This window comes from Streptomyces sp. NPDC030820 (genome assembly GCF_055572075.1).
Genome location: NZ_JBVIEB010000020.1, coordinates 1 through 57671, shown reverse-complemented (window position 1 = coordinate 57671; position 57671 = coordinate 1). Strand labels below are relative to the sequence as shown.

The following is a 57671-nucleotide window of genomic DNA, read 5'->3' as shown; positions in this document are numbered from 1 at the left end:
TTGACGATCCGGGTCTCCGGATACGCGGTCAACTTCGTCCGGCTCACGCGTGAGCAGCAGCTCGACGTGATCAGTCGCACCTTCCACGGGTCGCTGTGAACACCGTGGCGACCTCCGCGTCACGGCAGGCGGTCCCGGCAACGGGACCGCTCACGGGCCGGGTGCACTCCTGGGACCTGTCCACCGGCGTGGACGGTCCCGGGACCCGGTTCGTCCTGTTCGTCAGCGGCTGCCCGTTGCGCTGCCTGTACTGCGCCAATCCGGACACCTGGCACATGCGCGACGGCCGGGAGACCTCGGTCGACAAGGTCATGGGGGAGATCGAGAAGTACCGGGGCTTCCTGACCAATGCCGGGGGAGGAGTGACCATCACCGGCGGTGAGCCGCTGCTCCAGCCGGCATTCACCGGCTCCGTCCTGCACCGCTGCAAGGCGGCCGGACTTCACACGGCCCTGGACACCTCCGGCTTCCTCGGCACGCGTGCCTCCGACGAACTCCTCGCCGACACCGACCTGGTGCTACTGGACATCAAGTCGTTCGACGCCACCACCTACCGCAAGCTCACCGGTGGCGGTCTGGCTCCCACGCTCAGCTTCGCCACGCGCCTGGACCGGCTGGGCGTCCCGGTGTACATCCGTTACGTCCTCGTCCCCGGCTGGACTGACGACCCGTCCGCCGTGGACGGCCTCGGCGCTTTCCTGGCCGGGCTGAGCAACGTCGACCGGGTGGACGTCCTGCCCTTCCACAAACTCGGCGCCTACAAATACGACGCCCTCGGCATCGACTTCCCGCTACGCGACACGCCCGTGCCCGATCCGGAGCTGACGGAACGCGTGCGCGAGCAGTTCCAGGAGCACGGGCTGCGGGCGTTGTGAATGGGCCGATCCGTCGCGCGTTCACCACGCGTGGGCCACTCGGGCTCCGCACAGGGACCTGAGACCTCTCCTGCCCCAAGTACACGGCGTCGACACTGAATTCGTGACTTTGAAGGAGGCCGAGATGTCCCGCACCATCACCGCAGGCCTGGACGGATCCCCGGAGAGCCTGACCGCCGCTGAATGGGCAGCCAGGGAAGCCCTGCTCCGCGACGCCCCGCTGCGCCTGGTCCACGCCCTCGGGCGGCAGCCGTACACGTACGCGCCGCCGGGCGGGATACTCCAGCCGTCACCAAGCCCGGACGAGTGGAGTCGCTGGGCGGATCGCATGCTTTGCGAGGCCGAAGCGACGATCGCGCGGCGCCACCCGGGCCTGCGGATCACCACCGACCGTGTCACCGAAGAACCCGTGCCCGCCCTGCTTGGCGCGGCCGGGGAAGCCGACCTGTTGGTGCTGGGCTCTCAGGGCTTGGGCGGCGTGGCCGGTTTCCTGGTCGGGTCCGTCGCCCAGGCGGTCGTGGCCGGCAGCCGAAGGCCTGTCGTCCTCGTGCGGGGCGGCCTGCGCCCCGAGGACGAACACCAGCCCGGCGCCCTCGGCTCCGGGGTCACGCCGTTCCGCGACGTCGTCCTTGGCCTCAACTCCGCGGCCCCGAACGACAGCGTGATCGGATTCGCCTTCGAGACTGCCTCACAGCGCGCGGCGAGGCTGCGCGTCGTCCATGGCCGGAGCCCGGAACTGCCCTACTACGACAATGGCGGCGACCTCAACGCCGAACTGCACGACGAACTCACCGGGGAGATGCACCGTTCCCTGTCCGAGGCGCTGGAGCCCTGGCGGGACAAGTTTCCCGGCGTCGAGGTGACAGAGCAGGCCGTGATCGGCAAGGCCGGCTCGCACCTCGTGGAGGCCTCGCGCGACGCGTCCCTCGTCGTGATCGGTCGCCGTCGGCGCCGGACACCGATCGGCACGGTGATCGGCCCGGTCGCCCATGCGGTGCTGCACCATGCCACCGCACCGGTCGCGGTGGTCCCCCACGATTGACAGGTTGCCTGGCGAGCCAGAGCCCGTTTCCGACTGAAGGCGGCGTGAGAACCGGAGGGTTCTCACGCCGCCTTCAGTCAGAAACGAGACCGCGATCAGGCGGGGGCGCCCTCCTCGTCCGCAGTGACCCGGACCCCGGTGATCAGGTCGGGTCGGATGCGTACGGCATAGTCCATGGTCTGGTTCACCCAGGGGGTGAGCAGTTCCTGGTAGCGGGCCAGCTCGTGCGAGTCGGTCACCAGGTGGGCGTAGCCGGTGACCACGACGCTCCAGCCGAGGTGGGTGTCGGGGTCTATGGAGTCGGCTTCATATGCCACCACGACGCCTTGGCTGTCGGCCTGCCCGGTGCGTGCGGTCAGTGCCGTGCCCTCGTGGGTGCGGATGACGATGTCGCCATTGTCAAGGACGTGGTTGACCCGGCGGACGGTCGGCAGTGCCTGGCGGGTGAAGACGATCCTGCCGAAGGAGACGCTGCCCAGCAGCCGCAGGGCTTCGTCGCTGTCCAGCTCGATGCTCCGGCGCGGCCCGGTCGGGAGAGTCTGCGTGGTGTCAGTGGTCATGGGGTGGCTTCCGTGCGGTTTCGTTGCTCACTGCTGTGTGTCTTCGGCGGGCGTGACCAGGCGGATGGCTGATCTGTCGCCGTGGCGACGGGCGGTGCGCCGGTAGGGCATGTGCGACGTCCCTTCGAGGCCTGCGCGGCTGCCTGTCCGCGGCGCACCAGGTCGGGGGCCGTGGGCAGGCTCGATCAGGTCATTGGAACGGCCTCGGGGCTCTTCATGCCAGGGCCGTTCGGCCCTTGTCCGTGTCCGGCCGCACCGGTTCGTCGCCGTAGTAGGCCACGCGCATGATCTCCTGCATGTCGTCGAGCATCGGCATGCGTGGGTTGGCGGGCGCGCACTGGTCTTCGTATGCGTTCAAGGCCTGTCGGGGCAGAGCGGCGAGGAAGGCGCGCTCGTCGACGCCGAGTGCCTGGAAGGACGGCTCGATGCCCACGGCATCGCGTAGCCGCTCCACCGCGCGGGCCAGCGACTCCACGCCCTCCTGCGCGGTGGAGGCGGGCAGGCCGAGGGCGCGGGCGATGTCCTGGAAGCGTTCGGGGGCACGGTAGCTCTCGTACTTGGGCCAGCCCGTGAGCTTTGCCGGGACGGTGCCGTTGTAGCGGATGACGTGCGGCAGCAGGACCGCGTTGGTGCGGCCGTGTGCGATGTGGAAGGTGGCGCCGAGGGTGTGCGACATGGCGTGGACGATGCCCAGGAAGGCGTTGCCGAAGGCCATGCCCGCGATCGTGCCGGCGTTGTGCATCCTCTCCCGCGCGTCGGGTCGGCCCCTGCGGTCGTTCACCGCCGCTTCGATGTTGTCGAAGATCAGGCGGATCGCGTGCAGGGCCAGGCCGTCGGTGAAGTCGTTGGCGTAGACGGACACGTACGACTCTATGGCGTGGGTGAGGGCGTCGAAGCCGCTGTCGGCCGCCAGCACCGGGGGCAGGTCCGCGGTGAGCAGTGGGTCGACGATGGCCACGCTCGGGGTGAGTGCGTAGTCGGCGAGCGGGTACTTCTTGCCGCTCGCGGGGTCGGAGATCACCGCGAAGGGGGTGACCTCCGCGCCGGTGCCGGACGTGGTGGGTACGCACACCAGGCGGGCGCGGGTGCCGAAGACCGGGAAGCGGAAGGCTCGCTTGCGGATGTCGGAGAACTTCTGCCGCATGTCCGCGAAGTCGACGTCCGGGTGCTCGTACAGCAGCCACATCACCTTGGCCGCGTCCATCGGGGAGCCGCCGCCCAACGCGATGATCGTGTCGGGGCCGAAGTCGCGCATGAGCTGGGCGCCGCGCTGCACGGAGTCGATGCTCGGCTCGGGCTCGACGTTGTCGATGATCTGGAGGGTGACCGGTTCGTGGCGGCGTTGCAGGACGCGGCTGACGCGGTCGACGAAGCCGAGGCGGGTCATGGTGGCGTCGGTGACGACCGTGACGCGGTGGACGTCCGGCATGGAGGACAGGTAGCGCAGGGACTGCGGCTCGAAGTAGATCTTCGGCGGCACCTTGAACCACTGCAGGTTGTTGCGGCGCGCGCTGACCCGCTTGATGTTCAGCAACTGCACTGCGGAGACGTTGTTGGACACCGAGGTGTGACCCCACGAGCCGCAGCCCAGGGTGAGCGACGGCAGCAGGCTGTTGTAGATGCCACCGATGGCACCCTGCGACGACGGGGCGTTGACGATGATCCGTACGGTCTTCATGCGCCGGCCGTACGCCTCCGCCAGCGCCTGGTCCTCGGTGTGGATGACCGCGGTGTGACCCTGGCCGTGGAAGGCGACCATGTCCGCGGCGAGGTCGAAGCCCTGCTGCTCGGAGCCCGCGCGCAGCACGGCGAGCACCGGGCAGAGCTTCTCACGGGTCAGCGGCTCATCCGGGCCCACCCGTTCGGCCTCGACCAGGATCAGTGAGGTGTCGCCCGGGACGGTGAAGCCTGCCTGCTTGGCGATCCATGCCGGACTCCGACCGACGGCTCCAGCGTTGACCTTGGGCTCACAGCCCGCGCTGGTGCGGCCGGTCGGGAACAGGAAGGCTTCCAGCTTCGCCTTCTCCTCGGCGGTCGCCAGGTGAGCGTGCAGAGTGCGGAACTCGGCCAGTGCCGCGTCGTAGATCTCGTCGTCCAGGATGACGGCCTGCTCGGAGGCGCAGATCATGCCGTTGTCGAACGACTTGGACAGCACCAGGTCGTTGACGGCCCGGTGCAGCTTCGCGCTCTTGTGCACGTATGCCGGGACGTTGCCCGCACCGACGCCCAGCGCGGGCTTTCCCGCCGAGTAGGCGGCCCTGACCATGGCGTTGCCGCCGGTGGCGAGGATCAGCGAGACGCCGGGGTGGCGCATCAGGATGCCGGTCGCCTCCACCGATGGCGTCTCGATCCACTGCACGCAGTGCTCCGGCGCGCCGGCGGCGACGGCCGCGTCCCGTACGATCCGGGCCGCCGCCGTACTGCACCGCTGGGCCGAGGGGTGGAAGGCGAACACGATCGGGTTGCGCGTCTTCAGCGCCATCAGGGCCTTGAAGACGGCGGTGGAGGTCGGGTTGGTGACCGGTGTGATCGCGCAGACCACGCCGACCGGCTCGGCCACCTCGATCATGTCCTCGATGTCGTCGCGGGCGATGACGCCGACGGTCTTCATCGGGCCCATGCTGTGCGTGACGTGCTCGCACGCGAACATGTTCTTGGCCGCCTTGTCCTCGAAGACCCCACGCCCGGTCTCCTCCACGGCCAGGCGGGCCAGCGCGGTGTGCTGGTCCAGGGCGGCGACCGAGGCCTTCTTGACGATGTGGTCGACCTGCTCCTGGGTGAGGGCGTCGTAGTCGGCGAGCGCCTTGAGTCCGTTCGTGACCAGCTGGTCCACGGCAATGGTGATGTCGGACGGCGCGTCGGCAGCTGCTGTTGCCTGGATTCCGGCCTGATGACGGGTCATTGGGGAGCGCCTCCGTTGACGAGATCCGCCGGCGTTGGCCGACGGTGTGCGGACCGGAGCGGCACCGCGGGGGATTCGGTGCCGCTCACGCCTCCACTCTCGTCCCGCCTGATCCCGACTCCCAGGTGCCGATGGTCCCTTCCGGGGGCTGACCGGCACTGGTCCGGCGAGGCCTGGCGACCCGTCCGGGCAGCTCCCTCGCCGAGGCGCAGGAACCACACCTACGCGAAGGAGGGCGACCGCCCCGCAGCGGAGGCTCACGAAGGGCTCTACTCTCGGCCGCTGTCGGTACCGCCGCCGCGCCACGGAGGAGGAGTGGCCGACCTGCGGGCCTCCTCCTTGCGGTGCAGGGCACGGTTCATCTGGCTGCGCAGCCGGTCCCGCAGCCGGTCCGCCAGTTCATGTGCCGTGGCCTCCTGGGCATGCACGACCACGAGGGTGTTCCCCACGACGAGCTCGGCCCCGGCGGACCAGGGCCGCTCGGCGTGGTGCGCCACCGCCCTGGTGACCCTCACCGCACCGCTCACGGCCGGAACTCCGGGTCGGCCGAGGACCGCGTCGACCTTCTCCCGGAGGTAGGCGACGGCTTCCTCGTCCACATCACCTTCCACGCGCACCTCTACGGCGACGGCGCTGGTGACCTTGGTGCCGGTGTCCTTGGCAGTCATGTGCTCCGCTCCTTCTGATCGTTTCGCAGCGGCTCCAGACTTCTGCGGGCACCGGTCCTGGCCCAGGGCTGCCGGGCCCCAACAGGGGGGCCATTGGACCTTCACTCTGTGGGGTGGCGTGATTCGGGTTTGGGCGGTGCGGCGCCCCGTTCGGCTATCGGAGTGTCAGGGCCATGGCTCCTGACTGATGAGGGGCCGACGGGCCGATTCGTACCACGGCGGCAGCGGTATCTCATGGCGGCGGGACACTGTGGGTGGACAACAGGGCCGGCTGGCCTTGGCCCTTCGGCCCGGATACGGGAAAGGATCTCGGTACCGTACGGGAAAGGGTCTCCGTACGGAGGGCCGACGGTGAGTGGCCCTTACCGGCGGTAGGGGTCTCGTAGAGCGATCGTCGCCGGATTCAGCGGGAAGCCGCTGTCCCGGTCCGGCCGACAGCAGGGCGATGCGGGCCTGGAACGGCGGCCGGAGCGGCGGCTTCTTCCTGCCCGGCGACCCCTTGCTGGTGCCAGCCGGCTTGTCGTGCGCTCCGCTGCCCGCACGGGTCGGCACCTGCCCTTGCTGCCCCGTCCTGGTCTGCGCCGCAGCCGGCACCATCGCCGTTGCACAGGGTTTTGGAACGGCTGGCGAGCGGACCCCGTCGCTCTCCCCGGAGTGCGCAACCACTGCCTTCGAGCGGGGGCGGACCGAGCGGAAGTACTGCTGGACCGTTACGGGTACGCCGAGGCGGTCCTGCTCCGACGGTTCATCCCGGTCGTGCGCACCGTCCTCAATCCGGTGGCCGGAGCACTCGGCGTGCCGGTGCGCACCTTCACTCTCTGGCCGGTGGCCGACGGCCTGGCCTGGTCACAGTCGTCCATACTCGGCGGGTACTGGCTGACCCATGCGCCGCCTGATGCAGCTGATGTGAGACGTCCTCGCACGACCGACCGCACCCGGAGCCAAAGGAGACATCAGGACCAGCGCAGAAGGGTCATGAGTGGTGCCGATGCTTTTGCTGCCACTGGCTTCTGGCCGCCGCCGTGTTGCGCATGAATGTCTCTCGGTGCGGACGGTCAGAGGCGACCTGCAACGAAGTCGGCTACCTGGGTGCCGAGTTGTCGGCCCGCGCGGTTGTCGATCGAGGTGTGCTGGCCGGACCAGGTCCGGCTGAGCCACGCTTCGGTGGCCGCGTCCTGGAAGCCGGCATAGGTTCGGGTGGTGCCTTTCGACGTCACCGCGAGATGATGCCGCGCGCCGTAGAACCCGGTGAGCGTCGTTGCCGCCGCTTGGCTGAGAGCGGCGTGGGCGCTGGGATACGACGGGTCGGGGGCGGTCGTCAGCAGGGGGGTCCAGTGGGGATCGCCGACGATGTGCGGGTTGTAGTGCGTACCGCCGACCCGGAGGGCGGTGACGGGCCGCCATACGCGATAGGCGTACTTGGCGTCGTACATCGCGATCGTGGTGTCGGCGAGGGTCAGGTCGAGCCGGGCGAAGACCTTCACCGCCCGGTCCAGGCTCGCGTTCTGGGAAGTGACGAGGTTCTGCGCGATCTCGTTCCAGACGTTCCAGACGGGCGCCGCCGCCCAGAACTTCGCGGCTGCCGTCTGATCGGAGGTACGGGTGGTACTGGTCTTGCTCCCCAGACTCTTGACCTCGTTCAGGGCGGTGGCGTATGCCACGCTGCTCACGGCCGGCGGCGGCGCCGGGCGGAACTGGCGTCCGCTCGTCAGCACGAACGGCTTGACCGAGCCCCAGTTGGTGAACACCGGTGTCGGGAAGTCCGGAGGGGTGGGCCGGTAGTCACCGGCCTTGTCGCCGGGGTGAAAGCGAGGCGGCTTCGCCGAGGACCCGTCGTGGGACCGCAGGCTGATCAGCCGGCGGGCGACCGTGGCTCCCACCGTCATGCCCGCCTGCTTGTCCGGGCCGTCCGGAATCGCGGACAACTGGCTGGTCAGCCGCAGGTCCACGCCTGCGCGTTCGGCCGGGTACAGGGCGACCAGCACATCGTGGGCTGCCTGGTCCGCTGCGGCATCGGCACGAGCGCCTCGCGGTGCCGAAACCGAGAACACGTAGGCGGAGCCGGACCGGGTGATCGACACCACCGCGTCGTACTCGGCAGCCTGGAGGAGGGCGAAGCTGCGCGTGGGCTGGACGGTGGCCGGCTGCGCCTTCGGATCGCCCAGGATGGTGATGAGCTCGCGGTTCCATTCCACGACCGAGGTCCCTGACCTCGTGGCCGCGGTGGCCGGGGCCGGCGAGTGAGCGGCGCCGGACCCGAAGGCGGGGCCGGTGAGTCCCGCTACCAGCGCGATTCCGGCCAGTATGACGAGTGTCCCCTGCTTTCCACCCATGCTCTGCGGCTCCTTATCGCCGGCGGCGGGTTGTGGCGACCGTTGCCGTACACGTCACCCATCTGGGTCACGTGTACGGCCACATGGTGGGCGGACACCACGGATCGAACGGTGAGTCCGCAGCGCATGTCACAAAGAAGCACTCCGCGCATCCGCTCCGGAGCGGGACGGGGATTGCGAAGCCGGTTCTCGTCCGGCTGATACCTGGGCTGGGCCGGTCGTTGCAGAATCATGACCGGACCCACCGGGACACCGGCCATCAAGGCTGCACACGTCACCCACACCAACGTTTCGGAGGGCTGAACGGGCGCGCATGGTCCTGCAACCCGATCACCTCCTCACGTCATCAAGGTCGATCGCCAGCTACAGCCTGCCGGGACCCGATCCACGCCGCAACTCAGGCATCGCGGTCACAGACCCGGGTCGCAAATGGCGGTAGCGCGCGCAGCTGCAGTCACACCGGGCCGGGGACTGGAAGCGGAAAGCCGGCAGACGCATGCAGGCACTGCCACCGTCAGCAGGCGCAGGCGGGTCAGCGGCACCACGCCCGGCCGGCTCGTGTCCGGCTCGTGACCGTCTCCGGGAGCGAGGACAACTCCCGTCGGATCTTCGGGAGTCGAGGATCACGACGCGCGCGACCTGCTGTTCATCCCCGACAGGTATCGTCTCGCGGTCCCGGATGTCGGCAGATGGTGGTGTGGAGTGAGTCAGGCGTCGCAGGGCGGTGGAGCCGCTGGGCTGGAGCGGAGGCTGGGCGTTTTCGATGCCGTCGTCATCGGGCTCGGCTCGATGATCGGTGCGGGGGTCTTCGCCGCCCTGGCGCCGGCCGCTCGGGCGGCGGGCTCGGCACTGCTCGTGGGGCTGGCCGTCGCCGCCGTGGTGGCGTACTGCAACGCCACCTCCTCGGCCCGGCTGGCGGCACGCTATCCGCAGTCCGGTGGGACGTACGTGTACGGCCGTGAGCGGCTGGGCGAGTTCTGGGGCTACCTCGCCGGCTGGGGCTTCGTGGTGGGCAAGACCGCTTCGTGCGCGGCGATGGCGCTCACCGTGGGGTCGTATGTGTGGCCGGGGCAGGCGCACGCCGTAGCGGTCGCTGCCGTGGTGGCGCTGACCGCGGTGAACTACGTGGGTGTGCAGAAGGCTGCGTGGCTGACGCGGGCGATCGTCGCCGTGGTCCTGGCCGTGCTGGCTGCCGTGGTGGTGGCCTGCCTGACCTCCGGTAACGCTCAGGCGGGGAGGCTGGACATCGGGTCGGACGCCTCCGTCACCGGGGTGTTGCAGGCGGCCGGGCTTCTGTTCTTCGCCTTTGCCGGGTACGCGCGGATCGCGACCCTGGGCGAAGAGGTGCGGGACCCGGCCCGCGCCATTCCCCGGGCCATTCCCCTGGCCCTGGGTATCACGCTGAGCATGTACGCGGCGGTCGCCGTGTCCGTGCTGGCGGTCCTCGGCCCGAACGGGCTGGCGCGAGAGAGTGCGCCGCTGGCCGAGGCGGTACGGCAGGCCGGGCTGCCGGGGTTGGTCCCGGTGGTTCGGGTCGGAGCGGCGGTGGCGGCGCTCGGGTCGTTGCTCGCGCTGATCCTGGGCGTCTCGCGGACCACGCTGGCCATGTCCCGGGATCACCACCTGCCGCATGCTCTGTCCGCCGTGCATCCACGGTTCAAGGTGCCCTATCGAGCGGAGTTGCTGGTGGGCACGGTGGTGGTGATCCTGGCCGCCACCGCGGACGTGCGCGGCGCGATCGGATTCTCGTCGTTCGGCGTACTCGCCTACTACGCCGTGGCGAACGCCTCCGCCTGGACCCTGACTCAGGAGGAGAACCGGCCGCCGCGCATCATCCCCGCGGTCGGGCTGGCCGGCTGCCTGGTCCTGGCCTTCACCCTGCCCGCGACGTCGGTGGCGTGGGGAGCGGCGGTGCTCGCCCTCGGAGCGGCGGCCTACGGCGTACGTCGGCGCCTTACGGCACGACAGGTGTCGTGACGCCCGGCTCATGAACGCTGGTTGTGCGAGGGTTCCGCCCTTCGCTGACCCGACGGTATGGCGTGTCTCGTTCTCGGCGCCGTCGATCAGCCGGGTACAGCGAGCCGGGAGGCATGCCGGGTGATGCGCCTGGCGACGAACTCCGTCCCTGCCACGAACCGCATCATCGGGCCGGACACCGGGGCGGCGAGCGAACCGTTGAAGTGCAGGCCCGGCACCGATGACTCGAGCGATGCGTACAGTTGGGGTGCCTTCGAGCCACGGACACAGGTCAGGGCGGCGCGCACCGCGCGCGACAGGAACGGGACCGCGTCCAGGTCGAGGCGATGGCCGGTGGCCGCGAGCACGGGTCCACGGCGAGCGTCGCCACCCCGCCCTGCCCGGCGAGTTCCAGAGGTACTCCGGGACCCTCCGCTTCCGCGCGGGTGACGTGCATCCCCCTGCTGATGGTGCTCCACGCCGATTTCGGCGTGCTCGGCTTGGGCGGCGAACCGCGCACGGAATGGCTGCGTGACAGCGGACTGGCCATCTCCGACGGAGTGCTGTGCGCTCCCACCTGTCACGTGCTCGACCGCTGGGTCCACCGGCACCGTATGGATGCGGTGGGCGTGTTCGGCCCCTGGCGAGAGCCCGGGGGACCGGGAACGCAGTGCCGGGTGACCGCGGCGAGGCGCGCTGTGCCGGCCCAACTCGTCGCGTACCTTCGGCATCCGAACCCTCACGCTGCCTGGCGGGAGTGATGGCCGATGTCAGCTGCTCCCGCACGCTGGTCATGGCAAGGCTGGACGGATGCGCGTCGACGCGTGCCCGGGAGCGGACGACGGCTGCCCGGTACAGTCTCTGTGAGCTGATCGGAGCCGGGGGCGGCATGAGTTGTTCAATCAGCGAGATCGCAGTCGCGGCTCTGGGCATCGGGGGCACACTCGTGTCAGCCCTGCTCACGCAGCGCAACTGCGCCGCGGCTGGCCGACAGGAGGCGGAGCTGGAATCCGGCTCATCAACTCTGGACTTGGCCGGCGGTCATCGTCGAGAGCACGCTCACCGTCGATGACGAAGTGATGGGGGCCTGATCAGGCCCTGCGCCGTGAACTCCTCGACGGCCACGATCCCTTCGTCGACCTTGCGACTGCGCAAACGGTGGTGGATGCGTGGCTGGAGGACTACAACCGGATGCGGCCTCACCAGGCATGGGGCATGGCCGTCCCGGCCAGCCGGTTCGTTCCCGGGCCGCTGGCGTCGCGGACGGCCGCTGCTGTCGAGGACCCGGACGTCGAGCCCGCCGTCGAGTGCGTCGGCCGTAGAGGCTCGACCGGCCGAAAATCGGGGTTCGAGAAGTCGGCGAGTGGAGTGACGCGGTGATGCCCGTCGAGTGTGGACCGTTCACCGGCGGACGGCGGGGGCTCGCGGGTGTGGCAGTCGGGTGATGGTGCTGAACCGTGCTGCGCGGCGGCGTAGGTGCCGGTGGCCGAGGGCAGGTTCTGGGCGCGCCGGTGGCCGCGTCCTCCGGTAGAAGACCTGCTTGCCCAGCTCGACGAGGAGGAGGTAGACGACGACCATGGCCGCCACCGTGGCGAAGAAGGCGGTCGGCAGGGGGGCGAATCCGAGGACGTGGGCCAGGGGGGTGGCCGGCAGGGCGGCGCCCAGGGCGACGACTCCCAGTGCGGTCAGTGTCAGGGGCTGGCTGGGGCGGCTGTGCCAGAAGGGGGTGCGGCGGGTGCGGATGGCGAAGATGACCAGGGTTTGTGTGGCGAGGGACTCCACGAACCAGCCGGTGTGGAACTGGGCGGCGTCGGCGTGGAAGACGCCCAGCATCACGGCGAAGGTGACGAAGTCGAACAGGGAGCTGATCGGTCCGAAGCAGATCATGAAGCGCCGGATGAAGGCGATGTCCCAGTGCGCGGGCCGCCGCACCTGCTCCTCGTCGACCTCGTCGGTGGGGATGGCGAGCTGGCTGGTGTCGTACAGCAGGTTGTTGAGCAGGATCTGAGAGGGCAGCATCGGCAGGAACGGCAGGAAGAGTGAGGCTCCGGCCGCGCTGAACATGTTGCCGAAGTTGCTCGAGGTGCCCATCAAGACGTACTTGATGGTGTTGGCGAAGATGCGCCGTCCCTCGGCGACTCCATCGGCCAGGACTCCGAGGTCCTTCTCCAGCAGGATCACGTCGGCCGCGTCCTTCGCCACGTCGGTGGCCGAGTCCACCGAGATGCCCACGTCGGCGGCGTGCAGCGCGAGGGCGTCGTTGACACCGTCGCCGAGGAAGGCGACGTCGCCGCCGGTCTTCCGCTGGATACGGACGATGCGGGCTTTGTGCTCGGGGCTGACCCGGGCGAAGACGGTCGTGCGGCCGATGGCGTCGGTGAGCCGCTCGTCGTCCATGGCGTCCAGGTCGGTCCCGGTCAGCACGGCGGCGTCCGTCAAACCCAGGTCGTGGCAGACCTTGGCGGCGACTGCGGGGTTGTCCCCGGTGACGATCTTCACCGTGATGCCGAGCGCGTTCAGCCGCTTCAGGGCCTCGGCCGCGTCGGGTTTGGGCGGGTCGAGGAAGACCAGCAGTCCAGTCAGGCGCAGGTTGTGTTCGTCGGCAGCAGCAGGTGCGGTACCCGCCTCGGCGGGACGGGTCGCCACCGCGACGACGCGGTTCCCGGCGGCGAACTCAGCTTCCAGGGCCTGACGGGTGGGCCCAGGCACCTGCACGCAGCGTTCCAGTACCGTCTCCGGAGCGCCTTTGGTGATCAGCACGGTGTCACCGGCGGTATCGGTGACGGTGACGGAGACCATCCGCCGCTCGTGGTCGAAGGGCAGGACGCCGGTCCGCGTCCAGCCGCTCAGCGACGAGCGCTGGGCGGCCGCGGCCGGGGAGTTCCACAGAGCGTCGTCGAGCGGGTTTCCGCCCACGGGCCGGCCCTGGTCGTCCACGTCCGTCTCGGTGCACAGCAGGCCGAAGCGCAGCATTTCTTCCGCAGACGCACCGGCGACGGGTACGGCCCGCATGAAGTCGATACGTCCCTGGGTGAGTGTTCCGGTCTTGTCGGTGAACAGCACATCGACGTCGCCGAGGTCCTCGATACATACCAGCCGCTTGACCAGCACCTTGCGTCGGCTCATCCGCCGCGAGCCGGCGGCGAGGCTGGTGGAGACCACGGCGGGCAGCAGCTGCGGAGTGATGCCGACCGCGATGGCCAGGGAGAACAGCAGGGCGTCGATCAGCGGCTTGTGCAGTGCGACGTTGATGATGAAGATCGACGTGGTCAGTGCCCCGGCGACGTAGACCAAGAGCATGGAGAAGCGGCGCAGCCCCACCTGGAACTCGGTCTCCAGTTGGTGTCCGCTCAGACCGGCGGCGATCTTCCCGAACTCGGCCTCGGCGCCGGTGGCGACCACGACACCGCGGCCGCTTCCGCAGTGCACCACGGTGCCCATCAGAGCGCAGCCGGTCAGATCCGCCAGTGCCGTGCCGGCCGGCACGGCAGAGGTGTCCTTCGCGACCGGCAGTGACTCACCGGTCAGCACCGACTCGCTGCACTCCAGCCCCGCGGTCGCCAGCAACCGCAGATCTGCGGGCACGATGTCGCCGAGCCGCAACTCGACCACATCGCCCGGGACCAGGGCGGTGACCTCCACCTCCTGTGGTCGCCCGTCACGCAGTACGACCGCCTGGTGCCGGATCTTCGCGTGCAGCGACTGGGCGGTCTTCTCCGCCCGGACCTCGTTGACGAAACCCAGACCGACGGAGAGCGCCACGATCACCCCGATGATCACTGCGTCGCTGCGCTCCCCGACGAAGTACGACACCACGGCCGCGGCCAGAAGGAGGCCGAGCAGCGGGGACCGCACTTGATGCCACAGCACCAGCCACGTCCGGGCCCGGTGGGAGTGGACGGCGTTCGGTCCCCAGCGCTTCAGCCGCCGTGCTGCCTCCTCCGACGAGAGGCCGTCGGCGGTCACCTCGAGATCACGGAGCACCTGCGCAGTGGGCAGGGCGGCCGCCGAGACGGCACGCCCCCCGGCCACCGGCCTCGCCCCGACAGTGGTCACCATCAGCGACCACCGGCCGGGCTTCTGCCCTCCCACACAGGGGAACGCGTCGGCACAGGGCCGGACGAACGTCTGGCAGTGCTGAGCGGGCGGGGGAACGGCCCAGTACACGGACTATCTGGCAGTGGCCTCACACTCCCACCTTCCACCCTTCGCCGCTCACGCCCCCATGGGTCATTCGGGCCCTGTCTGGGGGACCTGCTGCCCATCGTTCGGCGTGCTCCGGTCAGTCGCTGTGACGGCCAGGAGAGCGCCCGACGGGTGAGGCAGCCCGCTGGACGACGGCCCATCCCGGCGGTCGCCATCCGCTGGGTACGACGTCCGGCTGATGGCGGGGAACCCATACCCGCAGCGTCCGGGACTGATCCGGCACCGCACGGGAGTCCGCAGGGTGACGGCTTCGCCGTCCAGCCCGACGGGGACGACCGGGGCATCGGCGTGAATGACGAGGTCGTCGGGTGTCGCCAGCCGGCTAGGCCCGAGAATCTGCCCGCTTCGCAGCCTGGCGGCCGTTTCGGCGGGCGTCTTCGCCCTGGCGGCCAGTACTCACAGGAGCCCGGAGCCGAGCTGCGCACGCCTGTCGAGCCCGGCCGGGTCGTCGACCTGGTAGGGATTGCTGCTCACCAGCACGGCATCCGGCCGGTCCACAGTGAGCAGCCCGGCGCGTACCGCCAGCTCCGGGCCCCCGTGGCGGGCCAGGAATTCCGGGAGGATCCGTACCATCGTGCCGATCTTGGCCTCCCGGGTCCTGCACCAGGGCGGCATACGCTCCGAACGACACGCTGTTGACGAACGCCCGCTCGCCCGCGCACCCGAGATTCACGCACAGCTCGGCGCCGTCCGACAGGGCCTCCAGTGCGGCCGAAGGGTCTTCGCGGTCCAGGCCGAGGTCCATCGCGAAGTGGTTGCTGGTACCCGCCGGAACGACCAAGAAAGGCAGGCCGCTCTCCTCGGCCACAAGTGCCTGCGGGCCGTCTCCTCCGGTCACCCCCAGCAGAGCCGCACCGTCATCCACCGCGCTTGGCGCACGGGGCGGGCTTCGTGCTGACCAGCCTGGCTTCGTGCCGTCGTGGAGGGCTGCACGCCGAGAGGAAGACGGATGACCCCGGATCGCCCTCGGCCCCCAGCGCGGTAGCCAGGCCCCACCCAGCAACGGCGTCACGCCGATGCGGCGCCGGACGCGTCCACGGGAGGCGGCAGAGTGTGCAGGCGTTTGCGACCTGGAGCCTGGTCAAACTGGCTGACTTCCTGGTCGCCGAGGGGGTGGTCGATGACATCAGCCACGAGGGCCTGCGCATCCTGCTCCGCGAGGAAGGCGTCACCTTTCAACGCCTGAAGACCTGGAAGACCTCCCGCGACCCCGATTACGCGGTCAAGAAGGCCCGCGTCGAGCACCTCTACGCCATCGCCGACGGCGAGGTCCTGCCTGAGCCGGGCGAACCCGAAGTTGTGTTCTGCCTGGACGAATTCGGGCCGCTCAACCTCCAGCCCCACCCCGGCCGCCAGTGGGCCGCACGTGGCGGCAGGCACAAGGAATCCGACCGCGAACCGCGCCCGCGTCGCCGCGCGACCTACACCCGCCCGCACGGGGTCCGGCACCTGTTCGCCGCCTACGACCTGGACAAAGACCAGCTCTACGGCCACATCAAGAAGACCAAGGACCGCTTCAAGTTCCTGGAGTTCTGCCGCTACCTGCGCTCCCTCCACCCGGTCGGCAAGCGCATCGCGGTCATCTGCGACAACTACTCCCCGCATCTGACCACCAAGCGCTGCCACCGTGTCGCGGACTGGGCCGAGGCCAACAACGTCGAGATCGCCTACACGCCGACCAACAGCTCCTGGCTCAACCGCATCGAGGCCCAGTTCACCGCCCTGCGCTACTTCGCCCTCGACGGCACCGACCACCCCACCCACAAGGTCCAGGGCAGCATGATCCGCCGCTACATCATCTGGCGGAACAAGAACGCTGCCGACAAGCGCCTCAAAGCCCTCGTGAACCGGGTCAATGAGCCTGACCTGCACGTCACCACCGGTGCAGGAAGCTCCGGACGTCGTCATAGCCGTCCAGGGCCCGACCATCCACGTCCGTCGGGTCCGCCTCGGCCCGCGCCGCCAGCGCCTCCGCCAGTGCCAGGGCTTCATCACTGAGACGCCCGAAGCGTCGGGCGGCGTGTCCCAGGCACAGGCCGGCCAGCCCGAGCAGCGGACTTCCCGGCACAGCCCGCGTCCCGATCTGCACGCACCAGTGCTCGACGAACTCTGCGTCGTCGTCGTTCAACGCGGTCCCGACCAGGACACTCGCCGCCTCACCCTCAGCCGAGCGGTCGAGTAGAGCCCGCTCCAACATCTGGACCACGACCTCGTGAGGCAGCGCAGGAGGGTTCTCGAAGCTCAGATGAGAGTGCACCCCGCGAGACTACGCGGACCGCGCGATCCGCACTCGCCCGGCAAGACCAAGGCGAACGTTGCCTGATGCGGCACTAGGAATGGGCCGACCGCACTTTCCCGAGCCGTCCGTCGTGGGCGCCGGTTCGGAGCCGGGCTCGGCGATGCGGCTGCTGCGGCAGCGGTGCGAGGCCGGGATGGTTGCCCGCGGCCTGGACACGGACGGGCGCGCCGTCCGGCAGCTCAACCACGAGCTGGGCGTCATCGGCCGGCTCGGCTTCGAGGGTTACTTCCTGGCCGTGGCCCAGGTAGTCGCCGACACCGGGCGCTCGGGATCCGGGTCGCCGCGCGCGGCTCGGGCGTCGGCTCGATGGTCAACCATGCGCTGTTCGTGGCCACGGCCAACCCCTGGAGCACCGTCTCTTGTTCGAACGGTTTACCGGTCGCTTTCAGCGTGTCCGGGTCACTCGTTTGAGCTGTTTCTAAGAGCCTCCGCCAGTAGGTAGTGGCCGGAAGAACGGTTGAGCACGTTACGCCTCGGCGGTCTGGTCAGACTTGACCATGGCGTCAGCCGTCGTCAGCTCTCGATAGCCATCCGAACACCAAGAAGGACCAGCACAGTGCCGGAGACCCGCTCGAGGCGCTGGCGTACCTTGGCTCGGGAGATGATCTTCTTCATTCGGCCGACGAACCATACGTATAGTCCGTAGTAGCCGACCTCGAAGACGGCCCAGATGGCCGCCAGGCCGATCATGGTGGGCAGATGAGGGGCGCCTGCGGGCACGAACTGTGGCAGGAAGGACATCGCGAACACTGCGGCCTTGGGGTTGGCGAGGTTCAGCAGTAGGCCCGAGCGGTACGAAGCCCAGCCCGAGTGCACTGCCTGTGCATCCTGGCTCTCCTTTTCTCCCTGCTCGCCACGGGCGTCCAGCAGCGTCTTGATACCGAAGCCGACCAGAGTCACGGCACCGGCGATCCGCATGATGTCGTACGCCAACTGGGAGGCCGCGAGCAGTGCGGTGAGCCCGAGTGCCGCAATGACACCCCAAATGAAGACGCCAGTCTCATTGCCCAGCACAGTGAGGAAACCGGCACGCCGGCTGCGCAGGGACTGTCGGATGATCAGCATCGTGCTCGGGCCGGGCGAGGCCGCGATCAGGGTGCAGGCGCCGATAAAGGCGAAGAGGGTGCTCAGCATGCGCCCCATCGTGGAGTCCCGCTGCCGATCGTGTCCATATGCCCCCTTGGAGGACGGGGGGCGAGACTATCGGATGCGGTGGTTGCGGGGGCGGGTATGCCAGCGGTGGTGAACCAAGCGCGGCGGATCAGGCTGCGGACGGTGATGACGGCGGCAGCCAGGGCGAGGAAGAATGCCACGCATCGCCGGCGGCGTTCAGTGCAACGGCGAAGCTTGCCGAAGTTGTTCATCCACGAGTTCGTGCGCTCCACCACCCAGCGGTTGTTGGCCTGGATGGGCGTCTTGGCGCCTCGTTCGGAGATCTGGGCGACTACCTTCCGGGAGGCCAGGTCATCGTGGACGACGCGGTAGTCGTAGCCCGCATCCAGGCTCAGCCGGGGGTTGGGCGGCAACGGTCCGATTGTCGTCTCCAACAGGGTGAGTTGGTCTAGGGTGGCGGGCAGCAGGGTGTGGTCGGGCCTGTTTGCGGGTGCCGGCTCGGTGACCAGGGGTATAGCTGGGAACGCTTGATGCCCTGCTTGGCCCGGTCCACCGGACTCTTGCCCGCGCACTCGCCTCCAGCTGGGGACTTGGTGATGCAGCCATCGGCCGACAGGTGCTCCAGCCTCAGCCCGACCATGCGATCGTAGGCGGCCAGTGTCGCCAAGCGCAGAGTTGGCCGCCCCGGCGGCAATCCACTCGTCCCGCCGCCTGCGTATCGTGGTCGCCGAGCAGGTCTTGTCCGCGACACGCTCGTAGCCCATCCCGAAGACCAGGACAAGAATGAGCTTGTCGAAGACCACCGCATCCGGGATGCGAGGTTGTGACAGCCCAGCGGGTGCGGGTCGACATGATCTGACAGTAGCGCGAGGAACTCCTCGCGAATCGGATCGATGACGGACACGGGTACGACAGGCACGGAACCCCCGGAGATCACGAAGCATATAGAACCCCGTGATCATCAACCCCGTTGCCCCCACGCCATCACACACCCCGGACTCCACGCCTCCTGGCGAACGCTCTAAGGGCCTGACGTTCTGGTTTACCGGACGTGGAAAGCCTCCCCGCCCGACTGGACCTCGGTCAGTCGATGCCTTCGACGATGCGGAAGTCGCGTTCGACGCCGTCGGAGAGGGCGACCAGCGCCTCCTGGTAGGCCGCACTCTCGCGCGCCGCGACGGCCTGCTCGAAGCTGTCGAACTCGATCAGGACGGTGCGCTCGGCGATTCCGGCGTCATGCGCCACGACCCGACCGCCACGGACGAGGACCCGACCGCCCCCGGCCTCGACGGCCAGGCGGGCCAGCTTGTTGTAAGCAGCCAGCTTCTCAGGATCTGAAATGGTGCGGTAGACGCTGACCCAGTAGCCCTTGGGCATGGAACCTCCAGTGTTGGGATGAGTGCATCTGACTTACGGGTTGGTCTCGGACGAGCGTCGGCGGGCGAGAGCGAGGCTTGTCAGCGTCGTGATCGCCATGGCGCCGATGCCGACCAGCGCCGCGGTGGTGTAGGCGCTGTCGTCGGGGAAGAGGTGGCCGGGGCCGGTGCCCGCGGCGAGGATCAGGCCGCCGATGGCGCTGCCCAGGGAGTACCCGACGCTGCGGACGACGTAGTTGAAGCTCATGGCGCTCGACGTCTCGCCCTTGGGGGTGACGGCCAGGATGACGCCGGGCATCGCGGCCGAGAAGCCGCCGACGCCGAAGCCGAGCACGCCCATCGCCGCGAACAGTTCGGCCAGGTCCGACCGGGCCGCCGCGAACAGGGCGAACCCGCCGCCGACCACGACGGCGCTGCCGGCCAGGAGCAGGGGGTCGGCGATCCGCTTCCGGACCCGCGGCGTGAGCTTGCCGGCGACGAACCCCAGCACCGAGAACGGGATGAGGACCAGCCCGGCGACGAAGGTCGTCAGCCCGAAGCCGTAGCCGGCGCCGTGCGGCGTCTGCGCGTACCGGGTGATGAGCGTGAGCAGGAGGTACATGCCGATCCCGCCGACGAACATGGCGAGGTTCGCCCCGGCGACCGCCGGGTGCCGCACCGCCCGCACATCGACCAGGGGCGTCGTGCTGCGCAGCTCGATGACGGCCCAGACGCAGAGCAGCGCCACCGCGACGACGGCGAGGCCCGCCGCCACGGCGAGGTGCCGGCTCCACAGATTCCGTTCGCCGGCGAGGAACAGCACCAGGAGCAGCGCAGCGGCCAGGACGACCGCGCCTGCCACGTCCACGTGGGCGGAGCGGCCTTCGGGGGCTTCGGGCATGGAGCGCCACGCGGTCAGGAGAGCGGCGGCGGTGACGACCAGGCCGAGGCCGTAGGCGGCCCGTACCCCGCCGAGTTCGGCGAGCAGTGCGGCCAGCGGGTAGCCGACGCCGGCCCCGATGATCGAGACCACCGAGATCAGGGCGATCACGGCCGCGCTGCGCTCCTCGGGGAGGTGGTCCCGGGCCACGCCCATCATCAGCGCCGTCAGCCCGAGCCCGACGCCCTGGGCCGCCCTGCCGGCCAGCAGCCACGCGAACGGCAGCGGCAGCACGGTGAGTGCGCTGCCGGCGACGACGACCGCCAGCGTGGCGAGGATCGTGGCCCGCCGGTGCGGGCCGGCTCCGAGCCGGCCCAGGACCGGCGTGGCGACGGCGCCGCTGAGCAGCGCGACGGTCAGCGTCCACTGCGCGCTGCCGAGCGAGACGTGGAACGAGGTCGCCACGCTGGTGATGAGCGGCGCCCCGAGGCTGGCGACCGCCGCCACGACCAGAGCGATGAACATCAGGGCGGGGACCAGCAGCCGCGGCTCGGAACGCGCCACCGGGAACGCCTTCACTGCGACCCCGCCGACCGGCTGCCCGGTCACTGCTTCGGCCCTTCGCGGTCCTGGCTTTCGAGCTCTGCCAGATGCTTCAGCGCCGGAAGGGCCGCCACCAGCGCCTCGATCTCGTCGCCGGTGAGCTCGCCGATCAACCGCTCGAACGCGTGGACGCCCGCCTGGCGCCGTGTCCGGACATAGGAGGCGCCGGCCTCGGTCAGGCACACCAGCGTGACCCGCTTGTCGGACGGGTCGCCCCGCCGCTCGACCAGGCCGGACTCCTCCATCACCCGGACCAGGGCGGTCATCGCGGGCTGGGTGACGCCCTCGACCGCGGCCAGATCGGTGATGCGCCGCGGGCCGGTCCGGTCCAGGGTGGCCAGGGTGGCGGCGGACGTCAGGCTCATGTCCCGGGGCAGGCGTCTCGCGGCCCTGGTGGCCAGGCCGTAGAGGGCTGCCCCGATGGCGGCGGACGCGCCAGGAGCGGTGTCTTGACGACTCATGCTCGAAGCATAGCATTTTTATATTCACAGTTTATGGAAATGGTCGACTGGCGCGGGTCTGGCGGCCGCGATCCCCGGAGCCCGGCTTCCCGAGACGGCTGAGTATCTGGGCATCGATATCCCCGATCTGCGCGAGCAGATTTCGGCGTACGCGCCGACCCCGCTACGGCACAAGACAGGCTTGACTACCGGGAAAGCCGGAGCAGGCGTTGCAACCGCCGGTCCACTGCAGCGCTGAGCTGTAACTCAACTGGCCAGCCACGTATATGAGGACACGAGCCACAGCGGTCAGCGGTCAGTTCTCAACAGCGTCCACAAGAGCACCGACGCACGTCACGGACACGACCGCGACACATCACCCCAGTTCAACAGCGAACCGCACGTTTCAGTGGTCGGTGAAGAACGGTTCCTCAGCGAGCGGCGCACGTCGCTGCCGGACATCGACCTGGACGTGGAGTCCGAGCGGCGCCTGGAGGTCTACGACAAGATCATTGAACGGTTCGGGCGCGAGCGGACCGCCGTCACCGGCATGCCCGAGACCTACCGAGCCCGACACGCCCTGCGCTTCCCTGTCAAGTTCAGCATGTTGAGCTAGAACGACGCTCCGCGCCCGCCTGCTGGCCGACATCGCCCCCATCGTCATCAGGGCCAACGTTCTGTCTCTCGTCCCGGGGGTACGTCGAGGTGGAACATGTCATCGAGGAACCGCTGGAGCAGGGTTCAGACGTGCTCACAGGTCGTCCGTCCCGAAGTGCGGGTGGTGGCACCGCCCGCTGCTTCGCGGTGAGGCCACCCCCATCGGGATACCGCATGACACCGGGATACACCCACCAGCGAGATCACCGTCACCCTGGGCCGAAAACCTCAGTAGCCATGCTCACCTCCGCCGTTCGAAGAGGCGGAGGATGCGGAAGGCCAGGAGGCGTGCATCGCGCCGTCGCTCCGGGCGTCTCGAACGTACGGCAGGCAGAAAGCTGCCTCCCAGCACGATCAGCGTAGGGCGAGCAGTGCGAACCCCGCTTGCTCCGCCGCCGGACGCAGTCTGGCTGGGCGGGGGCGGCACGGCGCGCATGGCGCCCGCGGAGTCAAGACAACGACGTCGACGCGAAACCGTGTCGCCGCCACTGACCAAAACAGGCGTAACCGCAGAACGCGGGCGTGTCCAGTAGCTCGCGCATATGTCGAAAAAGCCTCCCGAGAGGGTCGTTTTTCTGCCACGATTGTCCCGCGTTGCCCGGCCTTCGGTAGGGCGACGGGCGGGTACGGAGCGGGGGAGGCTCTGGTGGGGGCGGAAAATCTGGAGCGCGCTGTCGCGGAGGCGATCGAACGGAGCCGTCCGGTCGCAGTGGATCTGCGACGCGAGATCAACGGGCTCGTCGACGGGCTCATGCAGGGGGTCGGGCACGAACTGTCCGGCGAGTCGGCCACGACGGCGCGATCCGTCTTAGAAGCGTCGTCCCCTCCCGGCCCTGACGCGCTCCGCGCGTACGCCCACGACGTAGTGCGGGCCGTCGTCCGCGAGTTGGAGGATCTGACGCGGCGCCGGCTCGGTGACGAACTCGGGACGTTCAACCTCGTCCTGTTCGGCCGCACCGGTACCGGCAAGAGCAGCCTGACAGAGGCGCTGACCCAGGGGTTCGGCGGCTCGATCTCTCCCGACGGCGCGTCCGACTGGACCACCGACGTCAATCCGGGCCAGTGGCGCGGCTGCCGCGTCGTCGACACCCCGGGCACCAACGGCTGGGGGCGGACGAAGTCGCGCTCGGAGCTGGAGGAGACCGCTCGTGAGGCACTGGTCTCCGCGGATGTGGTGATCCTCTGCTTCGACAGCCAGAGCCAGCAGGACGGGGAGTTCGCCAAGGTGGCCGACTGGATCGCCGACTACGGCAAGCCGGTGGTAGCCGTCCTCAACAACCGCAGCTCGATGTGGCGCTTCCCCACCCGTGTGCCGCAGCAGGAGATCCGTCGCAGGCTCTCCCGCTCCGTCGCCGAGCACGCCGAGAACATCCGAGACGAACTCGCCCGGATCGGCCTGCACGACGTCCCGGTCGTGGCCCTCAACACCAAGCGGGCGGTGTTCGCCCGCGCCGCCCTGCCCTACCAAGGGCCCGACCCCGAGAGCCTGTCGAAGCACCGGGCCGAGGCGGGTTCCATCGACGTCCTCCTCGACTGGTCGAACCTGCCGGCCCTCGAATCCCTGCTCGCCGCGGCCCTCGGCCGGAACGCGGTCGGTCTGCGGCTCGGCGCTCTGGTGTCCCAGATCAGCGGGGCCTGCCGGAACGCGGACGACAGGCTCCGGGTGCACGTTGAGGAGCCCGCGCTCCGGCTCGCCGAGCAGACGGAGATCGGCATCGAACGGATGCTGACGATCCTGGGCTCACCGGAATCGGCCTTCACGGACCCCGACCCCGCGGCGGACGAATCCGGCACGGCAGGCACGGAGGCGGTATCCGGTGTCGCAGGCGGCCGACCGGAACGGAACCCGCGCTGGGACGCCGGGGGGCTGCGCGCCGCCCTCGCCGAGCTGGAGCGGATGCGCGGAGGATGCTTCGAGGCACCTTCGACGGGGGAGTTCGAGCGGTACGCCGACCACGCGATCCGTGCGGCACTGGCCCCGGTGCGGGACGCGGCCCAGCGGCGCGCCGACGACGTCGTCGACCGGGCCATGGCGCGCAACGAGGTGGTGCCGGACCAGGTGTTCGCCGAGCGGGTCTTCGACACCGCGGAGATCGAAGACGCCCTGCAGGGGGCACTGAAGGCGAGCGCCGCACACCTCCGGCGCCGGGTCGGCCTCGTCGTCGAGGACGCCGCGGCGGACCTGGCTGCGGTCGCGGCCGAGCGGGCCCGGGTGGAGGGCCGGGCCGGGCGGCTCCTTCGCGGCATGAGCATCGCAGCCGGTGTGGGTGGTGCGGCGGCGGGCGTCGGCAGCGCCGCCATGGCGGCTCTCGTCGCCGCCAACATCTGGAACCCGGTCGGCTGGACCGTCGGCGGCATCCTGCTCGCCGGTGCGGCCGCGGGCCTGATCGGGCGGGCGTTCAGCGGCTGGAGCCGCCGCCGTGCCCGCCGGCGCCAGGAGGAGGCGCTGGCACGCGCCCGCGCCGACGCCCGCAAGGCCGTGGCCGCGACCTTCGAGAGGGCTCGTACGGCGGCGGCCGAGCGGGCGGGCGAGCTGGTCCGCCAGGCCTTCGCCGAGCGGGTCGGCGCCGCCGTGCAACAGGGTGTCGAACTGCGCCGCGTCGCGGAGTCCGCCGCGCACCGCCGGAAGCTGCTGCGGACTACGGCCGCGGGTCTGCCGGACCCCGCGGATCCGACGGCAGTGCTGCGCGAGACCGCCCTCGCGTGCGAGGCCGCCACCGGCCTCGCGGGGAACGCGGCGACCGCACACCTGTGGCTCGGCGAGTCCTGGTGTGCCGAGAAGCCGGGCACCGGAGAGGCACCCTCGCTGCCGTCCGAACCGGCGCAGTCCATTGCCCAGCCCGGATTCCCCGAGTGGACGCGAGGGGCGGCCGAGGGGCCGTTCGCCGTGCCCGCCCCGGGATCGGGCCGGCGCTGGCTGCGGGAGACCCGCCGCCGGCTGCGCGAGCGCACCGCCGCCGGCTCCGATGGCCGCACCCAAGCAGTCGAAGACACCGAAGCGGCCGAGGCTGCTGCCGCCGTCGACGCCGGCGTCGACGAGGTGCTGGCACAGCTCGGCAGGCTCGCGGCCGACGCCCGGCCCCGGATCCTGGTGTGCGGGGACTACAACACTGGCAAGTCCTCCTTTGTCCGGCGCCAGCTGGTGGACACCGAGACGGATCCGGATGAACTCCCCGCCGTCGCCGCCGTACCGCAGACCGCCGAGCCGACCTCGTACGAGATCGATGGCGTTGTGCTCGTCGACAACCCCGGCTTCCAGAGCGGACGGAAGGCCCACCGCGGGGCGGCGCACAGCGCGGTGCCGGACGCCGCCGCCGTCCTCTACCTGTTCCCGCCCAACCTGGTCGTGGGCAAACGCGACGACCTCGACCTTGTCCTAGACGGGGACCCGGAACGGCACCTGCAGGGGAAGCTCGACCGGACCGTCCTGATCATCAACCGTTCCGATCAGATCGGCCCCGATCCGTTCGACGCACCCGGGGAGTTCGCCCTGCGCTGCGCCCGTAAGCGCATGGAACTCGCGCAGGCCCTGGACCGGACGGCGCCGCCCGGTTCCGGGCGACCCCCGGTCGACCCGGACCGCGTCGTGTGCGTGTCCGCCGACCCCTACGGCTTCCAGGGCAGCCGCAGGGAACACTTCGACCCGCACCGCCACTGGGACGGCATGGACGTCTTTGCCGAGGCGCTGGAGGAACTGCGGCCGAGTCTGGACGCGAACGGCGTCGACGTGTCCGTACTACACGGCGGACTCGCGCGGTTCGGTGCCGTGCTGCGAAACGCCGAGGCCGAGGAGCGTGTGGCACGCGAACGGGCCGACCAGCTCGACCGGCTGCGCGCGGACGTCGCGGACCGGCTCCGCGAGGGCCTTGCCATCCGGCAGGTACGGGCCGCGCGCCTCACCGACCTGGTGGTCGAGTTCCTCGACCGCGGACTGGGGAGGGCACTGCGCAACAGCAACCCGGAGGAGCGCAAGGCGCTCGCCGAGCGCCTCGACCGGTGGACGGAGGACCCGGACCTGCAGGCGGTCGTCGAGCAGTGGTGGGCCGAATCGGCCGACGAGATCACGGTATGGCGGCGGCGCACCGCCCACTCCTTCCGCCGCCGATTGGGATCCAAGGCGTTCGCCCGGACCTTCCCGGAGACCGGCGCCGTGGAGGGCCTCCGCTTTCTGAACGGCCACCCACGCCGCGAGCGCCGCAGGAAGGCCGCCCGGGGGTTCGGCCGGGTGGGGGCGCTGATCGGGAAGGCCGCAGACGGTCCGGTGATCGGCCGGGTGGCGACGTGGCTCGGCCGGAGCCTGGAGCCGGCCACGCTCACGCGCGGGGCGGTGGTGATGGCGAGGGCGGGAATGGTCCTGCAGGTGGCCGGCAGCGTCGTTGACGTCTACACCCTGGTCCGCAATGTGCAGGAGGACCAGGAACTGGCCCGGGGGCGGCTGGCGGTGTCGATGGCCCTCCGGGAGTCCGGCGCCCGGTGGGCCGAGGTGATCACGGACGGAACCGAGGACGAGCCCGGCCTGCTGTCCGGGCTCGACGACGACTGCGAGGAACTGAGCGCCCGCGTCAAGGAGATCGACGAACGCGCGGCCGTGTACAACCGGACCACGGACGCGCTGCGGGACAGGATCGGCACCATCCGGGAAGTGATCGCCGACGCGCTCGCCCACCTGGGCCACGAGCCCGTCGGCCACTCGGCACGGCAGCACACAGAGGGGGAGCGATGAGCGAGACCGAGAGCGGGACCGCGACCTCGTCCGTCAACGGGGCGGAAACCACCGGGGAATGGATCGACCGAATCCGCGCCGCGGTGAGCACCGTCGCCGGGAAGGGCGTCACGGACGAGGTCACGGCCCTGTGGGACGAGTTCAGGGACAGCCCGGCCGTGCGGGTGACCGTCTACGGCCCCTACGACGCCGGCAAATCGAGCCTGGTCAAGCGCCTGCTGGTGGAGGACGGGACGGCCGTGCCGTCGTGGCTGACGATCGGTGCCCGCCCCGAGACCTTCGTCGTCGGCCGGGAGACCAGCGCCGGGATCGAATACGCCGACACCCCGGGCATCTCCGCGGGCCACCCCGAGCACGAGGCCGCCGCCGACAATGCGCTCGGCGTCACCGACGCCCTGCTCGTCGTGCTCCCGCCCCAGCTGGCCACCACCGGCGTGGAGCATATCCGCGCTGTGGCCACCGGCGCCCTCTTCGGGCCGAAGGCGTCGCGGCTATTCCCGGCCGGCGCACTGCTGCTGGCGGTGGGGCGGATGGACGAGGCGGGCATCGACCCGCAGGACAATCCGGACGCGTACCGGCGGCTCTGCGCCCGTAAGCGCGATGAACTGGCCCTGCTCTTGGCTCGCGGCGCGGACGACGGCCTGCCACCGGACCACGTGCCGGTCCACCTCGTCGCCGCCGACCCCTACGGTCTTGGCGTGTTCGACGGATCGACCGGGGACTGGGATGGCATCGCCGGGCTCCGCGCGGACCTGGCCGCCCTCGTTGACCGGCGCCCGGAGCTGCGCGCCGCCGCCGAGGTGCGGCTCTGGAGCCGGGTCGCGACGCAGGCGCTGGACGAGGCCGAAAACGAGCGGACGCAGACCCGGCTCGCGGCCGACGAGGCACGCCGGGAACTGGCCCAGCTCGCCGCCGTCACCACGGAGTTGGACGGCGTCGTCGCCGCCGCCCGGGCGGAACTGCGGGCCTCGGTCCACGAATTGCTCAGCTCCGCGGTCGAGAACCTGCACGGGGCGGACGAAGCCGCGATCCGGGCCGAGGCGGAGGGCGGCCTCGGCAAGGTCCTGGCCGGGTGGTCCACCCGCTGGGGCGCCGAACTCGACCGCCTGGTGCGGCAGGCGGACACCGAACTGGCCGCCCGGGCCCAGCGCGCCGCCGCGACGGCTTTCCAGCACTTCGTGGGCACGCTCACCGCCCCACCGGTCCTGCACACACCGCAGGCTGCGGCGAAGACCGGAGAGCGCAGCCTCGACCCCGTCCTGCGCGAGCTGCGCGGTCAGGTCCGCTGGGTGGTCCGCAGCCTCTACCAGAGCCACCTGGAGAAGAAACTGGGCATGTCACTCGGCCAGGCCGTGGCGGAACTGGGACAGGTGGAGAGGCTCGCTGACCAGCGGCGCAAGCTTAGTTGCTACTACCGCAGCAGCGTCGGGTTCGCCGACGCCAAGCACGTCGCGCAGGCGCGGGCCTCGCTCCAGCGAATGAAGATCTTGGACGCGGTGCTTCCGTCCGTGCTCGAACTCGGCACTCTCGTCTTCCGCGAGATCCAGGGCGCCCGCCTGGAGGCCCGGGAGGCGGAGCGGCGCAGCGAACTCCGTGGCAGGCTCGACAAGACAGCCGACACGATCGTGGACCGCGTGCTCGGCGCCGGCGAGGACCGCCCGGACTTCGGCTGGAGCACGGCGATCGCGGAGGTCCGGACCGGTCTCGACGAACTGGCCCGGCCGCTGCGGACGATGATGGACATCCTTGACGCGCGCGGGAAGGAACTGGAGGCCGGCGCGGCCGATCTGACCACCCTACTGGAGCGGGCCCCGGCACGCTCGCACACGGCGTGGGACGGGCGGGTAGGACCGGAGGAGGAAGGGGGAGGCCGATGACACCGGGGGAAGCGGGATGGGACGGCCCCGGGGGATACGAGGCCGCCTGGCGCGTGGTGCGCTCTGATGAGAACCTTTGACATCGGCCAGGGCCGCTCGTCGCCTCACCTGCTCCGGTCCTCAATCGAGTGGGGAGCGAGCGGAAGCGCGAGGGCCGGTCCGGAGAGGTCGGGGAGCAGCGCGGTGGTGGACACGACGCTCCGCTGGCCGGTGGTGAGCACCCGCGATGACGGCGGCCAAGTCGCTCTCACCGTGGACCGCGAGCGGATCGGTGAGCCAGGCGACCCCGGGCTGATACGGCTGACGGCTCTGCGTGTCCCGGATGCGGGAGCTGCTCTGGCGCTCCCCCGCGCGTTTGACGGGGAGCGGGAGTGGCCGAACAGTGGGAAGCGTGGAAAGGTCCGACGGGCCGTTCTGGCCCTGGTCCAGGCGATCGGCCGTGGTCTCCTCGTTCGCGCTGGTGGTCGTCCTGCTGACCCTGACGATTGTGCTGAGCGCGACGGCGGACTGGCCGAGCGAGCGGCACGAGGGCACGGTGCTCGTCATCGCGCTCATCCTCGGTCTGCTGCCTCTGATCCTGGTGGTGCTGGGCTCGCTCACCGGCGGCGGCTCGGTCGAGGTCCTGGGCGTCGCCCTGCGCTTCCCGGAGGCCCGTCCGGAGCGGCGGGAGATCTCCGTGCCGCCGCTGATGGGCCTCCGTCCGGGAGAGCCGCTCGCGGACGCCGGCACGCGGGCGGTCGTGGAAGTCCTCAAGGAGGCCGTGCACACCGAGGTGGCCGTGGTGGACCTGGCGGACGGAACCGCCTGGTGGGACACCAGGCTGCTGGTTCTCTGCGCCGGGGCCGCCCGGATCGGCCGACCCCGAGCGGTGGTCCTCACGGCCATCCTCGCGGACACCGGGCCGGGCACGTTCCTCGGCTGGGCGCCCCCGGACGAGCTGCGCGACCGGCTGCTGTCCCGACCCGAACTGCGCCGCGCGTACGACCAGGGGCGCGCTTGGCTGCGCCAGTGGGAGCTGGCGGAACCGGGCACGGGCACGGCGGCGTCTCCCGACGCACCGGCGCCGCCACGGCTCCCGTTCACGCCGGAGCCGCCGGCCACGGCCCAGCCCAGGGGGGGCCGGAGTGATCCATCGGTCGCCGGACTATACCCTCGACCCGTTCGCCCCGGAGCTGCTGTTGGCCGCCGCCATGGGTGACCTTGAAGGACGTAACCGGTACACACCGGTGGACCTCGCCGAGGCCCGGGCCGCGTTCGGCGCGGTGCTGCGGCACACCGCCGCCGAGGTAGACGCGCCTGCCGAGAGCGACGTGTTCTGGGCACGCCGGGTGCTGGACACCCGGGAGCCCTTCGTGCCGCTCGTTCGGCGCGGCCGCTACGCGGGGATGCTGCCGCGCGACAGCGCCACCAACGACGTCCTGCGCACCCTGCTCGGCTACGACGCCTCGGCCAGGGACGGGGCCCGGAAGGCCCGCAGGGCACCCGGGTAGAGCGTCCAACGACGCCTCGGAGGTCAGGTAGCCGTCGTGTCCCCGGAGCTGGCCGGCCCGGCGCCAGTCAGTCTCTTCTGGGGAATCAAGCCGAGCAACTCTGAGGACACCCGAGTGCCGGGTGGGGAGAGTCAGATATCGCCATCAAGGCAGCAGATCCACCAGCCGGCGGGTCTCGACATCGACCAGGACCGTGCCGTAGACCCGGCCCTTACGTGTGGCGTACTCATCGACACCAACCACTCGCGGGGCCGGGACTTCGGGCTCGGGCAGAGCATCGAGCAGCCGCAACACCGCGCTGCGGCTGATGGACACCCCGATAACCTGTGCCATCCGGGCACCAGCCCGGCCGGCGAGGGCGAGACCGACCGCAGTCAGCGTCGCACGCAACCGCTCGGTCCACCTGCTGTGCCTCAGGGGCAGCCCCGACATCTGCTCGGCGAACGTCCGCCGTTCGCACGAAGCCTGCAGTACTGGCAAGAGCCACCCGCACGGCATGACCACCCAGGTGTTCCGCAGCAGCGACAAGGCGGTCGAGGCCGGCCGTACCGCTGTGGACGAAGGCGCGTTCGCCGACGGCGGAGCCGTGGGCGCCATCGTCATCGACTCCGCCCGGCGGGCCGTTTGGGCCTGCCACTTCAACTACCGCACGTGGGCGCCGGAAGAGATCACTCTGCCTGAGGACCTGCAGACCGTGCCCGCCACGGGTAGCCCCGAGTACACGGACCGGTTGCACCGGTGGGAGCAACACATCAGCAAGTTCTGACTGCAGTCGACTGCTGCATCTGCTGGCGAGCCAGACAGTCCCGGGCCCGGCCCTCCCAGCAGAGGGCCGGGGCACGTGCGCCGTGGGGCGGGTGATGTCAGCCCTGCTCGTCGGGCCGGGATACGGCGACCAGGCCCTTCGGGTAGCCCACCTTGTGGCCCCGCAGGTTCACCGACAGACCCCCGTCGGGCCGTACGAGCCGTACGCGCCTGATCCCGTAGTACGTCCGGCCGTTCAGGAACAGCGCGAGGCCCACGACGAACGAGAAGGCGGCCAGGAAGAACAGAACACCGACGGAGAAGAAGCCTGGTTGCGCATGACCCTCGTCGGCCGTCCGGCCACCGGCGCTGATCAGCATCGGCACCCACACCAGCAGCGACGCCAGCAGGCCGGCCCCGACCGCGATATGGGCACGGCGCTTGCTTTCGGCCTTCCTCAGGCTCTCGACGGTCATGGCGAGGACGCTCTTGCAGCGCGGACACTCCACCTTGATCACAGTGTCCGGGGTCTGCGGCCGGATAAATCCGGCCCCGGTAAACACGTGGTACAGCCAGCGGGTGTCGACGACGTTTCCCCTGACTTTGGCACGAAGCAGGCAGCCGAGCTGCAGCGTGTAGCTCTCTTGAAGTCTGCCAGAGCCTGGCATGCTCACCTTCTCCCCAGGGCGCACGCAGCACCCACTATAAGGACTGTGTGACGAGACGACATGGTCGCCCACGGGATTACTCGGCGTAAACCGACCGCCGTATGCCACGATCGCCCAGGCAGAGGTTCCACGGAGCTCGGAGCCGCGGTGTTGACCGCGTCCGAGCGGCGAACGACGCCGGCCACCCAGCGGGCCCGCATTCCGGGCCCTCCATCTCGCCCGTGCCGTCCTGAACGGCCGCCAGGCGCTGGCGCAGTCGTCGTTCCCGACGCCACTGCCGGGACCGACACACCGACGCACAGAACTCCGGTCCGGGCTCCTGGCCTCAGCCGTTCCCCGCAGCCCCGGCAGATCCTTTCCCCAGCCCGACCGGCCTCTTCGGACACCAGGCCGGCGTAGGACTCAAGGCTATTGAGCACCGGGGATCAGAAACACGCACGAAGAGGACGGCCAACGCCCCCGCCCCTGGCACTCGATCTGCCAAGGAAGCAGGGACGTGGGGGGCGGTCACCGTGGTAGCGAGCAACGACGGCCGAGCGATGACCGCGGTGATACTGTGCCGGCTGACCGGGGCCACCACAGCGGCCTGGCGCAGTGCATGACCGGCGGGGAGCTGACCCTCGGAGCGGTGCTGGCGCGGCTGGAGGAGCGGGAACGGGAGATCGCTGCGCAGGCCGAGACGACGAGGGAGCAGATTGCGCAGCTGACCGCTCGGCTGGACGAACTCGGCCGGGCCGCCGACGAGGTCCGGATCATCCGCAAAACGCTGCTCGGGCTGCCCGATCCGCAGCCGCCCGCCCCGAAGCTGCCGGACCATCCGGCCTACCAGCAGATCATGGCGCTCTTCGCCACGGCCGGCGCCCCACTTCGCGCACGACAGGTGTGCGAGGCGATGGACCTGGAGATCGCGCCCAACAACATCAACAACACCGCCTGAAACTCAAGCGGTTGACCGAGCGCGGCATCCTGGTCGAGACCGGACCGGGCTTGTTCACTCAGCCGCGGTCGTAGCCGCCCGGCCGCCCTATGTGACGGCATCACCTTGGGCCAGCGTCAGGATCGACCCTCACCCACGGCAGCTCATCGAACTGCGCGATGATCCGGCTCCAGCCACCGCTTCGCGCGACGCCGGTGGGAGCCGCATCGTCCAACCAGATCTCCGTGCCCGGCGGAAGATCCTCCGGTCCGCGCTCGGTGTCGATGACGAGGGTGAACTCGGGGTCATCAGGACTGCTGCGGCAGTAGTACATGTCTCCGTCGCGCCAGGCTTCCAGAGCGAAGTCCGCAAGGATCGCTCGCCCGTGGCGGCCCTCGGGAAAGAGCAGAAGCAGAGTGTCGCCTCGCACGGGCACGTCGGTGTCAGCGACACGGGCGGCCAACGCCTTGATAGGGACGGCGGGCTGGACCTGGAGACCGAAGCCGGTGCGGTGCGAGCCGGTCACGGTCACGATGCGGTACGGCACACCGTATCTTCCCACCATCCTTGGGGCTTTCCCATAAGCCGGGCGCCGGCGGCGGTCGGTGGGCGGAACATCGCGTCGCCTCAGGCGACCAGCCTCAATTCCCCTTCGCGTATTCCGTCACCCCGGGAACTTCATTTCATCGGTGCCTCTGCTTGGGGCCCGGGTGCCGGCCGCTGCGCCGACTACTGTTTCCTGGCGAAGTTGCCGGTGTCGGCTTCGGTGAGGATGCCGAGTTTGACCAGGCGTTTCAGCTTGGCCCGGGTGCCTTCGACGTTGGTGTGCGGCCGGGGACCTAGTGAAAGTCAGCGACAGCGGGGCGTTCGAGGTCGCGGACCAGGGCGGGAACGTGTGTGTCCAGACCTTCCGCGAGGAGGGCTTCGCCCCTGAACACTTCGCAGACCTCAAGGAAGCCACCGGGTTCCTCGGGGGGTGCCCCTATGTCCTTTGTCGAGCTGTCGTGATGATGGCTGGCATGACGGATGAGGTTCAGGGCTCGGGCCGTGAGAGCCGCCGGGGGTGGACGCCGCTGCACTTCGCGGCGGATGAGCAGGATGCCGCGGCTGTCGGCTCTCTTCTGGCGGCGGGTGCGGGGGTGGATGTCCCCGACGAGCAGGGCAATACGCCTTTGTGGCAGGCGGTGTTCACGTATCGAGGTGATGGTGCGGTGTTGTCGCTGCTGGTCAATGCCGGTGCCGATCCGGACATGGCCAACCTTCACGGTGTGAGTCCGCGGCGCCTTGCCGACTGGCGTATTGGTTCAGATGCCGTGGTGCATCTCGGGGATCGTCCTGTCTCGTAGTGCAGGTTATGTAGGTCAGGTGGCTTTGGCGGGCTGTGGCTCATAGAAGGTTCCGTCGTGGAGCATGGCGAAGAGGACATCGGCCCGGCGTCGGGCGAGGCAGAGCTGGGCCTGGGTGTGGTGGTTGCCCTGCGCGATCTTCTTGCCGTAGTAGGCGCGCGAAGCCGGGTCGCGCAGGGCGGCGAACGCGGAAAGGGAGAAGGCCCGTTTGAGCTGCTTGTTTCCCCGTCGGGATGGCTGTTCGCCTCGGATCGAGGACCCGGAACTGCGGGTCGCCGGGGCGAGACCGGCGTAAGCGGCGAGGTGGCCGGCGGTCGGGAAGGTGCTGCCGTCGCCGACCCCGATGAGGATCCTGGCCCCGGTCCTGACGCCGACTCCCGGCGTGGACGTCAGGAGCTTCGAAAGAGACATCCGATGCGGTTGATCTGTCAAGCGGCAACGGAGAGTTGAGGGGCTTGGGGTACGGGGAATGCGGTGGCTTCGTCGTAGTGGGTTCGTTTGGTGAGGCAGTGGTGGAGGCAGCCGAGCATGCGGTTGACGGGCTGGCACAGCGCTCCACTTGGCCATTCGGAGACACGGCCGTCTCGGCCGGCCCCACGGCTGGGTCAGCCCGGCTTGACCGCCAGCGTCGCAAAATAGTTCGACATGTATTGAGCGGATGCGTTGGATTGGTGCGGCGCTTCCGCGAAGCCGGTGAGGACGAACCCCGCGGCGAGTTGCCCGCCGATCTGGTCGGTGAGGGTGTGGCTGTATTCAAGAGCGGCATCCGCGCCGAACTTCGTGGCGCGTTCCTCGGCGGAGTACTGCGTGACATCGCTGTAGGGCAGCTTGTGCACGACGATCAGCTCGCCGCGCTCGTCGAGCGCCTCGTGGTCGAACAAGTACACATCAGGGTTGAGGAAGCCCGCGAGCAGAGTTCCGCCCGGTCGCAGGGCGCGGAAGCACTCACGCCACACCGCTGCCAAGTCTGGTACGAATAGGTTAGAGACCGGATGGAATACGACGTCGAATGTTGCGTCGCCGAAGGCGCTGAGGTCGCGCATGTCGCCTAGGACGGTGCGCAGCTCGAGTCCGTCGCGCGCCGCCACCATCTGGTCCTGGCCGAGCTGGCGGGGTGAGTTGTCGAATACGGTGACCCGCGCCCCCGCGGCGGCGAGGATCGGACCCTGCTGGCCACCGCCGGAGGCCAGGCACAACACGTCCTTGCCGGCCAGGTCCGTCGGCAGCCAGGAGCGGTCGACTGGCTCACGCCCGATGAGAACAATCGACCAGTCGCCCATGCGGGCGCGCTCGACATCCTCAGCACTCACCGGCCTCGACCACTCGTTGCCCTCTTGGACATACTTGTCCCAGGCTGCCCGATTGTGGGCAACCGGGTCGACATCAATGTCCTGCACGTTTAACTCCCCTGCTACAGCCAAGCGGACACCTGCGGTACTGACAGCTCGGTGACGCTAGCCAACACGATTGCAGGGTGCGGGCTCAACGAAATTAGCGGGCATCGAGGTGTCCACGGGCTCGACGGGTGGTCGCGCAGCGGGTGCGTAAGCGCTGGTTGCCGGGGTTGCGGAAGCTGTAGGCGTCGCGGGCGATTGTTTTGATGACCCGGTTGGTGCCTTCGGAGCCGGCGTTGGTGATCCCGGTGTGCAGGAACGCAAGGATCTCTGGCCACCACGTCTCGACGGTTGTGGCTAGGCGCTGCAGTTCGGGAAGGTCGGCGTCGGCGCATCGGCGGTAGAACCGGTACAGCAGATCGCGGACCTGTTCCCGGTCCGGGCGGGTCCGGGCGGTGGCAAGCAGCGACTCTTGGAGTCATTCCGCGCCGGGGTTGAGTAGGACGATTTTGCCGATGTGGTGGGCGTCCTGGATGCGATGAGCTTCTGCGGCCTGGTCCATGGGCAGGGTCCGGTCGATGACGACCTGCACCGTTCCGCGCTCGATCAATGGCCATACATGTTCCTGGACTTCGGCCACGATCGCTGCCTTTTGTCCGGCCTGGCGGGAGCGCAGTGTGGTCCCGTGTACGGACGCGCGCTTGAAGAGGAGTTCGGCGAGGTTGAGTTCGCCCTCCAGGCTATTCTGCAGCCCGATGATGACCAGGCGCCCGTCGAGGGCCAGGGATTTGACGTTGCGCGGAAGGTAGTCGCCGCCGATGACGTCGAGGATCACGTCGTAGGGGCCGTGCTCGGCGAAGTCCTCGGTGCGGTAGTTGATCGCGAGGTCGGCGCCGAGTTCTCGGACCCTGGCAGCGTGCTCGGGGTCGCCGATGGTGGTGACGACGCGGGCGCCGTGGGCCTTGGCGATCTGAATGGCTGCCGTGCCGATGCCGCCGGCTCCGCCGTGCATGAGGAAGGTCTCACCTGCCTTCAGCCCACCCGTCATGAGGACGTTGGACCACACCGTTGCGGTGGCTTCCGGCAACGCCGCCGCCTGGACCAGGCTGACGCCCTTGGGCACCGTGAGCAGCTGCCCTTCAGGGACAGCGACCTTCTGCGCGTATCCGCCTCCGGTCAGCAGTGCGCACACCTCGTCGCCGGGCTGCCAACGCGTCACACCCTCGCCGACAGCGCTGATCCGTCCGGAGACCTCCAGGCCCGGATAAGGCGATGCTCCCTCCGGAACCGGGTACAGTCCCAGCCGCTGTGCCACATCGGCGCGGTTGACGGCGCCGGCAACGACGTCGATGACCACCTCACCCATTGCGGGGACGGGGTCCTCCACATCGATCCACTGCAGGACTTCGGGCCCGCCAGGTTCCTTGATCGAAACTGCTTTCAAGACATTCCTCCAAGTGCGCCGCCTGACGGACGGCACATACGCCGGTCCCGACGTTGTGAAAATGTGGGTGAGAGGGCACGCCCGGCAGGCTCACTCTGATCCGGGGCCGCCGCAGAACCTCCGCCCGAGCCTGCCTGTCCTGTCGCGCACTGAAACTGACGAGCCCAGGCCCCTGACAGCCCTGAGCTCGAAGAACAAGCCACCTGTCACCCGACAAGACGCGAGCAGAACTGTCAAACGACCCGAGACGCTTCATGCAGGACCAGGCCAGTCGAAATGGATCAAGGTCAAAGGCGGTGCAGCGTCTCGATGATCTTTGCGGTGACGACCTTGGTGGAATACGGGTTCTGTCCCGTCACGAGCCTGCCGTCAGCGGTGGCGAAGGGGGTCATCGGGATGGTGTTCTTGACATAGTGCGCGCCCCGCTTGCGGAGTTCGTCCTGCAGCAGGAACGGCACCCGGCTCTTCACCATGGCGACTCGCTCCTCCGCGGTGGAGAACCCGGTGACGGTGCGGCCGTCGACGAGCAGGGAGCCGTCGGAGAGCGTGATGTTCAGCAGCCCGCAGGCACCATGGCAGACCGAGGAGACCACGCCGCCGTTCTCATAGATTTCCCGCGCGGCCTGCTGAAGCGCGGCATTGTCGGGAAAGTCCCACATGACGCCATGCCCGCCCGTGTAGAAGATCGCGGCATACTGGGCCGGGTCGACGTCGGCCGCCTTGCTGGTGTGGTCCAGGTTCGACATGAACGCGCGATCGTTCATGTAGTCGCGTACCCCTTTGTCGGCCGTTCTGATGCTTCGGGGGTCCAGCGGTACCTGCCCCCCTGCTGGACTGACGATGTCGACCTCGAATCCAGCCTTGCGGACTCCGTCGTAGAAATGAACCAGCTCTGCGATCCACAGTCCGGTCTGGTGGGGGTTCGTTCCGTAGGTCGCCTGGTTGGTGACTACGGCGAGGATCTTGCTCATCTGTGTCCTTCTGACGGTGAGGCAGGGTTCTGGGGGCTGCCCGGATCACGAACGTTTTTCATGGCGCCACGGCCTGTGGAAAGAAGAGGTGATACAGCCTGGGAGGAGTCGGCCGCCTCAGTTGCCGTTGGCATCGGTGGCGATGTCGTCCGCGTGGCGCACTGCACCCGTACGGGGGCTGGCTGGCGAAAGCAGCCTCTGGTGCCCCTCTCAAGCGCAATCGGATATGCGAGGTTCAGGTCAGCTTCTTGAGGATTTCGGCTGCGGCGGGTCCGGCGGAGGCGGGGTTCTGGCCGGTGACCAGGTTGCGGTCGACGACCACGTTCGGGGCCCACGGCTCGCCCTCCTGGTAGTCCGCGCCGATCTCGACCAGGCGGTCCTGGAGCAGCCACTTGGCCTTGGCCGCGAGGCCCGTCTGGGTCTCCTCGGCGTTGCTGAAACCGGTGAGCCGATAGCCGGCGAAGGCATTGCTGCCATCGGCCTTGGTGGCGGCCAGCAGCGCGGCCGGGGCGTGGCAGACCACGCCGAGCGGCGAAGCCGTGCTCGACCGGTGCCCGGACCGCCGCCAGCGCCTTGTTGGAAAGCTTCAGTCCCCTGGACAGTGGCTTGTTGCGGGCGGCCTTGTAGCCGGTGATCATCGTCGGGTTGGTATCCGGGGCGCTGTCGTCGAGGCCGACGAAGCCCAGGTCGGCGATCGCGCCGAGGCCGGCCGCGCGCAGATGGGCGGTCAGTCTGTCGTAGCGGCACGCGGTGATCTCCGAAGTGCGTCCGGGGCGGACCGCGCTCACCCAGACCAGGCGGCCCTTGTCGTCGGTGAGCGCGATCACGAGCAGGCCGTGGCACTTGTGCTTTCCGGAGTAGTTCTTGCGGTTCTCGGTCCCGGTGCGGCGGTGGGTGCGGATCAAGGAGCCGTCCAGCAGTACCACCCGCCTCCCGATCGGGCGATCTTCTTCAGCGCGCGGTCCAGGCGCGGGGCGCGGGCGGCCGGCAGCCCGACGACTTCCCGCACCCATCGTGACACCGTGGTGCGGTGCACCCCGTTCCCGCCGGCCAGGTCGCCGGGCCGCTGGTCACAGCGCAGGACGGCCAGCGCGATGCCGACGATCTTCCCGGCGGGCAGGGCCCGCCACCGCGATCTGATCTTCTTGCAGTGGCCGCGGATCAGGGTGGGCGAGCCCGTTCAAGGTGGCGCTCGACAGCGGCAGGCGGGCGGTGTAGACAAGACCGTCGGAGCCCTCGACGAGACCGTTGTTCTTCTTCACACCAAACTCAACTGCCGCCGGGCGCCCTCCAGTTACGTCGGCACGGCTACAGGCGTGCGGTGAACTTCGCGTCGCCACGTTTGTGCAGCCAGCCGCGGTCCGCGAGCTTGACCAGCTTCGCCCGCCGCGGCTCCAGTTTCCCGCGCACCTCCACCTGAAGGCCCAGCTCCTCGCCCACCGCCCGTACCTGCACCGGACCGCCGGCGGCCCGCACGATCTCCAGGATCCGGCGGTAGTCGCCAGGCAGCGCGGCCTCGTCCACGCTGTCGCCGCGGGTGCGGAACCAACAGCACCGCACGCCCTGCCACCTGCGCCGACGCCGGCGCAGAGGCAGCCCGCTCCTCGGCGACCTGCTCGCTCATCCGTGCCAGGACCCGCTCGGCGACCGCGAGTTCGTCCCGCTCGGCCCGCGCCTGGTCCAGCTGCTTGACCAACTGCTTTGCCAGTCCGTCCAGTTCCGCGCGGCGCGCGGCGATCCGTTCCAGCACCTCAGGGTCCACCATGCCCGGGAGCGTAGGAGCCGCACGGGCTGGAATGGACCAGAACCTGCGAAGACCTCCCTGCCCGACGATCTACACGGCAGACTGCCGCACGCGACCAGCACGAGCAGCCGGGCACGGGATCACACCAGGCCCGTGACCTGCCACTTCACACACAACTCATTGAGCCTTTTCAGCGTTGCCTCTTTAGGGTGAGGACCGCGGCGGCGATGACGGTCATGCGGTTGGGGCTGCAGCGGCTTCTGCGGAAGATCCGCCAGGACTTCAGGCGGGCGACGCCTCGTTCGACAGGAGCGCGGGCGTGGGCGAGCGCGCGGTTCAGCGTCCGTTCGGTCGGTGAGAGTTCGCCGCTTGGCGGGCGTCGGATGGCGGTGGTGACCCAGGAGCCTGCGCCGATGTAGGCGCAGTCTGCGAGGACCGGGACGCCCTGGCGTTCGCAGATCCGGATGATGCGGTGGGTGCGGGCGGCGGTCAGGTCGTAAGCGCGGCCCGGGCAGAGCTGGCGAGATCCACAGCAGCCGGCCTTCCGGTTCGTTGACGACCCGGACGTTCACGCCGTGCCGTCGGTGCTTGTGGGAGAAGTCTGCCCGGCTGTCGCCGACCCGGTCGGGATGTATCCGTGAGCCGTGGCACGATAGTTGTCACCAAGGTAGGCTTGTTGTCACCGGGACCGCCGGACAGGCGCGCCGAGCTGGTCGCCGGGGCCAGGGAGCAGCTCAGGCGACTGGTGGAGCGCCAACGTCGGTGACACCCCCCTGCTTCGCACGCCGCTTGCGACAAGACGAGCGCCGACCTGGTGACAACCACCCTGCTTCGCCTCGCTGAAACCGCAGTGCAGCGGTGCCGATTGTGACATCTATCGGCTCAATCCGGCAGATCCTCCGCTTGCGAGGTAGGGGTCGCGATAGGGTCTGATGCGAGGTCAGATGCGTGGGCAGCACCGAGTGGGGGGTGTGCGGTGACGGGTATCGAGGTCGCGGTCGGGTATGTGTTCGCCTACCTGGTCCGCAAGGCTAAGCGCGTGGCGGGCCGGGCAGACGCCGAGGTCGACCGGGGCTTGGACGCCGGGATGGACCGCCTGCACGACCTGGTCAGCACCAAGCTCGGGCAGGATCCCGCGCTGGAGCGCGCCGTCGAGGAGGCCGAGGCCGGGCAGGGCGAGCCCAGTGAGCGCACCCGGCGCCGGCTGGCTGACTCTCTGGAGGACGCCGCCGAGCGCGACCCGGACTTCGCCCAGGTGCTGCAGGAGCTGGTGGAGCAGCTGCGGGCTGCCGAGAAGGCCGCGGCGGCTGCACATGGTGGGGTGTCGGTGTCCGGCAGCGGCCAGGCAGTGGGTGGCAACGTGACCATCACGGCAGGGGACGGCGGGGCCGCCGCAATGACGATGGGCGACGTGACGATCGGATCCCGCCCGGCGGACCCTTACCGGCCGGGCCCGGACCAGAGCTGACCGCGCCCGGCACCACCCCCGCCGCGCAGACCGTCACCGACAAGGCGGTCATCGCACATGCGATCGCAGCTCATAAGATCGGCCAGGTCACGTACTACGCGGCACCGGCGCCGAACGACGCACCGCCATTCATCGCCAACGCCGGCCGCCTGTACATCGGGAAATGGCGCTGGATAGCCCTGACGTGTGACACTGCCCTGACTGCCGTGCTCCTCATCGTCCCGCATGACGGCGGCGAGAAGGGCACGATCCTCTACCTCGCGTTGGCTGCGCTCGCCTTCGCGATCACGACCGGATGGCTCCTGAAACCCGCACGCCGCCTCCATACCGGATGGGCGGCAACGAAGCTGGCCAAAGCCGTGGCGGCGGAGCAACAACGCTTCCTCGATCTGGCACTGGGCAGCCGTACCAGTCAGACTCGGCCAGCCGACCAGCCGTTCTCCAATTGGGCGCCGGACGACCTGCCGGACGCGGCCGAAGAGTTGCTGCTGCAGTGGCAGGACCTCGCCGGGAATGACGCCGGCACGCTGGGCGATGTCGCCACCTTTTTCTTGGAGAAGGCCGATGGCCGGCTGATGGTGCTCGGCAACCCCGGCATGGGCAAGACCGTGCTGCTCACCCAGCTCACCCTCGACCTGATGCCCGCCGATCCGTCGACCGGCGTGATCCCCGTCTTGCTCAGCCTGAGCGGCTTCACACCGATCGACGGCACGTCGCGGGAGCAATACGACCACTTCACATCGTGGCTGGAGGGGACTCTTGCTCAGCGCTACGGGCTGCGCCTGCCAGAGGTACAGTCCCTGGTCCGCGCCGAACGTATACTCCCGATTCTGGACGGCCTCGACGAAATGGACGCTCCCGGAAAGCCGGGGGCTATGCGGGCGAAGGCTACCGCCATGCTGGCCACGCTCAATCACGAGCGGCGACGCGTCGTCGTGGCCTGCCGCCTGGAAGACGCCAGCAAGATCGCCGGCGGGGATGAGCTGTCCGGCCTGCTACACGACGCCCGTCACGTCGTCCTGCAACCGCTGACCCCCCAGGCAGTGGAGTCCTATATCAGTCATCGTTTTCGGTTCCACGACCCTGCCCGCTGGAAGTTCGTGCTGGCCGAGGTACGGCGCGGCAAAAGACTGTGGGAGACCCTGTCTGTACCGCTCTACCTGCATTTGGCGGTGACCTCATATGCCGGACGTCGCACGAAGCCTGCTAAGTTGATCGGCATGCGCCGAGACAAACTGCGCAATCACCTGCTCGCTGGTTTCGTTCCGGCCGTCCACAAATACGCCACCAGCGAGCGTGACCCCGGGGGGACGCCCGAGCAGGTGACCTCGTGGCTCGGTACGATCGCCTGTTACCAGCAGGCCCAGGCCGGCACGGACGAGTCCAAGGAGTCCTCCATCGACCTGCCCTCGCTGGGCAGGCTTACGCACAGGCGGATGATGCGACTTGTCGGCTTGGCCCTGCTGGTGGGCGGCGCGGCCACCATGAGCATCGTCTACCTTGCCTGGCATGCCGTCGGCCGATCCGACATATCGGTGCTCAACGCGGCCTTGGCGGCGACAGAGTTACCTGTCGCGGCGGGCATCGCGCTGTCGATCCCGCACAGGCTTACCTTCAGCCGGATCAATATCAAGGCGTTGCGCGCTCGGGCGGTCCGTCACCGCGCTACCTTCATCGCCTGCGCCTGGGTCCTTGGCTCGATCCAAGGACTCGTCATGATGAGATATCTCCTCGGCGGTCTCCAGGCACTGCCCGCCACAGCCGCGCTCGTGCTGGCCAGTGCCCTTCTGAGCGTGATCACCAATGACCTGGTGGTGGACGCCAACGCCGCCTCGATCAGGCAGTTGCTCCGCCAGTCGCTGGGCTACTCGCTGCTGATCGGAGCGCTCGTGTCAGTCCTGTTCAACGCGCTCCTCTATGTCAAGGTCTCATGGCTGAACAATCTGATCGACTGGAGTGCCCTCACAGTCCTGATGAGCCTGACAATCGGAAAGGGAAATGGCTGGCTGACCTTCTTCATCGGCACCCGGAGTGCGGCACGCCACGGCGTCCTGCCACGGCGTACGGCGGAGTTCCTGGACTGGTGCATCGACGTGGGCCTGCTCCGGATGAGTGGGCAGGAGCTGCAGTTCCGCCATCAACACCACCGGGACTGGCTCATCCGGGACGCCAACCGCAACCCCAACGCCCGCGGCTGGCCGAGCGGTGCATCGAGAGCTGAGGTTCGGCCGCGCCGCTTAACCGTATGAGTTACTGAGCGTTTTCAGCGTGGCCACCGATGGGGTGACGCGGCGAAGCCGCAACGCACGACGGACCCGGCCGGCGAGATTCTGTGGCTGTCGCCGGCACTGCCAGGCCGGACCCACGACCTGACGGCCGCCCGCACCCACAAGATCCTCCGGATCTGCGCGCGCCAGGGCGTCCCGATCCTCGCCGACATGGCCTACATCGTTGCGGGCGACTGGGTCACCACCGCCAAGCGCCGCCCGCCAGGCGGTGAACTCACCCTCACCGAGCAGACCCAGAACCGGGCCCTGTCCGCGGCCCGTGCACCCGTGGAACGAGGCATGGCACGGCTGAAGTCCTGGCAGATCTTCCGCAGATCCCGCATCAGCCCCAACCGCATGAGTGTCATCACCAAAGCCGTCCTCACCCTCGAGAAGCAACGCTGAAAACGCTCATTGACCACAACAGCACATTCAACCGTCGTTTCTGCCTTCTCTCCGTGGCCTGATCTTCGTAGATCACATGCCATTAGCTCCGCATTGACTTTGCTCGTGCGGTGTTGGTGTGGCGTGGCTGTCGCGTTGCTTATTGATCTTGGCCGTGGTCTGCTATTGCTCGGCTGTGCTGGGCGGCGTTTTCGTCGTGTGGGGGAGGTCTTGCGCGGTGCCGAGGGGTGCCCTCATCTCCGCCACAGGGAGGTCGTACCTGCGGTTCCCTTGATCCAGGGTGTCGGTGCCCGCGGGTGGGTTGCCGCCGATGCGGATTTCGGCGGCTGAGCCTCCTGATCCGTCACGCTGCGTCGAAGTCCGACCGGGGCCGGACCTCCACGACGAAGTCCGCATCCTCCGTCTCGCCCGCCTCGTCGTGCCAGAGGAAGACGCGCACATGCATCGCGTGGTGGAGGCCGGTCCTCTCCCACTCGGTCATGAGGTCGGCGACGATGCGGCCGATGGCGTGCTTGGCGCCTTCGTCCGTGTCGGCGGCGGTGATCACGCCGTGCCATTGTTCGGGGTCGCTGCCGTAGGGGCGCCAGCCCTCGGACCCGTGCGGCTCGAACACCCGGTAGGTCCAGTCCGTATTGGTGTTCATAACACCGATCGTGTCACCGCAAGGAGCCTCATGCGCCGTATCGGATCGACGCCCGCCGAGCGCGGGTCCGTCGGAGCGAACAACTGCCCGGATGTCGTGGAGCGGGACGACGGCGACTTCTTGGTGATCGGGGAGGTGCATCTCCTGACCGAGCCGGAGGCGGAGCGGATGAACGAGCTGGGCGTCTCGATCGGTGAGGGTGAGTCCCTGGTCTTGGTGCCGCGCGACTGCATCCTGGCCGCCGCGAAGCAGCTGGCGTTTGAGGGGGGCGCCGAGCCGGGTGGGACGTAGCGGCCGGGGTCACCGGTCGGAGCGGGACGGCCGCAGGCCGTTCAGGAGGCCGGGTTGGTGGTCCTTCGCCGGGTCTCGCGCAGGTGGAGGTCGATGTACCCGGCGAGGGCCAGCGCGTCCTGCGGCTCGTCGGCCTGGAAGGAGACACGGCGCAGCAGCCGCACGCCGTCGAGCGCGACACCCTCGCGGGCCAGGACGAAGAGGCAGGTGAGGAGGGCGGAGCGGCCGTTGCCGTCGTCGAAGGGGTGGAAGAAGCAGACGTCCAGGAAGGCGCGTGCGGCCCGGGCGGTCAGCGGGAGGGGCCGGGCGGCGTCCTTCGCGCTCTCGGCCAGGCAGGCGTCGAGGCGGGCGCGGGTGTCCGGGCCTATGCCGTACCGTTCCCGGCCGCCCTTCGCGAAGGCGGCCAAGGTCCGCAACGGCGGCGGCCCGGGCGTGCCGAGGACGTGTCGTTGCCAGCCCTGGATCAGGTCGAAGTCGAGCCGGGCGCCGCGCGCGGCGTCGGCCCGCATCAGCTCCAGGGCGGTGCGCAGGCCCCGCCCGCGGGCGGGGTCCAGGATTGCGTCGAAGACGCGGATCTCCTCCGCCGCTCCGTCGCGGGACGGCGTCACCGGTCCGTCCCCGGTGCTGTCCGGGGCCGCCTGCCACGGCACGGCTTCCCGCACCGCGAGCCAGCGCTCCAGGTGGTCGGGCAGCGGCGACTCGGCGGCCCGGGCGCCCGCGTGCGGACGCACGGAGGCCGCGAGCCGCTCGGCGATGTCCTCGACCAGTACCGGGTCGGGGCCGGTCCAGCTCTTGAACCGGCCGCCGATCGCCCGGTCCACCAGGTGCTCGGCGTCATCGGCCGCGACGCCCCAGCGGGTGAGGAACCAGCTGAGTACCTGATGGCAGTGCCCGTACCAGGCGCTGCCGCAGCCGGTGCGGTCGGTGACGTGCAGGATCAGGTTGTGGGCGGTGCGGTCCCACAAGATCCGCTGGTCCTCGATGTCGGCCAGGTCCAGCGGGTAGGCCTCGAATCGTGTGGCCAGGCTCTCCAGCCACTCACGCCACTCGCGCAGCGCCGCGGTCACGCGATCGAGGGTCTCGTCCGGGGTGGTGACCGAGTGCTGGGGGCAGCACCAGCTGCCGACTGGACCCCCGTCGAAGTCCCCTTCGTCGTGCGCCCACCGCCAGCCGGCGACCCAGGGGCCGTAGTGCTCGGCCAGGGCGTACGTCATGGCGTCGGACCAGGGTCTGGCCTCGTCCCAGCTCCATTCGTGCAGGGCCCGGTCACCCGGCGGTACGTCGGGGCGTCGGGGCACCCGCCCGGCCGGCCTGAGCGATCTGACCACTCGCGCCGCCGATTCTCTGTCGAACGGATGACGGGCGGGATCCACCTCGTCCCAGGTCAGATTGCGGGGAGACAGCTCCGTGATCACCGCGCAAGTCTCTCCGCCCACCAGCACCGGTTCAACCCGATTACCGGTCAGTTGCCCGAACCCGTTTGAGCCGCGCCCCCGGCCTCTGGCGGCTGCGTCGAGCGGGTCGCGGCCGCCGCACGCTGCGCCGCCCACGCGGGCGTGTACGCCACCGTGGTGATCAACGCCGAGACCCATGAGCGGATCGACGTGCTGCCCGACCGCACAGCCGACACCCCGGAAGCGCAAACGCTGCTCGGATCAGACCCCGGAAGTCCGCGCGCTGGGCTGCCTGCTGGAGTACGCCGCCCACGAAGCCTGCACCACCGGCGAGATGCCCCAGACAGTCCTCGAGACGGTGGCCGGCGCTCTCGGCGTGCACGGCGACCAGGACGCGGTGGCCACCACGATCGGCGTTCACCCGCCTGACCTGCACCGCAACGCCCCCGCCTGCACCGCCGCCCACCGCACCGCGCTGTACGGCCTCCCACCCGGCCGCCCGTCGCCCGACGGCTGGCTGCGCTGGGGCGGGCCCGAGGGACGGCTGCTCGCCGCCCTGGAACGGACCGACTGCTCGCCGCGCTGCGCGATGACGCGCCCGGCGCCGCCGAGCAGGTCGCCCACGACCTCCTGGACAGCCCCACGCTCCTGGGCGAGCAGACCGGAACACCCCCGCGGACGCAGGGCTGTTCCGGCCGCCGTCGGCGGCGTCACGGTGATCTCCGACGGGGGCTACCGTGGTACTGGCCTGGTCATCCCGCATCGCCATGAGCGCGACCCGGGGTCTCAACTCCCAGCTCGGCAAGAACAACACGAACGAACACGCCGACCAGTCCGCGCTTGCGGCGAACACGCTCGCGGAACGACACGGCCCGCGGTCGTCACCGCGACGAGGCTGCGGTGGCGCGCAGCGCGGCCCAATGCGATGACTGGCCAGTCAGTGGTATGGGAGTATGGTCCATTTACATGGCAGATTCTCGGACCAATTCCGCGTCGGGTCCGCCCCCCGCGTTCGGTGCCGACCTGCATCTGGAGCTGCGCGGACCCGGGCTGCGCGCAGGGCTCACGGACGCCTTGAGGGAGGCCGTGCGCACGGGGCGTCTGGCGCCCGGCAGTCGGCTGCCGGCCTCCCGCTCACTCGCCGCGGATCTCGGCGTCTCGCGTAACACCGTGGTCGAGGCCTACGCCGAGCTGGTCGCTGAGGGCTGGCTCACCGCCCATCAGGGCTCCGGGACCCGGGTGGCCAGCCGGGTCGAGCCGCGCAGGGCCGCGCCCGACGTTCCTCGCGCGACGCCGGACGAGCCCCGTCTCCGGTATGGCCTGTGGACCGGTGCACCGGACCTCGCGACCTTTCCGCGCTCGCAGTGGCTCACCGTGGCCCGCCGGGCTTTGACCGCCGCGCCGCACGACGCCTTCGGCTACGGCGACGCCCGCGGCCGGATGGAGCTGCGCACCGCACTCGCGGACTACCTGGCGCGGGCCCGCGGGGTGTACGCCGAGCCGGAGCGGATCGTCATCTGTTCCGGTTTCCACCACGGCCTGGCGCTGATGGCGCAGGCGCTCAGGGCACGCCGGGTGCGAGGGGTGGCAGTCGAGGCCTACGGACTCGACCTGTTTCGCGATCTGCTGGCGAACGCCGGTCTGCACACCCCGCCCCTCTACGTCGACGACCATGGCGCACGCATCGACGACCTCGCGCGACTGCGCGAAGTGGGGGCGGTGCTGATGACCCCGGCGCACCAGTACCCGACGGGGGTCGCGCTCCGCCCGGACCGGCGCACGGCGGCCGTCGAGTGGGCACGTGCCACGGGCGGCCTGATCCTGGAGGACGACTATGACGGGGAGTTCCGATACGACCGTCAGCCGGTGGGAGCACTGCAAGGCCTCGATCCGGAGCGGGTGGTGTACTTCGGTTCCGTGAGCAAGTCCCTCGCGCCGGGGGTACGGCTCGGATGGATGGTGCTGCCGGAGGAACTCATCCCGGAGATCGTGGCGGCCAAAGGGCACGGCGACTACATGACGAGCGCCCTGGAGCAGCTGACGCTGGCGGAATTCATCGCCTCGGGTGCGTACGACCGTCATGTGCGCTCGATGCGGCTGCGCTACCGGCGTCGCCGCGATCAGCTGGTCGAGGTCCTGCGCCAGAGGGCTCCCGGCATTCGTGTGACCGGGATGGCTGCAGGACTGCAGACGGTCCTCGAACTCCCGCGTGGAACCGAAAGCTCGGTGGTCCAGGCCGCGGCCCGGCAAGGTCTGGCGATCAGGGGGTTGACGCAGTTCCGCTACGAAGTGGCGGACCGCGGATGGCAGTTGCCCGAACGGGACGCCCTGGTGGTCAACTACGCGGCGCCCTCGGACAGCGCGTGGGCAGGCGCACTGGACGCATTGTGCAGGGTGCTGCCCTAGAAGGGGTTCCGAGGGCGGAGCGGACGCGCCTCTGTCCGGTTCGGGAGCATCCCTGCCGAGATTCGAGGTGCTGGGGCTGTCGGCCTCAAGTGCCAGGCCGCCCGTGCCGGAGTCGGCGCGATCTCTCAGGCGGGAAGCCGTGCTGTCACGATCTCGCCATCCGTCCCAACGCACTTCTCCACGGTGGCGAGTGCGCCGGCGGCCGTGTCGGCGACGAAGACCGGCTCTCCAAGGGGCAAGGGCGGCAACCCCTGCTCGTCCATTCGCCGGAGCTGGAGTATCAGCCCGTCGTGGAAGCCTGCGGTGTTCAGCAGCACCACGGGCTCGTCGTACAGGCCATGCTTCCTTAGCTCCTTCTTGACCCACTTCCGGAGAAAATCGGCCGAGATCCCCGTGAGCCGCCCTCCCGACGCCTGCACTCCGTCGGTAACGACCTTCATCAGCCCGGTATCGGATCCGCCCCACACCAGTGTGGCCGGCCCTGCCGATGAGCTACCCGAACTCGCGAGCCGGCTGGGTGTAGAGCTCGTCGACAGTGGCTGAGAGGAAGGCACCGATGGTCATCGCGGTGGGCGCTGTTGCAGTCATGACCGGACCGTATGCGCGCGGCCGCCTATGCGTGTGGACCATTTTCTGAGCAAAAGACCGGGCCACTTCGCGTCGAACGGCCAGGCATGCCCCTGGGCGCCGTCAGTCAGATCGTTTACACCGCGAAGCCGGAGCGCCACTTCGCATGCTCGGAGCGCCACGGTCGGGAGCAGGTTAGTGTCCCAGCTCCGTAGATCGCGATCCTGCTTTGTCCGCAGAATTGGTCTGGGAATCTGTCATATAAATGGACCATACTCCGGTGCCACTGGGTGCGTAGCGTTGCACGCATGAGCACGAACGAGGCACACGGAAGCCCGCAGCGCCTCCCCGGGCACACGCGCCGCCCGGACTGGGCGAAGCTCGCCCCAGGAGGCCTCAGGCCATGATCCGCCTGGACGCGGCACCGTGATGGTCTCCCTGTGGCTCACGGGCGCCTTCCCCGGGGCGCAGCATCGTTCCCCACGCGGGGCCCAAATGGCGGGGACGGGTCTTGGGCGCCTGGTGTCTTACATGGCTCATGCCCGAGTCGTGCACCTGGTGCCATACGTCATCGGACTGTCCGTTGCGCTGGTGATCGCTTTTCCGAGGCCCTGCAGCGGGGGCTCGATCAACCCCGCCCGCCAGTTCGTCCTGCCGCATTCGCTGCGTAGACCACCGATCTGCGGATCTGTCGGGTGGCTCCGATTCTGGGGGCGGCCCTCGGGGCCTGGCTGCACCACCTTCTCAGCAGTCGCCGACCGACGCCGGGAGGTGCGGGTGAGAGCAAGCGGGGAATCACCGGACGGCCGTGTTGCTGCCGTCGGTGTCAGCCGACGGCCCGTTGGCTGCACCCAGGCCCCGACAGGGGTCCCGCCGGAGCACGTCTGACGGGCGGAGACCACCGCCGCAGCCTCCGTCGGGGGCGGTGTGCATGCGCTGTGGCATGCCGTGCCTGGTGGCTCGATCACTCCTGCCCTGGACCTATCCATCCACCAGACAGCCGAGCAGTTGGGGGACCGCATCGCCAGGGGGACATGGAAGGGAAGAGCAATGGGCAGTTCCGCAGAGACAGCAGTCTCCGAGGCTCAGCCGGCCATCGAGACAGTCTGCCCAGCGATCGCTCTCCTCGACGCGCAGGGGACGGTGGTCGGATGGTCGCAGGCCGCTCAGCGGCTCGTGGGCTACTCGGCTGCGGAGGTGGTGGGGCGGTCCGCCGGTGTCCTGTTGGTGGCCGCTGACGACCGAGCGAAGGCTTCACAAGCCGCACAAGAGAGCACCCTCTGGGGCTGCTGGTCCGACCTCGCGCAGGTGCGCCACCGCGACGGCCGCAGCGTCGATGTGCGCCTGTGCGTGTCATCGCTGTCCGGGTGGGACGGCCGGGACTGGTGGGTGGTCTGCGCGACCGACAAGGCCTTGCTTCCCGCGTGGCAGGCCGAGGCCACAGTGGCGGCGCCGCTCCTCGCTACGCTGCCGCTGCCGAGCTGCCTGCCGGTCGGTGTCGTCGTACGGGACACGCACCTGCGCTGCATCCAGGTGAACGACACCCAGGGCTCCAAGGACGGCGTCTCTCTCCCCAAGCGGCTGGGCCGCAGGCTGACGGAGGCAGCGCCCGGGACGGAGGCCGAAACGCTGGAGGCAGTGATGCACCAGGTGCTGGAGAGCGGCGACCCGGCGATCAACGTGGACTACCAGGCTTTCCTGCCGGCGAATGTGCGAAGCAGCCGCATATTGACAGCGTCCTACTTCCGCCTCGACGACGCGCAGGGACGCGCGCTGGGCGTGTGCGTCGTGAGCGTGGACGTCACCGACAGCCGACGGGCGCGAGAGCGTCTGGCAATCCTCGGCGAGGCCAGCAGGCGCATCGGCACCACTTTGGACGTCATGCAGACGGCGCAGGAACTGGCCGACCTCGCCGTGCCGTTCCTCGCGGACTACGCCACCGTCGACCTGACGGAGTCCGTCCAACACGGCGAGGAGCCCCACGGCGCGGGCGGAGAAGATCCGCGAGCACGCCATGCACTCGTTGATGGTCGTCCCGATCCACGCCCGGGGCGCCGTGCTGGGCATGGCGGTCTTCATGCGGACGGAGGACCACAGGCCGTTCGAGGAGGACGACCTGCTCTTGGCCGAAGAACTCGTCAGCTGGGCAGCGCTGGCCCTGGACAACGCCCGCCAATACGCGCGCGAACGCTCCGCGGTTCTCGCCCTGCAGCGCCTGCTGCACCCCCACCGTCCCACGGGCGGCTCCGCCGCGGACGTGGCCTGGCGCTACCTGCCGGCCGACAGCCACCACGGCATCGGGGGCGACTGGTCGACGTGATCCCCCTCTCCGGCGCCCGCGTCGCCCTGGTCGTCGGCGACGTGGTAGGGCACGGCATCAACGCAGCGGCGAAGATGGGCCAACTCCGCACCGCCATGAACACCCTCGCGGGCATGGACATGCCTCCCGACGAAGTACTGTCCCGCCTCGACGAGCAGGTCATCCGCCTCACCGAGGCGGAGGACCCCCGGCACCCGGCCACCACCACGATGGCCGCCACGTGCCTGTATGCCGTCTACGACCCGATCACCCGTACCTGCACCATGGCACGGGCCGGCCACCCCCCGCCCGCGATCATCGACCCGTACGGCCACGTCACCTTCCCCGACCTGCCCGCCGGAGCACCGCTCGGCCTCGGACTGGTCCCCTTCGAGTCCGTAACTTTGGAACTCGCCGAAGGAAGCGTGCTCGCCCTCTACATTGACGGTCTGATCGAGGCCCGCGACCAGGACCTCAGCGCCGGCATGAACCGTTTGCGCGCGGCCCTCGCACGGCCCGACCTCACATTGGACGATCTGTGCTCTTCGGCGGTGGACACACTACGGGCCAAGCCGCCGAGCGGCGATGTCACTCTGCTTCTCGCACGGACCCGCTCGCTGAGCGCAGACCAGGTTGCCTCTTGGCAGTTCCCCAGCGACCCCGCCGTCGTCAGCCGTGCCCGAACGCTCGCTGCCCGGCAGCTGACCCAGTGGGGACTGGAACACCTGGCCGAGTCCACAGAGCTGATCATCAGCGAACTGTTCACCAACGCCATCACCCACGGCAACGGCGACTGCAACAGCGACCGCACGATCGGCCTACGCCTCATTCGGCACGAGATGCTGACCTGCGAAGTCTCCGACGCCAGCCACAGCCACCCCCTTGTGCGACACCCCCGCTCCACCGACGAACACGGCCGCGGCCTCTTCCTCGTCACTCAACTGTCCCGCCGATGGGGAACCCGCCACATCCCCGACGGCAAAATCATCTGGGCTGATCAGCAACTGCCAGCCCGTGCGTGAAACCACTTCGCCGCCCGACTCACGCGCTTGGAGGCCAGTGCCTGTACCCCGCGTGCCGACGGACCATCGGCCATGCCGGCCGTATCGGCCCGGTGCTGGCCGCCGTCGCATCTCGGAGTACCTGCGAGAAGCAACGACACGACGGTAGAGATCCACTGACGTGATTGATAGATGCATTCTTCGGAAAGCCAGACAGAGGAACAGTCATGCAAGCGATCACCGCATCAGACCGCGACGCCGGCGTCAGCGGGCTGACTCTGACCGACCTGCCGTACCCCCATGCCGCCGAGAACGACGTCATCGTGCGGGTGCATGCCGCGGGATTCACCCGTGGAGAGCTCGACTGGCCCGGAACGTGGTCTGATCGCGCCGGCCGCGACCGAACGCCGAGCGTCCCCGGGCACGAGGTCTCGGGTGTCGTGGCCGAGCTCGGATACGGAACCACCGGGCTCACTGTCGGCCAGCGGGTCTTCGGACTGACCGACTGGGCCCGCAACGGCTCGCTGGCCGAGTACGTCGCCGTGGAGGCCCGCAACCTCGCCCCGCTTCCTGCGGATGTCGACCACACGGTGGCGGCCGCGCTGCCGATCTCCGGACTGACCGCCTGGCAGGGCCTGTTCGACCACGCACGGATCATGACCGGCCAGACCGTCCTGATCCACGGCGCCGCGGGTGGCGTCGGTTCGATCGCGGTGCAGCTCGCGCTGGGGGCGGGAGCCCGAGTGATCGGCACCGGCCGGTCCGCCGACCGGGACGCCGTCCTCGCTCTGGGCACGCATACGTTCCTGGATCTCGAGGCTGGCCGGCTGGAGGACGCCGGCGAGGTCGACGCGGTGTTCGACGTGATCGGTGGTGCCATCCTCGACCGCTCGGCTGCGCTCGTACGCGCCGGCGGCACGCTCGTCACGATCGCCCAGCCGCCCACCGTCCGGCCCAAGGACGGGCGGGCGCTGTTCTTCGTCGTGGAACCCGACCGCGCACGTCTCGCGGACCTTGCGCAGCGGGTCCGGGACGGGCGGCTCGACGTACGGGTCGGCGCGGTCCGTCCGTTGGCCGAGGCAGCCGCCGCCTTCGCCCCTGAGCGGCGCGTCACCGGCAGGACGATCGTCCGGGTCACCGACGATCCCCAGTGAGCACAGAGCGTCGCAACTGCGTGATCACCGGGAAGATGTTCAGCAGTTCCGACAGCACCCCGGTGCACTCCTTGTCCGACAGAAGGGACCGGGTCCGAGCTCGGACTCGGGGCGGCCGCGCGGTGACGGGTCGGGTCCACCGAGTCAGGAAGCCCGGCAGGTCCTGTTGCCGAACGAGGTACGGGCGAACCAGGTCCGCGCCTCGTCGGCGGACAGGACGCGGGTCAGCCCGGCCGTACCCGGGAGCAGCGGGAAGAACCGGTCGGCGTTCCAACTGCGTTGATACATCGGCTCGTCCAGCACGAGCAGGCGTCATCCCTCCACCACGGGGATGTCGCCGGGCAGCCCCTCGTTCGTGCCGTATCGCGTCCGCCGCCAGCTCCTCGAACCGGGAAGGGGCAGCAGGCCCGAGACCACCCGGGGCAGTCCCGCAGGGCGCTGCCGTCCGCGAACGCCCTGTCCAGGGCGTCGGGATCGATGCCCGCCCCGGCGGCGTGACGGTCCACCGTGGCCCGGTCGCCCAGGTCCTCGCCCACCGCGAAGTGGGCCGCGAAGAGTGCGTCGATGAACGCGCCCACGACGTCGGGGCGGTGCGGGCACGTCCATTCCACCGCCGCCAGGGCCATCCGCGTGTTAGGCGCGTCATGAATCCGCGCCTGCCTTCTTGACGGTGCAGCCCAGGCAGGCGCCAGGTGACGGCGTACCCGCAAAGAGATCAGTTCGGGTGCCCGGCTCTTGGGGGCGCGTCAGGAAAGGATCCGCACCAGTGCGGAGAGCGCCTGAGGCCACGCAGCGTCGGAGGGCACCCCGTATCCGACGACGAGGGCATCGGCCATGGCGTTCAGGGACCGTTCATGGCGGTATCGAGACAGGCCAGCCACAAGTGCGTCGAGTGTTGAGGTTCGCATCGTGACTACCGATCTGACCAATGACAACCAGCGCACCAAGGCCATCGAAGACCTTCTGTCCGGCGGCCCGGTCGATGTTCCGAGGGTTCCTTTCAACGCGATGTGTGGGATTGCCTCTCCCACGTCCCGTGGCGCACCACGCGACTCCGATGAGCGAGAAGGCCTACCGGAGTGACTCCGCACCTATGTGATGAGCGTCAATCCTTCGCGCCGTCTTACCGAAATTTCGCTGTTGCGCTTGTTCCTCGACACCCTCGCGCCCCAATCAGCGTGGTAAGACGCCGAGGTCTGGCGCCGCTACTACTGTCGAACCGAGAAGACCGTGCAGGCGGGGACTGGATACAGAGAGGCGCCGGATGAAGGCGATTGTGGTGACGGATCAGGCTGCGGGAACGGCCGGGATGACGCTGGTGGAGTGGCCCGAGCCGCAGGCAGCGCTGAACGATGTCGTCGTTCAGGTTCATGCGTCGGGATTCACTCCGGGTGAGCTGACGTGGCCCTCGACCTGGACCGATCGCTTCGGCCGCGACCGGACGCCGTCGATTCCCGGGCAAGAGCTGGCCGGAGTGGTCACCGCTCTGGGCTATGGCACGACGGGGCTGTCGGTGGGACAGCGGGTGTTCGGCCTCGCGGACGGGCATCGGGGCGGCACCCTGGCGGAGTATGTGGCGATCGAGGCGCGTAACCTCGCGCCGCTGCCGGCCGACGTTGACTTCACGGTGGGCGCGAGTCTGCCGATGCCGGGCCTGACCGCATGGCAGGGACTGTTCGAGCACGGCCGCCTTCAGGCGGGGCAGAGCGTCCTTGTGCACGGCGCAGCCGGCGCAGTCGGGTCGATGGTGACGCAGCTCGCACGAGAGGCCGGCGCCTACGTCATCGGCACCGGACGTACCGCCGATCGAGAGACGGCGCTTGACTTCGGCGCGAGGGAGTTCGTCGATCTCGAGAATGACGCCCTGGAAGACGTCGGCAAAGTCGATCTGGTGTTCGATGTCATCGGCGGAGAGATCGGAAATCGGTCCGCAGGCGTGATCCGTGCCGGAGGAACGTTGGTGTCCATCGCCGGCCCGCCTGAGGTGCGTCCCGCGGATGGCCTGGCGATCGATTTCGTTGTCGTGCCCGATCGTGCCCAACTGGGTGAGGTCGTCCAGCGGGTGCGGGACGGACGGCTGCGGACGAACATCGGCAAAGTCTCGACCCTCGATGACGCGGTTGCGGCCTTCAACCCGACCGAGCGGATCATTGGGAAGACGATCATCAGTGTTCGTCCGTGAGTGACGCGCGCGCATCGATGCACGCCGCCCTCTGGCGCTGACCAGTTCGGCCGGCTGTGTCCTATTGGCTGTCGGCGTGCACCCCTGGATCCAGCGGGCAATAGCGCTCGGGGCCGCCAGTGCGGAGGACTCTTCCGGTGACAGCAGCCGATATCGGAGCTCGTGGCCGATCTTTACGCCCCGATCGGCCAGCGCCTGACGATGTTGCAGACTGAGGATTACAGGACCGGTGGTGCGGCCGACGCAGTATCGCGCCGCACAAGACGTGTCGAGAAATCCGAAAAGCGGCCTGGAATATGCACCCGGCTGAAACGCTGGATTCAAGTGCCGTCTGCATCGTGATACGCATGCGCGTTACATCCCACGCTGTCCGGGCGAGCCGGTTGAGGGACCGGCCTGGAGTAGAAACTCGCACCGGAACCCCTGCCGCTGAGCGAGGGACCGGCTGCGTTCGCCCGGGTGGTTACCGGACGGGCCGGCGGTAAGAAGATCGTGCTCACCCGAGCATGACCCGACCGGGCACCCCCGATCCCGATGCTGGGCGGGGGTGCCCACCAGGCGCGATCGAGGAGTCGTCAGGCTGAGATATGAAGGTTCGCCAAGCCGCAGCCGGTGGAGCCGGTTGCCAGGTCTCGGCGACGGCCCAAAACGGGCTCACTGACGGCGCTTGGGTTCTATGGCCTGTTTCCAAAGTGCTGGTCACAGCCATGCGTAGCGAAAGCACTGGTGCCAGCGCACCGGTTTCGACAAGCTGCGACACATGGACTGGACGCCCCTGCTCTCGACACTGACCGGTGCCGTCATCGGCATTGCAGCCACTCTGATCGCCGACCGCAACCGGTGGCGGCGGGAGGAAGCCAGGCATGCTCTCGAAGTACGGCGCGAGGTCTACACGGAGTATGTTTCCGCCCTCAAAGCCGCGGGCCAGGAGATACGGGCCGTTGCCCTGGGCGACCACATGTCCGAGTCGGCACGCGACGCGGCGGTGCGGGAAGCCGTGCGCGGCACCGGCATCTACACGGCGAGCGAACGCCTCTGGCTCGTGGGCCCCCCGCAGGTCGTGGAGGCGGGGAACGAGGCGTTCCACCGCCTGCGCGCGATCCGCGACGCCTATGCCAGTGGAGTGGCTGTCGGCTCCGCCGACGACGCGCCCCTGATAGAGCGGCGACGCAAGGCTATGGCGCAGATGCGTCGCCTCATGCGTGAGGACCTGGGCATCGGACCCCTCGGAATCGAGTGATGTGTCACCAGCCCTGAGCTCGTCCCAACCTCGCCCGCGCCGCCGGCCGCCCGCTGGACGGCACGCCCTGGGGCGACCACGCCACCGTCTGCGACCCGCCCCCGCCGCGACCGGTGACGGATTCCGGTTTGCGAGGACGTGCGCTGGAACAGATCAGCGCCGTCGCCGACGGGCTGGAGCGTGCTGCCACCGCCGGGTCGGTACCTGTCCTGGTTGCTGCGCTCGAGCAGGTGGTGACCGAAGCCTGTGCGGATCTCGGGTTTCGGTTGTTCCTCCGGGCGATGAAGGCCTACTTTGTTGCGATCGACGGGGACCGCTGCGAAGCCTTCATCACTCTCGGTGAGGTCTTCGGCTACCCGGAGTTCCTCGTGGATGACAACCTCAACGTCGGTTAAGGGCCCGCACCAGGCCCGCCACCTAGAACCGCGGAGCATCACGGGACCGCTGCACCCTGGTGGTGCGGCGGTCCTTCGCGTTCTAGCACGGACCCGTAAGGCTGTGGCTCCACTTCGCGGAAATCGCCGTGGAGCAGTCCGACCGGTCGAAGGCCGCTCAACTGGGTCAGGACGTCAGTCGTCCTCGGCGGCCGCGCCCAGGAGACGCAGGTGCTGAACCTCTCCGACGCCGAAGCCCGCGAGTGGGCGAAGTCCGGCATCCACGCCAGCGGCGAGGCCAGTCCACCCCTGCCCAAGCCGACCACACCCGAACCCGCGCCCGTACTGCCCGCCCCCAGCACGTTGATCTCCCCGGCACCGGCCGCCGACATCAACTCCCCGCCGACGCCGGGAGCACCGCCGCCCCAGCCGCAGCCCGCCGCGTCCCCAGTGCCAGCGCCGGATGAGGCCGGCGTCGGACTTCGCCCGGGATGGGCTGGCACGGCCCGACGTGCTTCCGCCTTCCAGGTCACCGGCAAGTGCCTGGTCGCTGACGCGGCTGGAGACATGTCGAGTCTCAGTTGATGGTTGACGGGTTGGCGTCGGGTGATGCTTGACGTCTGCCCTAGACGATCTTTCGGCGGTTGTGTTCGCCGGACTTGCGGACGACCACCTCCTTCCTGGTGACACGCGGGACGGTGGTGATCAGCTCTTGGCCGTGGAAGATACGGATTGTTTCCTCGTCCAGGTGGGCGGTGACGACCTGGTGGGCATAGCCGCGGCCGAGCTGGATGCGCTGTCCGGCGACCATGAAGCCGCCGACACTGCTGACCG

At 69.3% G+C, this 57671-nt stretch carries 43 protein-coding genes and 14 pseudogenes (1 of these 57 running past the window's edge); 27 read left to right on the top strand and 30 right to left on the bottom strand.

Annotated elements, in window-relative coordinates; all coding sequences use genetic code 11:
- The 3 genes from pflB to ACZ418_RS37975 all read left to right on the top strand — a co-directional run.
- A protein-coding gene (gene pflB / locus ACZ418_RS37985; protein WP_468372126.1) for a formate C-acetyltransferase crosses the window boundary here: on the top strand, positions 1–99 show its end. Its footprint begins 2163 nt before the window's first position; the window shows 99 of its 2262 coding nt (coding positions 2164–2262); its start codon lies beyond the left edge, outside the window; the stop codon is at positions 97–99.
- Between the two features lie 5 nt (positions 100–104).
- Positions 105–875 (top strand): pyruvate formate-lyase-activating protein, encoded by a 771-nt coding sequence (gene pflA / locus ACZ418_RS37980; protein ID WP_468372123.1) that lies wholly within the window; start codon positions 105–107, stop codon positions 873–875.
- Between the two features lie 124 nt (positions 876–999).
- Positions 1000–1917 carry a universal stress protein gene (locus ACZ418_RS37975; protein ID WP_468372294.1) on the top strand — a complete coding sequence of 306 codons (918 nt, stop codon included), beginning with the start codon at positions 1000–1002 and terminating at the stop codon, positions 1915–1917.
- A gap of 95 nt (positions 1918–2012) precedes the next feature.
- Here the strand turns inward: ACZ418_RS37975 and ACZ418_RS37970 are convergent, their stop codons facing one another.
- The 4 genes from ACZ418_RS37970 to ACZ418_RS37955 form a co-directional block, all read right to left on the bottom strand.
- Positions 2013–2477, bottom strand: a complete 465-nt coding sequence (locus ACZ418_RS37970) for a pyridoxamine 5'-phosphate oxidase family protein (RefSeq protein WP_468372119.1) — start codon at positions 2475–2477, stop codon at positions 2013–2015.
- Positions 2478–2691: 214 nt separating this feature from the next.
- Complete coding sequence (adhE, locus tag ACZ418_RS37965; RefSeq protein WP_468372117.1) at positions 2692–5379, bottom strand: bifunctional acetaldehyde-CoA/alcohol dehydrogenase; 2688 nt, start codon at positions 5377–5379, stop codon at positions 2692–2694.
- 269 nt (positions 5380–5648) lie between these two features.
- On the bottom strand, positions 5649–6047 hold the full coding sequence (locus tag ACZ418_RS37960; protein ID WP_468372114.1) for a hypothetical protein: 399 nt from the start codon (positions 6045–6047) through the stop codon (positions 5649–5651).
- A 1055-nt stretch (positions 6048–7102) separates the two neighbouring features.
- A complete protein-coding gene (locus tag ACZ418_RS37955; RefSeq protein ID WP_468372111.1) occupies positions 7103–8380 on the bottom strand; it encodes a vanadium-dependent haloperoxidase in 1278 nt (425 codons plus the stop codon).
- A 702-nt stretch (positions 8381–9082) separates the two neighbouring features.
- Here ACZ418_RS37955 and ACZ418_RS37950 point away from each other — a divergent pair.
- Positions 9083–10357: an APC family permease gene (locus ACZ418_RS37950; RefSeq protein WP_468372108.1), complete on the top strand. Its 1275-nt coding sequence runs from the start codon at positions 9083–9085 to the stop codon at positions 10355–10357.
- A gap of 86 nt (positions 10358–10443) precedes the next feature.
- Here the strand turns inward: ACZ418_RS37950 and ACZ418_RS37945 are convergent, their stop codons facing one another.
- A complete protein-coding gene (locus ACZ418_RS37945; RefSeq protein ID WP_468372106.1) occupies positions 10444–10704 on the bottom strand; it encodes a hypothetical protein in 261 nt (86 codons plus the stop codon).
- Between the two features lie 724 nt (positions 10705–11428).
- On the opposite strand from ACZ418_RS37945, the pseudogene ACZ418_RS37940 reads away from it, so the two are divergent.
- Positions 11429–11623, top strand: a pseudogene (locus ACZ418_RS37940) (integrase core domain-containing protein); the annotation flags it as partial.
- A 114-nt stretch (positions 11624–11737) separates the two neighbouring features.
- Here ACZ418_RS37940 and mgtA read toward each other — a convergent pair.
- From mgtA to ACZ418_RS37925, 3 genes and pseudogenes are all read right to left on the bottom strand, one after another.
- Entirely contained in the window at positions 11738–14395 is a 2658-nt protein-coding gene (mgtA, locus tag ACZ418_RS37935) for a magnesium-translocating P-type ATPase (RefSeq protein WP_468372104.1), read from the bottom strand.
- A 543-nt stretch (positions 14396–14938) separates the two neighbouring features.
- Positions 14939–15115 carry a hypothetical protein gene (locus ACZ418_RS37930; protein ID WP_468372308.1) on the bottom strand — a complete coding sequence of 59 codons (177 nt, stop codon included), beginning with the start codon at positions 15113–15115 and terminating at the stop codon, positions 14939–14941.
- 103 nt (positions 15116–15218) lie between these two features.
- Positions 15219–15407: pseudogene (locus ACZ418_RS37925) on the bottom strand (diacylglycerol kinase family protein); the annotation flags it as partial.
- 197 nt (positions 15408–15604) lie between these two features.
- Here ACZ418_RS37925 and ACZ418_RS37920 point away from each other — a divergent pair.
- Positions 15605–16399: pseudogene (locus ACZ418_RS37920) on the top strand (transposase); the annotation flags it as partial.
- A 461-nt stretch (positions 16400–16860) separates the two neighbouring features.
- Positions 16861–17215, top strand: a pseudogene (locus ACZ418_RS37915) (DNA polymerase III subunit alpha); the annotation flags it as partial.
- Positions 17216–17354: 139 nt separating this feature from the next.
- Here the strand turns inward: ACZ418_RS37915 and ACZ418_RS37910 are convergent.
- The 5 genes and pseudogenes from ACZ418_RS37910 to ACZ418_RS37890 form a co-directional block, all read right to left on the bottom strand.
- Positions 17355–17975 (bottom strand): LysE family translocator, encoded by a 621-nt coding sequence (locus tag ACZ418_RS37910; protein ID WP_468372102.1) that lies wholly within the window; start codon positions 17973–17975, stop codon positions 17355–17357.
- A gap of 66 nt (positions 17976–18041) precedes the next feature.
- A pseudogene (locus tag ACZ418_RS37905) lies at positions 18042–18873 on the bottom strand (transposase).
- Positions 18874–19037: 164 nt separating this feature from the next.
- Positions 19038–19331, bottom strand: a complete 294-nt coding sequence (locus tag ACZ418_RS37900) for a DUF1330 domain-containing protein (RefSeq protein ID WP_152886307.1) — start codon at positions 19329–19331, stop codon at positions 19038–19040.
- 33 nt (positions 19332–19364) lie between these two features.
- Positions 19365–20798: an MFS transporter gene (locus ACZ418_RS37895; RefSeq protein ID WP_468372099.1), complete on the bottom strand. Its 1434-nt coding sequence runs from the start codon at positions 20796–20798 to the stop codon at positions 19365–19367.
- On the bottom strand, positions 20795–21157 hold the full coding sequence (locus tag ACZ418_RS37890) for a MarR family winged helix-turn-helix transcriptional regulator (RefSeq protein ID WP_468372291.1): 363 nt from the start codon (positions 21155–21157) through the stop codon (positions 20795–20797). Before ACZ418_RS37890 ends, ACZ418_RS37895 begins: the two co-directional genes overlap by 4 nt.
- A 496-nt stretch (positions 21158–21653) precedes the next feature.
- Here ACZ418_RS37890 and ACZ418_RS37885 point away from each other — a divergent pair.
- From ACZ418_RS37885 to ACZ418_RS37865, 5 genes and pseudogenes are all read left to right on the top strand, one after another.
- A pseudogene (locus tag ACZ418_RS37885) lies at positions 21654–21818 on the top strand (hypothetical protein); the annotation flags it as partial.
- A 717-nt stretch (positions 21819–22535) separates the two neighbouring features.
- The gene (locus ACZ418_RS37880) at positions 22536–26612 is read left to right on the top strand and encodes a GTPase (protein WP_468372096.1); all 4077 of its coding nucleotides are present in this window, start codon (positions 22536–22538) and stop codon (positions 26610–26612) included.
- On the top strand, positions 26609–28489 hold the full coding sequence (locus ACZ418_RS37875) for a GTPase domain-containing protein (RefSeq protein ID WP_468372093.1): 1881 nt from the start codon (positions 26609–26611) through the stop codon (positions 28487–28489). The genes ACZ418_RS37880 and ACZ418_RS37875 overlap by 4 nt, the downstream gene beginning before the upstream one ends.
- A gap of 391 nt (positions 28490–28880) precedes the next feature.
- Positions 28881–29687: a hypothetical protein gene (locus ACZ418_RS37870; RefSeq protein WP_468372091.1), complete on the top strand. Its 807-nt coding sequence runs from the start codon at positions 28881–28883 to the stop codon at positions 29685–29687.
- Positions 29680–29979 (top strand): hypothetical protein, encoded by a 300-nt coding sequence (locus ACZ418_RS37865; protein WP_468372088.1) that lies wholly within the window; start codon positions 29680–29682, stop codon positions 29977–29979. The genes ACZ418_RS37870 and ACZ418_RS37865 overlap by 8 nt, the downstream gene beginning before the upstream one ends.
- 144 nt (positions 29980–30123) lie before the next feature.
- On the opposite strand, the gene ACZ418_RS37860 is transcribed toward ACZ418_RS37865, so the two are convergent.
- Positions 30124–30312: a hypothetical protein gene (locus tag ACZ418_RS37860; protein ID WP_468372086.1), complete on the bottom strand. Its 189-nt coding sequence runs from the start codon at positions 30310–30312 to the stop codon at positions 30124–30126.
- 163 nt (positions 30313–30475) lie between these two features.
- Between ACZ418_RS37860 and ACZ418_RS37855 the strand changes: the two genes are divergently transcribed.
- Positions 30476–30745, top strand: a complete 270-nt coding sequence (locus ACZ418_RS37855; protein WP_468372084.1) for a hypothetical protein — start codon at positions 30476–30478, stop codon at positions 30743–30745.
- Positions 30746–30842: 97 nt separating this feature from the next.
- Here ACZ418_RS37855 and ACZ418_RS37850 read toward each other — a convergent pair whose 3' ends face one another.
- Entirely contained in the window at positions 30843–31199 is a 357-nt protein-coding gene (locus tag ACZ418_RS37850) for a hypothetical protein (RefSeq protein ID WP_468372081.1), read from the bottom strand.
- 748 nt (positions 31200–31947) lie between these two features.
- Here ACZ418_RS37850 and ACZ418_RS37845 point away from each other — a divergent pair.
- Positions 31948–32328, top strand: coding sequence for a hypothetical protein (locus ACZ418_RS37845; protein WP_468372079.1), 381 nt, complete (start codon positions 31948–31950; stop codon positions 32326–32328).
- A 100-nt stretch (positions 32329–32428) separates the two neighbouring features.
- On the opposite strand, the gene ACZ418_RS37840 is transcribed toward ACZ418_RS37845, so the two are convergent.
- Positions 32429–32854, bottom strand: a complete 426-nt coding sequence (locus tag ACZ418_RS37840; protein WP_468372077.1) for a hypothetical protein — start codon at positions 32852–32854, stop codon at positions 32429–32431.
- A gap of 295 nt (positions 32855–33149) precedes the next feature.
- Between ACZ418_RS37840 and ACZ418_RS37835 the strand changes: the two genes are divergently transcribed.
- Positions 33150–33653: an ankyrin repeat domain-containing protein gene (locus ACZ418_RS37835; RefSeq protein WP_468372075.1), complete on the top strand. Its 504-nt coding sequence runs from the start codon at positions 33150–33152 to the stop codon at positions 33651–33653.
- A 15-nt stretch (positions 33654–33668) separates the two neighbouring features.
- Here ACZ418_RS37835 and ACZ418_RS37830 read toward each other — a convergent pair.
- The 9 genes and pseudogenes from ACZ418_RS37830 to ACZ418_RS37790 all read right to left on the bottom strand — a co-directional run.
- A pseudogene (locus ACZ418_RS37830) lies at positions 33669–34058 on the bottom strand (transposase); the annotation flags it as partial.
- Positions 34059–34258: 200 nt separating this feature from the next.
- On the bottom strand, positions 34259–35050 hold the full coding sequence (locus ACZ418_RS37825; RefSeq protein ID WP_468372072.1) for a class I SAM-dependent methyltransferase: 792 nt from the start codon (positions 35048–35050) through the stop codon (positions 34259–34261).
- 94 nt (positions 35051–35144) lie between these two features.
- Positions 35145–35453, bottom strand: a complete 309-nt coding sequence (locus ACZ418_RS37820; RefSeq protein WP_468372288.1) for a transposase — start codon at positions 35451–35453, stop codon at positions 35145–35147.
- Positions 35454–35465: 12 nt separating this feature from the next.
- Complete coding sequence (locus tag ACZ418_RS37815) at positions 35466–36431, bottom strand: NAD(P)H-quinone oxidoreductase (protein WP_468372286.1); 966 nt, start codon at positions 36429–36431, stop codon at positions 35466–35468.
- Positions 36432–36718: 287 nt separating this feature from the next.
- The gene (locus ACZ418_RS37810; RefSeq protein WP_468372070.1) at positions 36719–37402 is read right to left on the bottom strand and encodes a type 1 glutamine amidotransferase domain-containing protein; all 684 of its coding nucleotides are present in this window, start codon (positions 37400–37402) and stop codon (positions 36719–36721) included.
- A 235-nt stretch (positions 37403–37637) separates the two neighbouring features.
- A pseudogene (locus ACZ418_RS37805) lies at positions 37638–37946 on the bottom strand (type 1 glutamine amidotransferase family protein); the annotation flags it as partial.
- Positions 37933–38664: pseudogene (locus tag ACZ418_RS37800) on the bottom strand (transposase family protein); the annotation flags it as partial. The pseudogenes ACZ418_RS37800 and ACZ418_RS37805, both read right to left, overlap by 14 nt.
- A 46-nt stretch (positions 38665–38710) precedes the next feature.
- Positions 38711–38962 (bottom strand): hypothetical protein, encoded by a 252-nt coding sequence (locus tag ACZ418_RS37795; protein ID WP_468372068.1) that lies wholly within the window; start codon positions 38960–38962, stop codon positions 38711–38713.
- A 374-nt stretch (positions 38963–39336) separates the two neighbouring features.
- Positions 39337–39775, bottom strand: a pseudogene (locus ACZ418_RS37790) (transposase family protein); the annotation flags it as partial.
- A gap of 347 nt (positions 39776–40122) precedes the next feature.
- Here ACZ418_RS37790 and ACZ418_RS37785 point away from each other — a divergent pair.
- The 3 genes and pseudogenes from ACZ418_RS37785 to ACZ418_RS37775 all read left to right on the top strand — a co-directional run.
- Complete coding sequence (locus tag ACZ418_RS37785) at positions 40123–40614, top strand: hypothetical protein (RefSeq protein ID WP_468372065.1); 492 nt, start codon at positions 40123–40125, stop codon at positions 40612–40614.
- A 206-nt stretch (positions 40615–40820) separates the two neighbouring features.
- Complete coding sequence (locus ACZ418_RS37780) at positions 40821–42863, top strand: NACHT domain-containing protein (protein ID WP_468372063.1); 2043 nt, start codon at positions 40821–40823, stop codon at positions 42861–42863.
- 39 nt (positions 42864–42902) lie between these two features.
- Positions 42903–43286: pseudogene (locus ACZ418_RS37775) on the top strand (transposase family protein); the annotation flags it as partial.
- A gap of 343 nt (positions 43287–43629) precedes the next feature.
- Here the strand turns inward: ACZ418_RS37775 and ACZ418_RS37770 are convergent.
- Positions 43630–43929 carry a hypothetical protein gene (locus tag ACZ418_RS37770; protein ID WP_468372060.1) on the bottom strand — a complete coding sequence of 100 codons (300 nt, stop codon included), beginning with the start codon at positions 43927–43929 and terminating at the stop codon, positions 43630–43632.
- Between the two features lie 30 nt (positions 43930–43959).
- On the opposite strand from ACZ418_RS37770, the gene ACZ418_RS37765 reads away from it, so the two are divergent.
- Positions 43960–44220 (top strand): hypothetical protein, encoded by a 261-nt coding sequence (locus tag ACZ418_RS37765; RefSeq protein WP_468372058.1) that lies wholly within the window; start codon positions 43960–43962, stop codon positions 44218–44220.
- Between the two features lie 41 nt (positions 44221–44261).
- On the opposite strand, the gene ACZ418_RS37760 is transcribed toward ACZ418_RS37765, so the two are convergent.
- Positions 44262–45635 carry a Fic family protein gene (locus ACZ418_RS37760; protein WP_468372055.1) on the bottom strand — a complete coding sequence of 458 codons (1374 nt, stop codon included), beginning with the start codon at positions 45633–45635 and terminating at the stop codon, positions 44262–44264.
- Between the two features lie 945 nt (positions 45636–46580).
- On the opposite strand from ACZ418_RS37760, the gene pdxR reads away from it, so the two are divergent.
- On the top strand, positions 46581–48020 hold the full coding sequence (pdxR, locus tag ACZ418_RS37755) for a MocR-like pyridoxine biosynthesis transcription factor PdxR (protein WP_468372052.1): 1440 nt from the start codon (positions 46581–46583) through the stop codon (positions 48018–48020).
- A gap of 125 nt (positions 48021–48145) precedes the next feature.
- Here the strand turns inward: pdxR and ACZ418_RS37750 are convergent.
- Positions 48146–48584 (bottom strand): annotated as a pseudogene (locus tag ACZ418_RS37750) (LOG family protein).
- A gap of 1053 nt (positions 48585–49637) precedes the next feature.
- Between ACZ418_RS37750 and ACZ418_RS37745 the strand changes: the two are divergent.
- The 4 genes and pseudogenes from ACZ418_RS37745 to ACZ418_RS37730 form a co-directional block, all read left to right on the top strand.
- A pseudogene (locus tag ACZ418_RS37745) lies at positions 49638–50345 on the top strand (PAS domain-containing protein); the annotation flags it as partial.
- A 268-nt stretch (positions 50346–50613) separates the two neighbouring features.
- On the top strand, positions 50614–50907 hold the full coding sequence (locus tag ACZ418_RS37740) for a GAF domain-containing protein (RefSeq protein ID WP_468372283.1): 294 nt from the start codon (positions 50614–50616) through the stop codon (positions 50905–50907).
- On the top strand, positions 50904–51908 hold the full coding sequence (locus ACZ418_RS37735) for a SpoIIE family protein phosphatase (protein WP_468372281.1): 1005 nt from the start codon (positions 50904–50906) through the stop codon (positions 51906–51908). The genes ACZ418_RS37740 and ACZ418_RS37735 overlap by 4 nt, the downstream gene beginning before the upstream one ends.
- 206 nt (positions 51909–52114) lie before the next feature.
- Positions 52115–53041, top strand: a complete 927-nt coding sequence (locus tag ACZ418_RS37730) for an NADP-dependent oxidoreductase (RefSeq protein ID WP_468372049.1) — start codon at positions 52115–52117, stop codon at positions 53039–53041.
- A gap of 144 nt (positions 53042–53185) precedes the next feature.
- Here ACZ418_RS37730 and ACZ418_RS37725 read toward each other — a convergent pair whose 3' ends face one another.
- Positions 53186–53329 (bottom strand): hypothetical protein, encoded by a 144-nt coding sequence (locus ACZ418_RS37725; RefSeq protein ID WP_468372047.1) that lies wholly within the window; start codon positions 53327–53329, stop codon positions 53186–53188.
- Positions 53330–54305: 976 nt separating this feature from the next.
- Between ACZ418_RS37725 and ACZ418_RS37720 the strand changes: the two genes are divergently transcribed.
- The 3 genes from ACZ418_RS37720 to ACZ418_RS37710 all read left to right on the top strand — a co-directional run bounded on the left by ACZ418_RS37720 (position 54306) and on the right by ACZ418_RS37710 (position 56858).
- Positions 54306–55223, top strand: coding sequence for an NADP-dependent oxidoreductase (locus ACZ418_RS37720; protein ID WP_468372045.1), 918 nt, complete (start codon positions 54306–54308; stop codon positions 55221–55223).
- Between the two features lie 760 nt (positions 55224–55983).
- Positions 55984–56463 (top strand): hypothetical protein, encoded by a 480-nt coding sequence (locus tag ACZ418_RS37715; RefSeq protein WP_468372042.1) that lies wholly within the window; start codon positions 55984–55986, stop codon positions 56461–56463.
- A 113-nt stretch (positions 56464–56576) separates the two neighbouring features.
- Positions 56577–56858, top strand: a complete 282-nt coding sequence (locus tag ACZ418_RS37710) for a hypothetical protein (protein WP_468372040.1) — start codon at positions 56577–56579, stop codon at positions 56856–56858.
- Positions 56859–57462: 604 nt separating this feature from the next.
- Here ACZ418_RS37710 and ACZ418_RS37705 read toward each other — a convergent pair.
- A pseudogene (locus tag ACZ418_RS37705) lies at positions 57463–57671 on the bottom strand (IS481 family transposase); the annotation flags it as partial.

What these genes read in the sequence shown, in the direction of transcription:
- ACZ418_RS37970 (WP_468372119.1), bottom strand. Translation starts at nt 2,477, where the DNA reads ATGACCACTGACACCACGCAGACTCTCCCGACCGGGCCGCGCCGGAGC.
- ACZ418_RS37910 (WP_468372102.1), bottom strand. Translation starts at nt 17,975, where the DNA reads ATGCTGAGCACCCTCTTCGCCTTTATCGGCGCCTGCACCCTGATCGCG.
- ACZ418_RS37725 (WP_468372047.1), bottom strand. Translation starts at nt 53,329, where the DNA reads ATGTATCAACGCAGTTGGAACGCCGACCGGTTCTTCCCGCTGCTCCCG.
- ACZ418_RS37765 (WP_468372058.1), top strand. Translation starts at nt 43,960, where the DNA reads ATGCGCCGTATCGGATCGACGCCCGCCGAGCGCGGGTCCGTCGGAGCG.
- ACZ418_RS37770 (WP_468372060.1), bottom strand. Translation starts at nt 43,929, where the DNA reads ATGAACACCAATACGGACTGGACCTACCGGGTGTTCGAGCCGCACGGG.
- ACZ418_RS37900 (WP_152886307.1), bottom strand. Translation starts at nt 19,331, where the DNA reads ATGCCCAAGGGCTACTGGGTCAGCGTCTACCGCACCATTTCAGATCCT.
- ACZ418_RS37740 (WP_468372283.1), top strand. Translation starts at nt 50,614, where the DNA reads ATGGTCGTCCCGATCCACGCCCGGGGCGCCGTGCTGGGCATGGCGGTC.
- ACZ418_RS37855 (WP_468372084.1), top strand. Translation starts at nt 30,476, where the DNA reads ATGACCACCCAGGTGTTCCGCAGCAGCGACAAGGCGGTCGAGGCCGGC.
- ACZ418_RS37875 (WP_468372093.1), top strand. Translation starts at nt 26,609, where the DNA reads ATGAGCGAGACCGAGAGCGGGACCGCGACCTCGTCCGTCAACGGGGCG.
- ACZ418_RS37730 (WP_468372049.1), top strand. Translation starts at nt 52,115, where the DNA reads ATGCAAGCGATCACCGCATCAGACCGCGACGCCGGCGTCAGCGGGCTG.
- ACZ418_RS37860 (WP_468372086.1), bottom strand. Translation starts at nt 30,312, where the DNA reads ATGGCACAGGTTATCGGGGTGTCCATCAGCCGCAGCGCGGTGTTGCGG.
- adhE (WP_468372117.1), bottom strand. Translation starts at nt 5,379, where the DNA reads ATGACCCGTCATCAGGCCGGAATCCAGGCAACAGCAGCTGCCGACGCG.
- ACZ418_RS37975 (WP_468372294.1), top strand. Translation starts at nt 1,000, where the DNA reads ATGTCCCGCACCATCACCGCAGGCCTGGACGGATCCCCGGAGAGCCTG.
- ACZ418_RS37930 (WP_468372308.1), bottom strand. Translation starts at nt 15,115, where the DNA reads ATGGTACGGATCCTCCCGGAATTCCTGGCCCGCCACGGGGGCCCGGAG.
- ACZ418_RS37850 (WP_468372081.1), bottom strand. Translation starts at nt 31,199, where the DNA reads ATGACCGTCGAGAGCCTGAGGAAGGCCGAAAGCAAGCGCCGTGCCCAT.
- ACZ418_RS37865 (WP_468372088.1), top strand. Translation starts at nt 29,680, where the DNA reads ATGGGTGACCTTGAAGGACGTAACCGGTACACACCGGTGGACCTCGCC.
- ACZ418_RS37955 (WP_468372111.1), bottom strand. Translation starts at nt 8,380, where the DNA reads ATGGGTGGAAAGCAGGGGACACTCGTCATACTGGCCGGAATCGCGCTG.
- mgtA (WP_468372104.1), bottom strand. Translation starts at nt 14,395, where the DNA reads ATGGTGACCACTGTCGGGGCGAGGCCGGTGGCCGGGGGGCGTGCCGTC.
- ACZ418_RS37960 (WP_468372114.1), bottom strand. Translation starts at nt 6,047, where the DNA reads ATGACTGCCAAGGACACCGGCACCAAGGTCACCAGCGCCGTCGCCGTA.
- ACZ418_RS37890 (WP_468372291.1), bottom strand. Translation starts at nt 21,157, where the DNA reads ATGAGCCTGACGTCCGCCGCCACCCTGGCCACCCTGGACCGGACCGGC.
- ACZ418_RS37715 (WP_468372042.1), top strand. Translation starts at nt 55,984, where the DNA reads ATGGACTGGACGCCCCTGCTCTCGACACTGACCGGTGCCGTCATCGGC.
- ACZ418_RS37810 (WP_468372070.1), bottom strand. Translation starts at nt 37,402, where the DNA reads ATGAGCAAGATCCTCGCCGTAGTCACCAACCAGGCGACCTACGGAACG.
- ACZ418_RS37720 (WP_468372045.1), top strand. Translation starts at nt 54,306, where the DNA reads ATGAAGGCGATTGTGGTGACGGATCAGGCTGCGGGAACGGCCGGGATG.
- pdxR (WP_468372052.1), top strand. Translation starts at nt 46,581, where the DNA reads ATGGCAGATTCTCGGACCAATTCCGCGTCGGGTCCGCCCCCCGCGTTC.